Origin of the sequence: Streptomyces blastmyceticus (assembly GCF_039521185.1) — a bacterium.
GTDB lineage: Bacteria > Actinomycetota > Actinomycetes > Streptomycetales > Streptomycetaceae > Streptomyces > Streptomyces blastmyceticus.
Window position 1 is genome coordinate 343,481 of the sequence record NZ_BAAABW010000016.1, and the last position, 55,589, is coordinate 399,069.

Genomic DNA, 55,589 nt, shown 5'->3' on the forward strand with positions numbered 1-55,589 from the left:
GTGCGGGTGTAGGCGGCGACGGCACGGTGGTGCGGCCGCCGCCGGGGCTCACGGGGTGCGGGCGCGCAGGATCTGCTCGATGACCGCGGCGACGCCGTCTTCGGTGTTGGCGGCGGTGTGGCGCGCGGTCGCGGCGAGGACCTCGGGGTGCGCGTTGGCCATCGCGTACGCGGTGCCGGCCCAGTCGAGCATCTCCAGGTCGTTGGGCATGTCGCCGAACGCCACGACCTCCTCGGGCGTGATGCCGCGCTCGGCGCAACACCGGGCGAGCGTACTGGCCTTGCTGATCCCGAGGCCGCTGATCTCCAGCAGGGCGGTCGGGCTGGAGCGGGTGAACTCGCCGTGCTCGCCGCCCGCTTCCCGGGCGACGGCCAGGAACTCGTCGGGCTCCAGCTCGGGGTGGTGGGCGAGCAGCTTGAGGATGGGGTCGGTGTAGCCGGCGTCCTCGGCGAGCAGCTTCTCGGCGGGGCCGATGACCGCGCCCGGGTCGAGGAAGAAGGGCGGGTACGCGGGCTCGTAGTGGATGCCCTCGGCGCGCTCCACGGCGAACGAGGTGCCCGGGGCGGCGGCGCGCAGCGCGTGCACGACGGCGAGGGCGTCGGTGCGCTCCAGCGGGTGGACCTCGACGAAGCGGCCGCTGTCGTGCAGGTCGACGACGGCGGCGCCGTTCGCGCAGATCGCCAGCCCGTGGCCGTGCACATGGTCACGGACGACGTCCATCCACCTGGCCGGCCGCCCGGTGACGAAGAAGACCTCGATGCCCGCCGCCTCGGCCGCGGCGAGGGCCGCGACCGTACGCTCGGAGACCGTCTTGTCGTCGTGCAGGAGGGTGCCGTCGAGGTCGGTGGCGATCAGCCGGGGGAAGACGGCTGGGCGGAGGACTGCCGGGGTCTCGGGCTGCTCGATAGCTGAAGTCACGGCTCCATTCTCGTCCACGGACGGCGGGTATCGCACAGGCGTGCGCCGGGGTGCCCGCCCGGGCGCCGGTGATCGGCGGCCGCCGCGTACGCCGGATCACGTGCCGGGGGCATGGGTCTTTGTCATACCCAGCGCTTAGGCTCGGTGTCATGCGACTGAGCACCGTGATCCTTCCCGACCGCCGCTGGTCCGAGGGCGGCCGTGAGACGTGGCAGCGAGCCGAGGAACTGGGCTTCCACACCGCCTACACCTACGACCACCTGTCGTGGCGCACCTTCCGGGACGGGCCGTGGTTCGGCGCCGTGCCGACGCTGACGGCGGCCGCGACCGTGACCTCGCGGATGCGGCTCGGCACGCTCGTCACCTCCCCCAACTTCCGGCACCCGGTGACGCTCGCCAAGGAGCTCATCTCCCTGGACGACATCTCCGGCGGGCGCCTCACGCTGGGCATAGGCGCCGGTGGCTCCGGTTTCGACGCCACCGCGCTGCTCGGGGACGGCCAGGAGCCGTGGACCCCGCGTGAGCGCGCCGACCGCTTCGGCGAGTTCGTGCCGCTGCTGGACCGGCTCCTGACCCAGGACGTCGTCTCGTACGACGGGGAGCACTACTCCGCGTCCGAGGTGCGCAACATCCCGGGCTGTGTGCAGCGCCCCCGGCTGCCCTTCGCCGTGGCCGCCACCGGGCCGCGCGGTCTCAGGCTCGCCGCCCGCCACGGGCAGGCGTGGGTGACCACGGGCGACCCGAAGCTGTTCGAGACGGGCACGCCGGAGGAGTCCCGGGCGGCCGTCGCGGGGCAGATCCAGCGCCTCGGAAAGGCCTGCGCCGAGATCGACCGCGACCCCGCGGGCCTTCACAAGATCATGCTGACGGGCTTCACCCCGGACCGGCCGCTGGACTCCTTCGACGCCTTCGTCGACTTCGCGGGCTCGCACGCCGAGCTGGGCATCGACGAGATCGTGGTGCACTGGCCGATCGACGGTTCGGTCTTCGCCGCGGACCTCGCGGTTTTCGAGAAGATCGCGACGGACGGGCTCGCACAGCTCTCCTGAGGGTGGTGCGGCGGCAGGTCGGGCCGTGGTGATCGTCGCGCTTTCTTTACCCCGCGCACAGCTGGTGAGGGAGGAGAATCGAGAGCAGAGGCAATCACTGGGGGCGCACATCGCGCTGAGCCTTGGAGGTACCCCATGCCACGGACGCCACGGACCCGATTCGCTCCCGACCGGGGGCTGACCACCCGCATGGTGAGCACGATGTTCTTCATCGGGCTGCTCTACGTCGTCTTCGTGGGCGTGCTGGTGGTGCTGCTGCGCGGTGCCTGGCCGATCGTCCTGATCCTCGCGGGCGGCATGTTCATCGCCCAGTTCTGGTTCAGCGACCGGATCGCCGCCTTCAGCATGGGGGCGCGGGAGGTCACCCCGCAGGAGGCGCCCGAGCTGCACGGCGCCGTCGACCGGCTGTGCGCGCTCGCCGACATGCCCAAGCCGCGGGTGGCCATCGCCGACAGCGACGTGCCGAACGCGTTCGCCACCGGGCGCAACCAGAAGAACGCCCTGGTGTGCGCGACGACCGGCCTGCTGCGCAGGCTGGAGCCCGAGGAGCTGGAGGGCGTGCTCGCCCATGAGCTCTCCCATGTCGCGCACCGCGACGTGGCCGTGATGACCATCGCGTCGTTCCTGGGCGTGCTGGCCGGGATCATCACCCGCATCGGGCTGTGGGGCGGCTTCCGCCGGGCGGGCGGCCGCGATCAGAACACCGCCCTCCTGATGGTGCTGATCCCGCTGGTCAGCGCGGTCGTCTACGCCATCAGCTTCCTGCTCACGCGGCTGCTGTCCCGCTACCGCGAGCTGTCCGCCGACCGCGCGGGCGCCCTGCTGACGGGCAGGCCCTCGGCGCTGGCGTCGGCACTCACCAAGGTCACCGGGCAGATGGCGCAGATCCCGACGCGCGATCTGCGGCAGGCCGAGCCGTTCAACGCCTTCTACTTCGCGCCCGCCTTCTCCAAGGACGGCATGAGCCGTCTGCTGTCCTCGCACCCGACGCTGGAGCAGCGGCTGGACCAGCTCGGCCGGATCTCGGCACAGCTCGGCCGCGCCTGAGCGCACCGTACGCCCCCGGAAAAGGAGCTTCCGCCCGTGGGATTCCTCGATGCCATCCTCGGCCGCAGCAAGCCGGTCCGCCCGGACCTCGACCAGCTCTTCGCGCTGCCGTCCGCCGCCGTCACCCTCCAGGCCGGTGCCGGCTTCACCCCGACGGGACTGGGTTCGGTGTGCTTCGCGAGCGTGGAGGGCGGCGCGTTCACCCGGCTCCAGCAGGACGTGAGGGAGCTGCTGGACGCCGATACGGAGCGGGGCGGGGCGCCGGTGGAGTTCAGCCAGGACGGCTACGGCTACACATGGCTGCTCGCGCGGCAGCCGGCCGACGACGTGGCGGGCCTGGTCAATGACCTGCACGCCGTCAACACCCTGCTCCAGGAAGGCGGTTTCGGACCGCAGCTGCTCTGCTCGCTCCTGGGCTTCCGGGACGAGGGAGGGCGCTCACTGGCCCTCGTCTATCTCTACAAGCGGGGCACCTTCTACCCCTTCGCTCCGGTGCCGGGCGGGGGAGACAAGCGGGACAACGGCCTGGAGCTCCAGGCCCGGGCACTGCTGGGGAACGACCTCCGGATCGAGGAGGACCTGGCCCGGTGGTTCCCCGTGTGGGGTGCGCCCGGACTGAAGTGATCCGCGCCCGGCTCACGGCCCGCTGACGCCGGTGGTCTCAGTCGCGGGGGAGCAGGGCGTCCATGGTCCGGGCCTGCACCTCGCGCTCCGCGGCGGCGGCGACGAAGGCCGCGACATGCTCCGCCCCGACGAGCTCCCGCACGGCTTCTAGGGTGCGCGCGGGCAACTGAAGGGGCTGGTGGCCGGGTTGGCTCGCGCTGTCGGGCGTGTGGGAGGCCGCCGGGAGAGGGCGGGGCGGGGGAAGATCCACCGGGCCGACGACGGCCGCGTCCCCGGCCGGATCCACGGGAGGCTCGTCCCCCGCGTCGCCACCCAGGCGGTGGCGGAGATAGCGCGTGGCCAGCTCCCGCATCGCCCGCGCCAGCTCCGCGTCCACGGTCTGCTGGGCCAGCGGTCGCAACCGGCGGACCAGAGCGGCGGCTTCGGCCGCCTCCTCGTCGGTCGGCGGGTGGTCGAAGAACTGGTGGAAGACGTGCTCGGTGGTGAAGTCGAGGAAGCGCGCCGCGATGTGCTCGACGTGGGTGCGCAGTTCGCGCAGGTGGCCGGAGATGGCGGGCAGCGGCACCCCGGCGAGGTGGAGTTCGGCCGCGACGGCCAGCTCGCGGGGGCTCGGCACGAGGAACTCGTCCGGTGCGTCCGGGACCGCGACCAGCACGCCCAGCCGTACGGCCTCGGTGACGGCCTCGTCGTCCTGGGCGTCGCCGAACCGCTCGTGGAGGGCCACTCGTGTGATCCGTTCGGCCCGCTCGTCGGTCCAGGGCCCGTCGACCTCGGCGACCAGCCCCAGGACCCCGCCGAGGCCACGGCCCGCGTCCCAGGCGTCCAGGAGCTCCTTGATGCTGGCGAGGGTGTAGCCGCGGTCGAGGAGACCGGCGATCTGGTGGAGCCGGGCCAGATGGGCCTCGCCGTAGACGTTGGCCCGGCCGCGCCGCTCGGAGCGGGGGAGCAGCCCGCGGTCCTGGTAGGCGCGGATCGTGCGGACGGTGGCCCCGCTGCGGTGGGCGAGATCCTCGATCCGGTACTCGCCGGGCGCCCGCCCGGGCCGTGCCGCGGGGCGGGCCCGTCCGGGCGCCGGCCCGGGGCCCGGATCGGGTACCACCGGGCCGGGTGCCGGGCCGGGGCCCGGCACCGGCACGGGTTCCGGCAGCCGCCGCGCTTCCCGTTCCGGCCTCCGTACGCGCTTCGTGGTCACAGGAGCTCCTTACGAGATGGCCGCGCGACCGATCGCGCCCGCCGCGGACCGTGCCGCGGGTGAGGTCGCCAGATACTCGACGGCCCGGCGCAGCGACCCCTCCTGCGAGGGATGGTACGACCGCCGCAGGTATCGGGGTACGGCCGAGCCCAGCTCCCGCCAGCTGGGCAGCAGGCCCTTGGCCACGGCCTTGTTGTGCTCGCGCAGCGAGTAGCGCAGCCTTCCCGCGAGTTGGGGGTCGTGCCGCAGCAGATAGGTGGCGCCCCACCCCCACAGGTGGAACAGCATGGGGGCGGTGAAGGCCATGCCCAGGACCCGGCGGGCGTAGCGCCCGGCCTCGGCCCCGCCGCAGTGTTCGTACATGTCGAAGGCCACCGAGCGGTGCTCGACCTCCTCCGCGCCGTGCCAGCGGAGCAGGTCGAGCATCACGGGGTCGGGATCGGCCCGGTCCAGCCCCTCGGCCTGCAGCACCCAGTTGCCCAGCACGGCGGTGAACTGCTCGATGGCGGCGATCAGCGAGAGCCGGAAGCGCAGCCACTCCAGGTCGGACACCGGGAGGCCGAGCGGCGGCCGGTCGCCGAGCAGCGCGTCGAAGAGGAAGTCGACGTGCCGGGTGTAGGGGCCGGTGTCCAGGCCCTGCCGGGCCAGGTGGCCGAGCACATAGGCGTGCTGGACGCTGTGCGTGGCCTCCTGCCCCATGAAGCCCTTGACGTCCTTGAGGAGCGTCTCGTCCCGCACGAGCGGCAGGGCCTCCTTGAACACCTTGACGAACCACCGCTCCCCGGCGGGCAGCAGCAGGTGCAGGACGTTGATGACGTGGGTGGCGGTGGGTTCGTCCGGGATCCAGTGCAGCGGCGTGTCGTCCCAGTCGAAGGCGACGCGCCGCGGGGCTATCGGGTGGCCGCCGGGGTGACCGTGGTTCATCTCTGCTCCTCTGCGGGCTTCCGCTACAGCGGTGGGTCGATCCGCGCGATGGCGCGCAGCACCCGCGGTGCGAATCGGGACAGGAAGTGGGCGCCGTGCGCCTCGGGGGTCACGGGGACGACGGCCTGGTTGCGCAGGACGGAGCGCAGGACGGCGTCGGCGACCTTCTCCGGGGGGTAGTTGCGCCTGCCGTACGCCCGGGTCGCCTTCTTCCGGAGGCGCTGCTGCTCCTCCTCCGGGACACCGGTGAAGCGCGCGGTCCCGGTGATGTTGGTGTTGACCAGGCCGGGGCAGATCGCGGTGACCCCGATCCCCTGTCCGGCCAGCTCGGCGCGGAGGCTCTGGCTGAGCATCAGCACGGCCGCCTTGGAGGTGCCGTAGGCCGAGAGCGTCCTGGAGGGCTGGAAGGCCGCGGCGGAGGCGGTGTTGACGATGTGGCCGCCCTGGCCGCGCTCGGCCATCTGCCTGCCGAAGATCCGGCAGCCGTGGATGACGCCCCACAGGTTGACGTCGAGGACCTTCCGCCAGTCCTCCGCCGAGGTGTCCATGAACGGCCCGGCCAGGCCGATGCCGGCGTTGTTGACCAGCACGTCCACCACGCCGTACTCGGCGGCGACCTTCGCGGCCAGCTTCTCCATCGCCTGCTCGTCCGCGACGTCGGCGCACTCGCCCCAGGCCCCGGGCGCGCCGAGCAGGCGTGCCAGCTCGGCCGTGCGGGTGGCGCCCTCCGCGTCCCGGTCGACAGCGACGACCCGCGCGCCCGCCTCCGCGAAGGCGAACGCGGTGGCCCGGCCGATGCCGCTGGCCGCGCCGGTCACCAGCACCAGCCGGCCGCCGAACGCCTGGGCGTAGGGGCTGTTGTCCACGGCCCCGCGCGCCCCCGCGCCCCGGGTCCCGGCGGTGCCCACCGCCTCCGTGCCGCCCCGCTCGTGGGCGTTCACGAATTCTCCGATCCAGGCGGCGAGTTGATCGGGGCGGGTGCGCGGCACCCAGTGCTTGGCGGCCAGGGTGTGCCGGACGAGGCCCGGCGCCCACTGGTCCAGGTCGTCGTAGAGCCGCGCGGACAGGAAGGCGTCGCCGGTCGGGGTGATCAGCTGCACCGGCGCATGGGCGTAGGCGTCGGTGCGCGGCCTGCGCAGGCGGGCCCGGACGTTGTCGCGGTACAGCCACGCGCCGTGCGCGGCGTCCTTCGGCAGCGAGGCCGTCGGATAGGCGTCGGAGGGGACCTTCTCCGAGCGCTCCAGGATCTTCGGCCACTGCTTCATGAGCGGCCCCCGCATCAGCGCCTCCGGCAGGACCGGGGTGTGCAGCGCCGACACGTACCAGGACCGGGCCCCCTGGCCGAGCAGCTGGGCCACGCGGCGCGGGGTCGGCCGGCCGGCGCGCTTCCTGATCCAGAGGGCGAAGTGGTCGAGGCCCGGCCCGGAGACGGAGGTGAAGGAGGCGATACGGCCCTCGGTGCGCGGCACGGTCACGAACTCCCAGCCCTGCACGGACCCCCAGTCGTGCCCGACCACATGCACCGGGGCGTCCGGGCTCACGGCGTCCGCGACCGCGAGGAAGTCGTCCGTGAGCTTCTCCAGCGTGAACCCGCCCCGCAGGGGCCGCGGCGCCGTGGAGCGCCCGCAGCCCCGCACGTCGTACAGCACCACGTGGAAGCGGTCGCGCAGCCGCCCGGCCGCCGCCGACCAGACCTCCTTGCTGTCCGGATAGCCGTGCAGCAGCACCACCGTGGGCCGCTCGGCCTCCCCCAGCTCGGCGACGCACAGCTCGATCCCGCCCGTGCGGACCCAGCGCTCCCGCGCGCCTTCGAGTCCGGTGCCGTGTCCGATGTCATGTCCGGTCATGCCGCCATCTCCCCCTGCGCGCGCCGCACATGCGGCAGATCGTCGTCGAGCCAGAAGGCGCTCTCCTCGGGATCCCGGGAGTCGGTGACCACCAGGAGCTCCTCGAACTTCGCGCCGGTGCCCCGGAAGCCGATGTGGGGTTCGACCGCCCACAGGCCCGGCCGGGGCGGGTGATCGGAGAAGCGGTGCGGGCTCCACAGCGGTGACCAGCCCTCCCGGTGCCCCCGGACGGCGTCGGACGCCAGCCCCTTCAACGCCTGGGTGCCGAACCCGAGGAGATGCGGGGACCAGCGGCGCTCGCGCACGCGGTCCACCTTGTGCGCGATCACCCCGAAGGGATACGCGCGATGCCGGTTGGTGTAGCCCTGGCGGGCCATGAGCCGGTCCACGTCCTCGTAGATCTCCCGCAGGGGGCGCCGCTCGCGCACCTCGCGCAGGATCAGCTCCCGGTGCGCCAGCAGATCCGACATCATCCGGTCGTGCAGCGGATGGGGCCCCAGGCAGCCCGCATAGCCGATGTCGGAGGTGAAGCCGCCGTGCACCGGGGCCATGTCGAGGATGAAGGGCATCCCCGGCTCCAGCCGGCGGTCGGTCGGGAAGAACTGGAGCGGCACCTTGAACCCCACGAACGCCGTCCGGTCCCCGAACCACGCGAAGGGCAGGTGGAACCAGTCCCGCACGCCGCGCCCGCGCAGCCACTCCCGCTGCATCCGCGCCGCCTCGCGCTCGGTCACCCCGGGTCTCAGCTGTGCGGCGACCGCTTCCGCGCAGTCGTACGCGAGGCGCTGCACCTGCCTGAACCCCCGCAATTCCGCGGTGAGTCCACGAGCCACTGCCGATGCCATCGTCAACCGTCCGTCCCGCCTGCCCGGGCCCCCGGACAGCAGCCGGAGGAGCGTCCGCAACTTGACACTGATGAATGTGACAATGCTCCGCGGCCACGTCAAGACTTGTGCACGACCTGTGGATAACTTTCGGTAACTCCCGCGTCCGGGGTCCCCGGCCGCCCCCGTCACCCCCGCCCCCCTACGGGCGGGTCAGACCCGAGGACTACACGCATCCCCTCATCTGGTCTGACGACTGCTGTGGCGCGCGCCACTAACGTCGAAGGCGTGACTGTGATCGCTACCGAAAGCCTCAGCAAGCGGTTCCCCCGGGTGACCGCGCTCGACCGGCTGTCCGTCGACATCACGCCGGGCGTGACCGGCCTGGTGGGTGCCAACGGAGCCGGCAAGTCCACGCTGATCAAGATCTTGCTCGGCCTGTCCCCGGCCACCGAGGGCCGGGCCACCGTGCTCGGCCTCGACGTCGCGACCGAGGGCGGCGCCATCCGGGAGCGGGTCGGCTATATGCCCGAGCACGACTGCCTGCCGCCGGACGTGTCGGCGACCGAGTTCGTCGTCCACATGGCGCGGATGTCCGGGCTGCCCGCCACCGCCGCCCGCGAGCGCACCGCCGACACCCTGCGCCACGTGGGGCTCTACGAGGAGCGGTACCGCCCCATCGGCGGCTATTCGACGGGCATGAAGCAGCGGGTGAAGCTGGCCCAGGCGCTCGTCCACGACCCCCAGTTGGTGCTGCTGGACGAGCCGACCAACGGCCTCGACCCGGTCGGCCGCGACGAGATGCTCGCCCTGATCCGCCGCGTGCACACCGACTTCGGTATCTCGGTCCTGGTCACCTCCCACCTGCTCGGCGAGCTGGAGCGCACCTGCGACCAGGTCGTCGTCATCGACGGCGGCAAGCTGCTGCGGTCCTCCTCCACCGCCGAGTTCACCCAGGCCACGGGCTCCCTCGCGGTCGAGGTCACGGACTCCGACGCGTGCCCGGACGGCACCGCCGCACTGATCAAGGCGCTGGCCGCGGCCGGTCTGACCGTCCAGCCCGTGGGCCGCGCCGCCGAGTTCGCCGCGGCCGGCTCCGGCCACGTCGTCCTGGTGGACGTCATCGGCGACGACACCTACGACACCGTGCGCGACGCGGTGACCGACCTCGGCCTCGGCCTGGTCCGCATGGAACAGCGCAGGCACCGCATCGCGGAGGTCTTCCAGACCGCCGACAGCGCACACGAAAGGGGCAGCTCCGATGCCGCCTGAGAGCCTCACGGCGCCCGCCCAGGACGTCATCCACAACATCGGCTACCGCAACTACTCCGGAGTCCGCCTCGGCCGCGCCTACGCCCGCCGCTCGCTCTTCTCGCAGAGCCTGCGCGGCGCGTACGGCCTCGGGCGCTCGGCGAAGTCCAAGGTGCTGCCGATGACCCTCTTCGGGGTGATGTGCGCCCCCGCCGCCATCATGGTCGCCGTCGCCGTGGCGACGAAGGCGACCAAACTGCCGCTGGAGTACACGCGTTACGCGATCGTCCTCCAGGCGGTCATAGGTCTCTACCTCGCCGCCCAGGCCCCGCAGTCCGTCTCGCGCGACCTGCGCTTCAAGTCGATCCCGCTCTACTTCTCCCGCCCGATCGAACGCGTCGACTATGTGGTGGCCAAGTTCGCCGCCATGGCCTCGGCCCTGTTCCTCCTCACCGCCGCGCCCCTGCTGATCCTCTATGTGGGCGCCCTGCTCGCCAAGCTGGACTTCGCCACGCAGACGGAGGGCTTCGTGCAAGGACTGGTCTCCGTCGTGCTGCTGTCCCTCCTCTTCGCCGGGCTCGGCCTGGTGGTCGCCGCCGTCACCCCGCGCCGCGGCTTCGGCGTCGCCGCCGTCATCGCCGTGCTGACGATCTCCTACGGCGCGGTCAGCACCGTGCAGGGCATCGCCCTCGCCCGTGACAACACCGACGCGATCGGCTGGATCGGCCTGTTCTCGCCGATCACGCTGATCGACGGGGTCCAGACGGCGTTCCTCTCCGCCACGTCCGCCTTCCCCGGCGGCAACGGCCCCGGCACCGGAGCCGGTGTCGTCTACGTCGTCGTCCTGCTCGCGCTGATCGCCGGATCCTTCGGGCTGCTCATGCGCCGCTACCGAAAGGTCGGGCTGTGACAGTCCTCCACATCGACAACGTCTCCCGCTGGTTCGGCAATGTGGTGGCCGTCAACGACGTCTCCATGGCCGTCGGCCCCGGCGTCACCGGCCTGCTCGGCCCCAACGGCGCCGGGAAGTCCACCCTCATCAACATGATGGGCGGCTTCCTCGCGCCCTCCACCGGCACGGTCACCCTCGACGGCACGACCATCTGGCGCAACGAGCAGGTCTACCGCCATATCGGCATCGTCCCCGAGCGCGAGGCGATGTACGACTTCCTCACCGGCCTGGAGTTCGTCCGCGCCAACGCCGAGCTGCACGGCCTGGGCGCCAAGGAGGCCCAACGGGCGCTGGCCACGGTCGAGATGGAGTATGCGCAGGACCGCAGGATCGACACGTACAGCAAGGGCATGCGCCAGCGGGTGAAGATGGCCTCCGCGCTCGTCCACGAGCCGTCCGTGCTCCTCCTCGACGAGCCGTTCAACGGCATGGACCCGCGCCAGCGCATGCAACTGATGGAGCTGCTGCGCCAGATGGGTGCGCAGGGCCGCACGGTGCTGTTCTCCTCCCACATCCTCGAAGAGGTCGAGCAGCTTGCCGCCCACATCGAGGTCGTCGTCGCGGGCCGGCACGCGGCCTCCGGCGACTTCCGCAAGATCCGCCGGCTGATGACGGACCGGCCGCACCGCTATCTCGTGCGCTCCAGCGACGACCGGGCCCTGGCCGCCGCCCTCATCGCCGACCCGTCGACCTCGGGCATCGAGGTGGACGTCCACGAAGGCGCCCTGCGCGTCCAGGCGGTCGACTTCGACCGCTTCACCACCTTGCTGCCGCGGCTCGCCCGCGCGCACGGCATCCGGCTCCTGACGGTCTCGCCCTCGGACGAGTCCCTGGAATCGGTCTTCTCCTATCTCGTAGCGGCCTGAAAGGAGCCTTGACGCCATGTATCACCCGACCGTCGCCCGGCTCACCTACCGGGGGCTCCTCGGCCGCCGCCGTGCCTTCATCCTCTTCGCGCTGCCCGCCCTCCTGATCGTCATCTCCGTCGTCATCCGCGTGCTGACCGGAGCCGACGACGACACCGCGGTCAATGTCCTGGGCGGCTTCGCGCTGGCCACCATGGTGCCGCTCATCGGCGTGATCGCCGGTACGGGCGCGATCGGCCCGGAGATCGACGACGGCTCGGTGATCTATCTCCTCTCCAAGCCCGTCAAGCGCCACACGGTCATCCTCACCAAGCTGATCGTCGCCATCGGCGTCACCGTGGTCTTCTCCGCGGTGCCCACCCTGATCGCCGGCTTCGTGCTGAACGGCAACAGCCAGCAGATCGCCGTCGCCTACGCGGCGGCCGCCGCGGTCGCCTCCGTGGCCTACAGCGCGATCTTCCTGCTGCTGGGCACCGTCACCCGGCACGCCGTCGTGGCGGGCCTGGTCTACGCCTTGGTGTGGGAGTCGCTCTTCGGCAGCCTCATCCCCGGCGCCCGCACGCTCAGCGTCCAGCAGTGGTCCCTCGCCCTCGCCCAGAAGATCGGCGCGGAGGGCGCGATCTCCTCGGACGTGGGCCTGCCCCTCGCCCTCACCCTGCTGATCGGCGTGACCGCCGCGGCGACCTGGTACGCGAGCCGGAAGCTGCGCACGCTCACGCTCGCCGGCGAGGAGTGACGAGCGGCGAACGGCACACGATGTAAGGGGCGGTCTCCCATGGAGACCGCCCCTTACTCGTTCACATCACTCGTTCGAAGGCGCTCACACACGCGCGTCGAGCAGGGCTCGCGCTATCTCCGACTGCACGGGCGAGAGCGCGAGCACCTCGCCGTCCTCGGCGTCCTCTATGTCCCACAGGGCGTTCTGGAGCACCCGCCCGAGTGTCCAGCGCGCCGCGCGCCGCCGGTCCAGGCCGAGCACCTCCGTCATCAGATCGAAGCGGCGCAGGATCGCCCGCTCCACGTCACCGGTCGCGGTGAGGTCGTCCCAGCGGTCGTGCAGGGCGGGCAGCAGCTCGAACCCCGGGTCGCCCACGAGCGGCTTGGGGTCGATGGCCAGCCAGGGCTCCCGCCCGGAACCGGGCAGCGGCGCCAGCACGTTCGCGTAGTGCAGGTCCCAGTGCAGCAGCCGCCCTTCGCCGGGCTCGGCGGCCACCTCCCGTACGGCGCCCGCGCAGTCGGCCAGCACCCGGCGGTCGGCGGCGTCGGGCAGGGCCCGGAGGGCGGCGGGCACCTCGGCGAGCATCGCGCCCGCGATGCCGGTCAGCGTGCGCAGCCCGGCCGGCGGGGGCGTCTTCACCAGCCGGGCGAGCAGCTCGGAGAGCGTACGGACGGCGTCCTCGGCGTCCGGCACGGACAGCAGCGAACGCCCGGCGTCCAGCCGCTCCAGCAGCATCGTGCCGGAATCGGCGTCGTGGTCGAGGAGGGCGACCGCGCCGTCGCCGTCCCACGCGCGCAGTGCGGCCGGTTCGTCGACGCTCTCGTCGGTCACCGGCTGGAGCTTGAGCGCGGCCGGGGTGCCGTCCGCGCGCCGCACGGGCAGGACGAGCGCGACCATGCCGTGCGAGGCGGGGCCGTCGAGCCGCAGCTCCCAGCGGCCCAGGAAGTCGGCCGCCAGGTCCGGCAGGGCGGCGACCCAGGCGCGGCCCACCTCCCCGTCGAAGGTGTCGTGGAAGCCCGCCAGTTCGGCGGGGACGGTGATCCGGGAAGGCACGTACATGGGTGGCGCTCTCCTCGTGACGGGTGGGAGGCCCCGGGGGCCTCCCTGTCATCCCAACGTCTCAGATCTTCCGATCGCGCCCGGCTCCCAGCCCGAGACCCAGCAGACCCGCGCACACCACGAGCAGCACCACGATCGGCACGGTCCAGCCGCCGGTCGCCTGGTGCACGGCGCCGAGGGCGAACGGGCCGACGGCCGCGAGCAGATAGCCCCAGGTCTGTGCCATGCCCGAGAGCCGGGCCGCCGTGTGCGCGTCGCGGGTGCGCAGCACCATCATCGTCAGCGCGAGCCCCAGCGCGCCGCCCTGTCCCACGCCGAGCAGCGTCGCCCAGAGCCAGGCGCCGCCGACCGGGGCCACGAGCAGCCCCGCGACGCCCGCCGCCATCAGCGTCACGACGGTGACCGCCAGCGCCCGCTGGGAGCGCATCCGGCCCGCCAGCATCGGCACCACGAACGAACCGACCGCCTGCACCAGGGTGCTGAACGCGAAGACGAGACCGGCCTGCGCCTTGCTCATCCCGTGGTCGGTGAAGATCGTCGGCAGCCAGGCGATGACGACGTACGCCACGAGCGACTGCGAGCCCATGAAGAGGGTGATCTGCCAGGCCAGCGGGGTGCGGGTCAGCTTCGGTCCGTCCTCGGCGGCCCGGGGCGCCGCCACGGCCCCGGGAGCGCCTGCCGCGGCCTCGCGGGCGGCGCTCCGGGCGAGGACGGCCTGCGGGGCCCACACGGCCGCCGCGACGGCAGCCAGCACCGCCCAGGAGGCGAGGGAGCCCTGCCAGCCGCCGAGCGCGTCCTCCAGCGGCACGGCACTGGCGGCGGAGACGGTGGCGCCGAGGATCATCGCGGTCGAGTAGAGCGCGGTCATGCCCGCCGCCCGCTCGGGGAAGTCCCGCTTGATCAGGCCGGGCATCAGGACGTTGAGCAGGGCTATCGCGGTGCCCACCAGCGCGCAGCCGACGAACAGTGCGACGACCGGCGGCGCGATGCGCAGCAGGATGCCCCCGCACAGCAGGACGAGCGCGCCGCAGAGCACCGCCTCCGTGCCCCACCGGCGGGCCAGTTTCGGCGCGAGGATCGAGCCGAGCCCCATGAAGACGAGCGGAATGGTGGTCACCAGACTGCTCGCGGTCGCCGCCAGGTGGAAGTGGTCGCCGATCTCGCCGAGCAGCGGTGACACCCCGGCCAGCGCGGCCCGCATGTTGAGCGATGCCAGGACGATGCCGAGCAGGACGAGCAGGGGGTGGGCCCGCATCCGCCGGGCCGCGGCCGCGGGTGGCGCGAACTCCTGCGCGGCCACGGCTTCTTCCGTGACGCTCTCCGCGTCGATCAGCGGTGCTTGCGACCTCGTCTCCGACATGGGGGCCTTTCCAAGGGGGTGCGGGGGTACGTGGGGGCGTGCGGGCCGGGCGCACGAGCGGGAGCGCGTGAGCGGGCCGTACGGGAGAAGCGGGCGGTCAGCCCTCCGCGAGCAGCGACTCCACCGCCTGCTTCGGCCGTTCGAGCAACAGGCGGCAGGCGTGCGCCGCCGCGTCCGGGTCACCGGAGGCGATCGCGGTCATGAGGGCGTGGTGGTCGCCGTGGATGATGCGCGGCATCTCGCGGTCGCCCAGCGCGGTGACCAGCGCCTCGCGCACCGAGCTGCTGAACCAGGAGTACGTGGCGGTCAGCGCGCTGTTGTGCGCGGCCTCCACAACCGCCTTGTGGAAGGCGATGTCGTGGTCCGCGTAGAGCTCCAGATTGCCCGAGTCGGGCTGGCCCTCGGCGTCCTCGAAGGCCGTCTGCGCCTCCAGCGCGACCCGCATCCGCTCCAGGTCGGCGGGCTCGTGCCGCAGCGCCGCGAGCCGGGCGGCCTCCGCCTCCAGGGCGATGCGCAGCTCCAGGACGTCCCGCACGCCCGCGCGCTGCACGCCGCGCATGATCTCGGCGGGGTCGGCCATGGAGACGACGAAGGTGCCCTCGCCCTGGCGGGAGCGCAGCATCCCGGCGTGCACGAGGACGCGGACCGCCTCGCGGACGGTGTTCCGCCCGACCTGGAGCTGCTCGGCGAGGGCGTGCTCGGTCGGGATGCGCTCGCCGACCTTCCACTCCCCGGCGGCGACCTGCGCGCGCAGCTGATCCACGACGGTGTCCACCAGGGACTGCCGTCCCGCCGCACGCAGTGCCATTCCGCTGCTCCTCTTGACGCTCTCTTGAACTCACCCGGTTGCCCAGTCATCCTACAACTGCGCGCGAGGCCCACCCGGGCTACCGTCGAATGGTGGCCCACCGCCAGCCGTACGCCCTGATGTACACCCGGATCACCGCCTGGGTCCGCTCGACCCCGGGTACTCACATCTGGCTGCTGATCATCGGGGTCACCAGTCTCGTGATCGCCGCCGCCAGCCGGGACCTGGAGATGTTCCTCCTGCACCGGAACAGCAGCAACATCCACGAGCTGAACAAGCATCCCCTGCAGTCGCTGCTGATCAGCGGCTTCTGGATCGAGAACCCTTCATCGTTCCTGCTCTACGTCGTGCTCTTCGAGATCTTCCACGCCAACGTCGAACGCTGGATCGGCACTCTGCGCTGGCTGTTCACCGTCGCCGTCGCGCACATCGTGGCCACGCTCGTGAGCCAGGAGGTCGTCCTGCTGTCGATCCAGCACCACTCGCTGCCGCGCTCGATGAAGCACGTTGTCGACATAGGTGTCTCGTACGGGCTCGCGGCGGCGGCCGGGATCCTGACCTACCGCGTGCCGCGGCCCTGGCGGTGGCTGTATCTGGCGGGCGCGGTGCTCTTCTTCGCGGTGCCGCTGGTGACGGGCGGGACGTACACGGACGTCGGCCACGCGATCGCGCTGGCGATCGGGCTCGCGTGCGGGCCGCTGACGCGGGGCCGCCCGCCGTGGGACTTCTCCGCCGGCCGTGAGCACCTGCGAAGGGCCGGTGAGCCCCTCCGCAGGCGCGGAACCGGCGTCAGCCGAAGAGTCGCTCCAGCACCGTCGCGATGCCGTCGTCCTCGTTCGAGTCCGTGACCTCGTCGGCGACGGCCTTGAGCTCCGGGTGCGCGTTGGCCATCGCCACGCCGTGCGCCGCCCAGGCGAACATCGGCACGTCGTTCGGCATGTCGCCGAAGGCGATCGTGTCCGCGGCCTTCATGCCGAGGCGGCGGGCGGCGAGGGAGAGGCCGGTGGCCTTGCTCAGGCCGAGCGGCAGCAGTTCGACGATGCCGGCGCCCGCCATGGTCACGCCCACCAGGTCACCGGCGACCGCCCGCGCGATCCCGGCGAGGCCGTCGTCGTCCAGGTCGGGGTGCTGGAGGTAGAGCTTGTTCAGGGGCGCGGCCCACAGCTCCGAGGAGTCCGTGATCGGCACGGCCGGCAGCGGGCCCTCCTGGATGCGGTAGCCGGGGCCGATCAGGACCTCGCCGTCCATGCCGTCGCGGCTGGCCGCGAGATACAGCGGCCCGACCTCCGCCTCGATCTTGGCGAGCGCCAGCGCGGCGAGCTGCCGGTCCAGCGTCACCGACGTCAGCAGTCTGTGCTCACCGGCGTGGTAAACCTGCGCGCCCTGTCCGCACACCGCGAGGCCCTGATAGTCCAGGGAGTCGAGGATGTGCTTCGTCCACGGGACGGAGCGCCCGGTGACGATGATGTGCGAGGCGCCCGCCGCCGTCACCCGTCCGAGCGCGGCGCGGGTGCGCTCCGAGACGGTGTCGTCGGAGCGCAGCAGCGTGCCGTCGAGATCGGTCGCGATCAGGCGGTAGGGCAACTCGCTCACGGTGTCTTCTCGTTCTCCCCCAGACTCCGTCCGGGGGCACCCCCATCCGCCTGCGGGCGCAGCGGTGCGGCCATCGTCGTCGTCCGCGGCCCGGCGGCCACGCATGCGCCGCTCACCGTGCGACAGGCTCCAGGATCTCCCGGCCGCCCAGGTACGGGCGGAGCACCTCGGGCACGCGCACGGTGCCGTCGGCCTGCTGGTGGTTCTCCAGGAGGGCGACGATCGTGCGCGGTACGGCGCAGAGCGTGCCGTTGAGCGTCGCCAGCGGCTTGACGGTCTTGCCGTCGCGCAGGCGCACCGACAGGCGGCGCGACTGGAACTCGTCGCAGTTGGAGGTCGAGGTCAGCTCGCGGTACTTCCCCTGGGTGGGGATCCACGCCTCGCAGTCGAACTTGCGCGAGGCGGACGAGCCCAGGTCACCCGTGGCGACGTCGATCACCTGGTAGGGCAGCTCCAGGCTGTTCAGCCACTGCTTCTCCCACTCCAGCAGGCGCGCGTGCTCCGCCTCGGCGTCCTCCGGCGCGACGTACGAGAACATCTCGACCTTGTCGAACTGGTGCACGCGGAAGATGCCGCGGGTGTCCTTGCCGTACGTGCCGGCCTCGCGGCGGAAGCACGGCGAGAAGCCGGCGTAACGCAGGGGCAGCTGGGACGCGTCCAGGATCTCGTCCATGTGGTACGCCGCGAGCGGCACCTCGGAGGTGCCCACCAGATAGAAGTCGTCCTTCTCCAGGTGGTAGACGTCCTGCGCGGCCTGGCCGAGGAAGCCGGTGCCCTCCATGGCGCGCGGCTTGACCAGCGCGGGGGTGAGCATCGGCGTGAAGCCGGCCGCGGTGGCCTGCGCGATGGCGGCGTTGACGAGGGCGAGCTCCAGCAGCGCGCCGACACCCGTCAGGTAGTAGAAGCGCGAGCCGGACACCTTGGCGCCGCGCTCGACGTCGATGGCGGCGAGCGACTGGCCGAGCTCAAGGTGGTCCTTGGGCTCGAAGCCCTCGGCGGCGAAGTCGCGCGGGGTGCCGACGGTCTCCAGGACGACGAAGTCGTCCTCGCCGCCGCGCGGCACGTCCGGGTGGACGATGTTGCCGATCTGCAGCAGGAGGCGCTGCGCCTCGGCGGCGGCCTCGTCCTGCTCGGCGTCGGCCGCCTTGACGGCGCCGGAGAGCTCGCCGGCCTTCTTCAGCAGTTCGGCCTTCTCGTCACCGGAGGCCTTGGGGATGAGCTTGCCGAGCGCCTTCTGCTCGGAGCGGAGTTCATCGAAGCGGACGCTGGACGACCTGCGCCGTTCGTCGGCGGAGAGCAGCGCGTCGACGACGTCGACGTCCTCTCCACGGGCGCGCTGGGAGGCGCGCACACGGTCGGGGTCCTCACGAAGCAGGCGAAGGTCAATCACCCCACCAGGCTACCGTTGCGGGCGCGATCACTCGACGCGATATTCCTCTTCGTTGCGTTTTGCCCCATTTTGAGGAGAGTGGAAAAGGCTGTGAATAACCGGGCCCGCGGCCGGGTCGGGAAATTCCAGCGCTTTTGGCGAAAAGGGGCATAGAGGCAACCGGTCGGGGCGATCGACCTTGTGGGGAGCGGGAGTTGGCGGAGGTGTTGTCCACAGGAGCTGGATCCTCCGTTTTCTTTGTCCACAGGCTGTGCGTGAAATCTGTGGACGCCGGAATCGAACGTTCCATCCGGGTCTGTCCTGAGCCATGGATTGCCCGGCCAAACCCCGCTTAGCCACTCATTCGGGTGGTATTTCCTCGCTCTAAAGAGTTGATTGCCCGGATTCGGCTGACGGGCGTGGGGTGTTGGGGCACGCAGGGTGGGGCTTGGCGCTGTGGATGACGGACCTGTGGTTAGAGCGATTTGTCGACGTTGACCCCTCCGGGAGGGGCTTCCGGCACCTCGCTCTGTCGACTTATCCCCAGGTCGAGGACGATCCTGTGGATAACCATGTGGATCATGACGAGGACGGAGGCGAGCCAGAACAGCCCGTCCGGCGTTTGAGGACGCGCCCGCAGGGCGCCCCCGCCGCAGGCGGCAACGAACCCGGCAGACAAAAACGGAGCGCAACCCCCCTACGCGGCCCCCCCATCCGCACAGCGCGCCACCCACTCCGCCGCAGAAACAAACGCACTGTCCGACGTCCCCGGCCGCAGCGGCGACGTCGTGTCCGCGCCCGCCCGCGGGTACGAGCCCAGGAAGCGCACCTTCGGGAACGTCCGCTTGAGGCCCATCAGCGCCTCGCCGACGCGGCGGTCGGTGATGTGGCCCTCGCAGTCCACCGAGAAGCAGTAGCGGCCCATGCCCTCGCCGGTCGGCCGCGATTCGATCCGCATCAGGTTCACCCCGCGCGCCGCGAACTCCTGCAGCAGCTCCAGCAGCGCGCCCGGGTGGTCGTCGCCGAGCCAGACGACCAGCGACGTGCGGTCCGAGCCGGTGCGCGCCGAGGGCCGCGCGGGGCGCCCGGCCAGCACGAAGCGGGTCTGCGCGTTCTGCGCGTCGTGGATGTCCTTGACCAGCGGCTCCAGTCCGTACGTCGCCGCCGCGAACTCGCCCGCGAACGCCGCGTCGTAGCGGCCCTCCTGCACCAGCCGCGCGCCGTCCGCGTTGGACGCGGAGGACTCCCACCGCGCGTCCGGCAGGTGTGCGGCCAGCCAGTTGCGCACCTGCGGCTGCGCCACGGGGTGGCCGGTCACGGTCTTGATGTCGGAGAGCTGGGTGCCGGGGCGCACGAGCAGCGCGAAGGCGATCCGGAGCAGCACCTCGCGGTAGATCATCAGCGGTGCGCCGGTGGCGAGTTCGTCGAGGGTCGCGGTGACGCCGCCCTCGACGGAGTTCTCGATCGGCACGAGCGCGGCCGCGGCCTCCCCGTTCCGTACGGCGTCGAGCGCGGCCGGCACGGAGACCATGGGCACGAGCTCGCGCGTGGCCGCCTCCGGCAGGGTGCGCAGGGCGGCTTCGGTGAAGGTGCCCTCGGGTCCGAGATAGGTGTAGCGGCTGGCCGGCATCACGCGTTGCGCTCCTCGGGGTGGGTACGGGGCGGGTCCCGCCACACTACCCAGATCTCCTCGGGCGCCCCGCCGGGTGACAGGGGCGCCCGAGGAGCGCGGTTCACCCTTCCAGGAGCCGCTGTCCCACGTACTCGTCCTGCGCGCAGCCGCCCGGCACCGCGAAGAGGGCGCTCGACTCGTGGCGCAGGAAGCGGGAGAGGCCGTCGCCCCGGTCGAGCTTGCGCTGCACCGGGACGAACCCCCTGCGCGGGTCCGCCTGCCAGGCGACGAAGAGCAGGCCCGCGTCCGGCGAGCCGTCGTCGAGGAAGCCGTCGTGGTACGAGAAGGCCCGTCTCAGCATCGCCGCGCCCCGGTTGGACTCCGGTGCCGCGACGCGGATGTGCGCGTCCCCGGCGATGGCCAGCGAACCGTCCTCGCCGATCTTGTTGAGATCGACCGGAGTCGTCTCCGTGCCGCCCGACAGCGGCGCCCCGTCCGACTTGCGCCGCCCGATCACCTTCTCCTGGCGCTCCAGCGACAGGTGGTCCCAGCTGTCGAGCAGCATGCGGATGCGCCGTACGACCGCGTAGGAACCGCCCGCCATCCAGTCGCCGGAGTCCTCCGGCACGAAGATCCGCGCGTCGAAGTCGCTGTCCGACGGCTTCGGGTTGTTCGTGCCGTCTATCTGGCCCATCAGATTGCGGCCGGTCATCGGCTTGCCGGTGGCGCCCGGCGTCCGGTTGAAGCCGTTCATCTGCCAGCGCGTGCGGGCGGTGTCCCCGGCCTGCTTCTGGATCAGCCGCAGCGCGTGGAAGGCGACGAGCGGGTCGTCGGCACCGATCTGCACCCACAGGTCGCCGTCGCCGCGCTTGGCGTCGAGCGCGTCGGCGGTGAAGGAGGGCAGCGGTTCCAGCGCGGCGGGCCGCTTGTCCGCCAGCCCGGTCCGGTCGAAGAACGTACGGCCGAAGCCGAAGGTGACCGTCAGGGACGAGGGGCCCGCGTCGAGCGCGACGCCCGTGTCGTCGCCCTTCGGCACGTCGCCCGCCGCCAGGTCGGCCGCCGTCGCGGACCAGCGCCGCAGCAGTGCAGCCGCGGCCTTGCGGTCGGCGCCGGGGGCGAGGTCGAGGGCGAGCAGATGACCGCACGCCTGCGCGGGGTCGGCGATGCCCGCCTGGTGTTTCCCGTGGAACGGCACGGTCCTGGTGCCGACCCCGGTGAGGGGAGCCGGCCTGTCCCGCGCGGCCTGGGTGGCGAACGCGCCGCCCGCGCCGCCCACGACGAGCCCGGCGGCGCCCGCGGCACCGGCGGTGCCCAGGAGCCGGCGGCGGCTCATTCCGTTCTTCTCGGTCTGTTCAGTCATCAGTTGATCTTCACGTTCCCGATCTCCGTGACCTGGTCGATGTCGGAGGTCCGTACGGTCAGGGTGAGCTGCCATGCACCGGCCATGGGGAGCTGGAAGCCGGTGGCTTCCCAGCGGCCGGGGGCGATGTGCTTGAGCGCGGTGCGCAGCGGGCCGATCTTCTGCTGCGTCTCGGTGAACGACACGTCCAGCTCCGGTACTTCGACGGCGCGGCCGGTGGGGTCGGTCACGGTGACGTCGAGGGTGTTGTTGCCGGAGCGCGCGGGGTCGAGGCGGACGGTGGCCGTGCCCCGCCCGTTCGTGCCGCCGGTGTCGTAGGGGATCTTCACCTCGGCCGGGCCCGCGGTGGCCGGGCTGGTGGCGCCGGCCGCGCCCGCTTCCTTCTGCTCGGTCTCCGAGCGCCCCGGCTGGGTGCCGGTGAGCAGGGTGGTGACGGTGAGCAGGACGGCGGCGACGGCGGTCTCGGCCAGCACGGAACGCCTCAGTCCGCTGCGGCCCTCGTCCGCGTCGCGGTGCCGCTGTCCCGCGGCCTTCGTGAGCGCGGCCTGCTGCCGGGCGAGCTGGGCGGCGCGCTCCGGGGAAGCGCCGTTGTTCCGGGGGGCCTTCGCCGCGGCCTTGGGCTTCTTCGGTTCCGTACGGTCGGTGAGCCGCTGTGTCCAGCGCCGCGAGAAGTACGCGATGCCGACCAGGACGGTCACCAGGCCGACCTTGATCAGCAGCAGCCGCCCGTACTCCGTGCCGGTGAGCGCGCCCCACGAGCCGACCTGGCGCCAGGACTGGTAGAGCCCGGTCGCCACCAGGACGCACACCGAGGTGAACGCGATCCGGGAGAAGCGCCGCACGGCCGCGCGGGGGATCGCCTCGCCGGTCCACAGGGTGGCCAGCAGCGCGGCCAGCCCGCCGAGCCACGCGGCGACGCCCAGCAGGTGCAGCACGTCGACGGGCATCGCCAGCCACGACTGGAGCCCGGCCGAGGCGTGTTCGGCCATCGCCCAGGTCGCCGCGAGACCGATGGCGACGACGGCGCCGCCGATCGCGAGCCCGTAGGCGACGTCGCGCCGCTCCCCGGCGGTGCGGTCGTCGTCCTCGCGGGTGTACGAGCCGAAGAGCACGGCGAGGAAGACGGCCGCGGCGCTCAGCAGGAGCAGCCGCGACAGCAGCGCGGCCCCCGGTTTGGTGGCCAGCACGTCGCTGATCAGCGAGAGGTCGACGACGGAGCCCGGGCCCTTGCCGGTCGTATAGGCGCCGCGCAGCAGTATCAGCGCGGCCGTGGAGGCGAAGAGGGCGATCCAGCCGCCGACCGCGACCCGCTGCACGGCGCGCGAGGTGCGGCAGACCCCGGCGAAGACACAGCCGCCGACGAGCAGGACGAAGCCCGCGTATGCCGCGTAACGCCCCACGCCGTACAGCGTGTCGACGGTCGGGTCGATCTTGGCGGTCGCCACCTTCGCCGTCGTTTTCGACGGCGCGCCGATGGAGAAGGTGAAGGCCCCTGCCACCGGGTGGCTGTCCGCGGAGACGGCCTGCCAGGCCACGGTGTACGTGCCGTTGCCGATCCCGGCGCGCAGGCCCACGGCCGCGGTGCCGGACCTGCCGCCCACGTGCGAGGGCTTGCCCTCGTCGACGCGCGCCCCCTGCGGGTCGAGGACCCGCAGGGAGTCGCCGTTCAGCAGGACTCCCTCGGAGAAGGTGAGCTGCACCTGCCGGGGCGCGGTCGGCACCACGGAACCGTCGGCCGGGTCGGTGGAGGTCAGCGCGGCGTGCGCCGACGCGGTGGCCGCACCGGGGCCCGCCGCGCACAGCAGCGCGGCCAGCAGCATCCCGAGGAGGGCCGGCAGCCGCCCGGTGGTCAGGGTCTTCATCACACGTCAGTCCTTGGGACGGAACGTCGTGGACTCCACCGGCACCTGGATCTTCACCGCGCCGGACGTGGCGAAGTGCAGCGTGAACTCGACCTTCTCGCCGACCTGGGGCTTGTGGTCGAGCTTGCCGAGCATCAGGTGGGTGCCGCCGCGGGCGAGCTTCAGCTCACCGTTCGCGGGCACCTCCAGCTCGCCCGCGTGCTTCATCTGCGAGCCCTCGGTGGTGTGCATGGTGATGTCACCGGAGAGCGGGCTGGTGACCGAGGTGAGCCGGTCGGCCTTGCCGCCGTCGTTCTTGACGGTGAGGTACGCGGCGGCCATGTCGGTCATCGCGGGCTGCGGCAGATAGGCGCCGCTGACGGACAGCTCGGCCTTGTCGGACTTCAGGGCGTCCTTCTCCGACTGGCAGCCGGTGATCAGCAGCAGCCCCCCGGCGAGCAGGAGCGGCATGGTGGCGGCGGTGGCAACGGTGGACTTGCGCATCACGGGTTCTCCCCCTTGATGATCTTCGGGAGATCCTTGGCGTACTGGGCTGCGGTGGTTTCTGCGGTGTAGATCCAGTGGGCTCCGTCGTCCTTCGGCGAGAAGCCGACGACCTCGGCGCCATGGCTGACGGTGATGGAGCCGTCCTTCTCCTTCTTCGCCTTCTCGACCAGGATGCCGAGCGGCTTGGCGGCCGCCTGGATGGTCTCGAAGTCGCCGGTCAGGCCGACGATGTCCTGACCGCCCTGGGCGTCGAGCCACTCGCGCATCCGCTTGGGGGTGTCGCGGTCGGGGTCGGTGGTGACGAAGACGATCTTCAGCTTGTCCCGGTCGGCCTGCGGCAGCTTCTTCGCGGCCTCGGCCATGTCGGCGACGACGGTCGAGCAGACGTCGGGGCAGTAGGTGTAGCCGAAGTAGAGGAGCACGGGGTGCCCCTTGGTCTCCTTGACCAGCTCGTACTTCTTCTCGGACGTGTCGGTGAGGACCAGGTCGGGCTTGGCCTTCGGGGCGTCCAGGGTGATCGCGGCCTTCTTGGGGGCCGCGGAGACGTCGGCGACGGGCTTGTCGCCGCCGTCGCCCGAACCACCGCCACAGGCGGTGAGGGTGAGCGCGGCGGCTATCGCCAGCGCCGCACCCAGGGTCTTGGTGCGCATGGAGCTCTTCTCCAGGGGTCGGTCAGGGGTGGGGGCGGCGGCACCCTGTCGGGAGCGCCGCCCCGGTCGGTCGTCCGTGCGTCTGGGAGCGAACCTACGCAGGGCGTACGGGTGGCGTACGTCCGGGTCTGCGTACGGTCAGGCGTTTCGCACCCTCGCGGGGCGGGGGCTCAGCCCTCGGAACGGCGGCGTCCGGCGAGCACGCCGAAGGCCACGCCCGCGACACCGACGACGATGCCGGCGATGCCGAGCACACGGGCCGTGGTGTCGGAGGAGTCGTCGCTCTTGTCCGCCGCCGTCTCCGTCTGGCTGCTCTTGTCGTCCTTCTTGGCGCCGCCCGCGTCGGCGGCCTTCGCGACGAGCTTCAGCGTCGGCGCCGGGTGCTCGGCCTCCTGGCCGTTCGGCTTGGACGGGTCGATCCAGCGGACGACCTCGTCGTCGGAGTAGGTCTGGAGTGCCTTGAAGACCAGCTCGTCGGCGTCCGTGGGCAGCTGGCCGACCGACAGCGGGAACTGCTGGAACTGACCGGGCTCGATCTTGCCGCCGGTCCAGGTGACCTTGGTGACGGCCTCGTTGACCGTGCCGTCGTCCGTCTTCACCGGCTTGTCGAGCTTGGACTTCTCGACCTTGATGTCCCAGCCCGGCACGGGCTGCGGCATCACCGAGGCGAGCGGGTGCTTGGGGTCGAGGTCGAGCTCCAGCTTCACCGTCGAGGCGTTGTCCTTCTCGTTCGGCACCTTGAGGGCGATGGTGCTGTAGCCGCCCTTCTCGGCGGTGCCGGGCTGCACGCCGACGTGCGCGAAGGCGGGGCCGGCGAGCAGCAGGACACCACCGGCGGTGAGGCCGGCGACGACGGGGAGGCGGCGGCGCAGGCGAGCGGTCTTGACGTTCATGGGGACACTCCACAGGCAGGAGGGACAAAAGGGGAGTACGGCGCGCGTGCGGTCGCGGCGCGACGACTCTCCTATCCGAAATGCCGGAATATTTCCGGTGGGTGTCGGAATCCGGGCATGCCGAAACACAGGAATGTCGGAATGCCGGAGCGCTGGAGCGCGCGTCGCGTCGTCAGGCCGCGAGGGCGAAGCGCGGCGGTCCCCGCCTGATCACGAAGTGCTGGAGCGCCGGTTCCGTCACCGGCCGCTCGTCGTCCCTGTACGCACCCCGGACGGGCACCGCCGGCCGGGCACCGGCCCGGTCCCGCAGCGCGTGCACGAGCGTGAACGCGGCGCGCAACGCCCGTACGAGCGCGGCGTCCGCGACCCCGCGCGCCGACCGCTCCGACAGCCCGACCACCCGCCACAGCGCCACCTCGCCGCGCCGCAGCAGCCAGCCCAGGGCCAGGGCCGCGAGCAGGTGGCCGAGCAGCATCGGCAGCGAGGGCAGCAGGGCGTGCAGCGTGGACTGCGGCTGCATGGGCATGCGCGGCGGCATGGCCATCTGCATGGGGTGCGTGGCCGGGTCGAGCCCTGCGTCCGTGATGACGCGACGGGCCTCGGCCGCCGACATCGGGTGCGGCTGGTTGCAGATCAGCCGCGCCGCGAAGGTGATCAACCGGCCCTCGGAGCCCGCCTGTCGGGTCGCCGTCCCGGCGCCCTGCTGGCCGAGCCCGAAGAGGGCGTGCAGCACGAGCTGTCCTGCGGCCAGCGCGGCCGCTATGCCCGGCAGCGAGCGCTCCCGTCCGGCCAGCGGCACGGCCACCATGAACACCGCCGCGAAGCCCGCGCCCAGCGTCCACAGCGGCACGCTCGCGCAGGAGGCCAGCACATGCCCGCCCGCGGACAGCAGAACGCAGACCGCGGTGAACACCGCGGCCCGGAACAGTCGCAGATCGGCGCCGGCGCGCGCGACGGGGTGAGGCATGGCTGCGCCATCATCCCATCGGACTTACTCCTTCCCTACGGCAGGGGGCGCTCACGGGGGGCGCATGGGCGCACGCCGGTTTAGAGGCCATACACCGATGCACCCGCCGGGCGCGTCGTCCGAATGAGCGGTCTCACACAACCGACAGGCTTACGGGTCGATGGTGGTGGCTATACGTATCGGTATATCGAGCCGCGGCCAGGAGGCTGAGCATGAGCATTTGGTGGTCACTCCATCTGCGGCGCGAGGCCGCGAGCGTTCCGCTCGCCCGGAGACTGCTGGTCGGCACGATGGAGACGGCCGGCGTCGACCCCGACATCTCCTACGACCTGTCGGTGGCACTCAGCGAGGCGTGCGCGAACGCGGTCGAGCACGGCGGCGACTCCTCCACCGGATATCTGGTGACGGCCTTCATCGACGGCGACACCTGCCGCATCGAGGTCACCGACTCCGGCCCGGGCTTCCCGGAGCAGCCCCGCCGCCACGACCGCCGCCGCCCGCGCCCCGCCCATCAGGCCCCGCAGCCCGCGGCCCCCGCCCATGACGAACATGGCAGGGGCCTCTTCCTTATCGAGTCCCTGACCGACCACGTGCGGGTCCACAACCGGCCCGGCCGCCAGGGCGCGGTCGTCAGCTTCGACAAGATCCTCAAGTGGAGAGAGGACGCGGCGCTGCTCAGGGCGTCGTGACCGACCCTCGTGTGGGCCCCGCCCGCGGGCGCGTGCCGGGATCTGCTCCTAGCGTGGCAATACCGGCAATTCACGCGTTCCAGGAGAGGCCCATGCCCAGCCCCACGCGCACGCTCAAGGACAAGGTCGTCGTCATCGGCGGTGCGTCCAGGAACCTCGGCGGCCTCATCGCCAGGGAGGTCGGCCAGGACGGCGCCAAGGTCGTCGTCCACTACAACAGCCCGTCCTCGAAAGAGGCCGCCGAGAAGACCGCCGCCGAGGTCGAGAAGGCGGGCGGCCAGGCCGTCGTCCACGAGGCCGACCTGACCAAGGTGGCAGAGGTCGAGGGGCTCTTCGACGTCGCCGAGGCCGCCTTCGACAGGGTCGACTGCATGGTGAACACCGCCGGCATGGTGATCAAGAAGCCGATGACGGAGGTCACGGAAGAGGAGTACGACCGGATGTTCGCGGTCAACTCCAAGGCGGCGTACTTCATGATGCGCGAGGCCGCCAAGCGGCTCCAGGACGGCGGGAAGATCGTCACCGTCGTGACCTCGCTGCTCGCCGCCTACACCGGTCTCTACTCGGTCTACGCGGGCAGCAAGGCGCCGGTCGAGCACTTCACACGGGCGCTGTCGAAGGAGCTGTTCGGGCGGAACATCTCGGTCAACAACATCGCGCCGGGGCCGATGGACACGGGCTTCTTCTACCCGGCCGAGACGGACGACTCCATCGCGTACCACAAGTCCTCGGCGATGAACGGGGAGCTGACGAAGATCGAGGACATCGTGCCGTACGTGAAGTTCCTGCTCACGGACGGCTGGTGGCTGAACGGGCAGACGCTCTTCATCAACGGCGGCTACACGACGCGCTAGCGCTGTGCCGGTCCCCGCGCCCCTTTCCGGGGCGCGGGGGTCCCGCACTACTTCAGGCCGGCCATCCAGGACTCGACGTCCGAGGACGTCCGCGGCAGACCCGCGGAGAGGTTCCGGTTGCCGTCCTCCGTGACGAGGATGTCGTCCTCGATGCGGACGCCGATGCCGCGGTACTCCTCGGGCACGGTCGTGTCGTCGGCCTGGAAGTAGAGGCCGGGCTCGACGGTCAGGACCATGCCGGGCTCCAGCACGCCGTTCACATACGTCTCCGTACGGGCGACCGCGCAGTCGTGCACGTCCAGGCCGAGCATGTGGCCCGTGCCGTGCAGCGACCAGCGGCGCTGGAGGCCGAGCTCCAGGACGCGCTCGACCGGGCCCTCGACCAGACCCCACTCGACGAGCTTCTCGGCGAGCACCTGCTGGGCGGCGTCGTGGAAGTCGCGGAAGTTCGCGCCCGGCTTGACCGCCGCGATGCCGGCCTCCTGCGCCTCGTACACCGCGTCGTAGATCTTGCGCTGGATCCCGGTGTACGTGCCGTTGATCGGCAGCGTGCGGGTGACGTCGGCGGTGTAGAGGGTGTGGGTCTCCACGCCGGCGTCCAGGAGCAGCAGTTCGCCGGAGCGGACCGGGCCGTCGTTGCGCACCCAGTGGAGGGTGGTGGCGTGCGGGCCGGCGGCGCAGATGGAGCCGTAGCCGGTGTCGTTGCCCTCGACGCGGGCGCGCAGGAAGAACGTCCCCTCGATGTAGCGCTCCGACGTGGCCTCGGCCTTGTCGAGGACCTTCACGACGTCCTCGAAGCCGCGCACGGTGGAGTCGACGGCCTTCTGCAGCTCGCCGATCTCGAACGCGTCCTTCACGAGCCGCTGCTCGCTGATGAAGACGCGCAGCTCCTCGTCCCGCTCGGCGGTGACCTTGTCGGTGAGGACCGCCTCGATCCCGGCGTCGTGGCCGCGGACGGCGCGGACGGGGCCGGTGGCCTCGCCCAGCGCGTCGGCGAGGTCGCGGACGTCCTGGCAGGGCACGCCGTAGAGCGTGGCGGCCTCGGTGAGGCTGTGGCGGCGGCCGACCCACAGCTCGCCCATGCCGTCGAGCCAGAACTCGCCGTTCTCACGGTTCGAGCGGGGCAGCAGGTAGAGGGTGGCCTGGTGGCCCTCGGCGCCGGTGGGCTCCAGGACGAGCACGCCGTCCGGGGTCTGGTCGCCCGTGAGGTACACGTACTCCGTGGACGCCCGGAAGCTGTACTCGTTGTCGTTGGAGCGGGTCTTCATGTTGCCCGCGGGGATCACCAGGCGCTCGCCGGGGAAGCGGGCGGAGATCTCGGCACGGCGGCGGGCGGTGTCCGGGGCCTGGGCGATCGGCTCAAGGTCGCGGAGCTCGGTGTCGGCCCAGCCGGACTTCATGTTCTCGGCAAGCTCGTCGGAAACGCCCGGGTACAGGCCGTTCTTCCGCTGCTTGATGGGCTCGTCACCTTCGGGGTTCTCGGGCGCGGGCTGCTGCTCGGTCACTGCTCTCCTCCTCGGACGGGGCGTTTCCATCGTATGTGCGAGGAAAAGTGGGGGAGAAGGTCGGCGGCGAAGGTTTGAACGCGGACTCGCGCAGAAGGCCGGCCGCCGACCCGGACAGCAACTGGTCAAACAAGATCATTCAAAGTGCGCGGCCAGCAGGACGACGTCTTCGCCACTGTCGCTCCCGTCCGCCGCCCTGTCGCCGTCACCGGGCGGCAGCATCGTCCGCAGGACGTGCTCCACGACCGCGTCCGGGTCGCGCAGCGCGGCCCGCGGGACGCCCGCCGCCGCCGAGTGCAGCCGGGCGAACGCCCGGTCCATGGTGTCGCCGGTGCGGTGCAGCAGGCCGTCGCTGTAGAACAGGAGCGTCTCACCGGGCGCGGGTTCGATCTCGACGCTCGGCGCCTCCCAGCACGCGAGCATCCCGAGCGGTGCGGACAGGGAGGTCTCCACGTACTCCGCGCGGTGCTCGCCGATGATCAGCGGCGGGCAGTGCCCGGCACCAGCCAGCACGACCTTGCTCCCCCGGCCCCCGGGGCGGTCGGCCCCGGCGGGCTCGCAGTAGGCGAAGAGCGCGGTGGCGGCGCGTGCGGGCTCGGTCAGCCGCAGCAGCAGTTCGAGGTCGGAGAGCACGGCGACCGGATCCTCGCCCTCCATCACGGCGTACGCCCGCAGGGAGGCGCGCAGCCGGCCCATCGCGGCGACGGCACTGGGCCCGGAACCCGTCACTCCGCCGACCGTCAGGCCGAGCGCGCCCTCGGGCAGCGGCAGCGCGTCGTACCAGTCGCCGCCGCCCAGGGGCCCCGACCGGTGGCGCACGGCCAGCCGGACCCCCGCGATCCGGGGCAGCCGGCTGGGGAGCAGCTCCTCGCGGAGGGTGGTCACGGTGTCCCGGGCCTCGGCCAGTTCGAGGTGGCGGGCCAGGTGCTCGGTGGCGTAGTCGCGGTAGAGGCCGATCAGGTGCCGCTGGCGCTCGCCGGGCTCGGCGGGCTCGTCGTAGAGCCAGACGGCCGCGCCGATGCGGCCCGCGGCCTCGGACTCCAGGGGCACGGCGTAGCTGGCGCCGTAGCCGAGGCGGGCCGCGACCTCGCGGTGGCGGGCGGTGAGCCCCTCCTCGGCCGCGATGTCGGGGTGGGCGACGCCCGCACGGGACCCGGCGGGCGGGAGGTCGTCGAAGAGGCGGCCGTACGAGTCGGGGCCGGGGATGTCGAGCGCTTCGCGCGGGGCGACACCGGGCCGGGCGGCCGGCCGGTCGGGGCCGAGCGGGGCGCGGACGCCGTGGGGGAGGGTCTCGATGTGGCCGAGGTCGGCGCGGCCGAGCCCGAGCCCGACGGTGACCGGGCGGTCGTGGCCGGGCCCCCGGGACGGCTGGAGGGTGACCAGGCCCCGGCGGGCGCCGACGAGCGAGGAACCGGCGCGCAGCACCTCGTGCAGGGCGGCGTCGAGGGTGCCGGTGCGCGCGAGCCGCTCGGTGAGCTCCTGGAGGGTGGTGAGGTCGGAGATCCAGCCCGCGAGCCGGTCCTGCACCAGGGCGTTGGGCGCGGGCGGCCGCAGGTCGGCCGGGGCGGCGGGGCCGTGGGGGTCGGCGGGGTCCGCCCGGCCGGAGGAGTCCGAAGTGGCGGGATCGGCGGGATCGGTGGAGGAGGGGGCGACGGATTCGGGGGACGGAGTGTGCGAGGGCGCGGGAAGTGGAGGATTGATTCCGGCCACTTTCGGCAGATGGGGTGTGGTCATGGCCGTCTGCCCGGGGAGGGCCGCGCGGCGATGCGGCGGGCAGCGGTCCGGAAAGGTGCGCGCGGCATCTCGCCGAGCCCTCTTGACCAGCTGGTTGGCCTGTGCTTTTTCGTCAATAGCATCGCAAACCCCCTGTCGTGTTGCGCGCTATCAGTGCTCCACATGTACACGCCCGGGTAAGCCGATGTCCAGCATTGGACCGGTGGGATTGGTGGTGTCTATGGGGTTTCAAAGTTGGCCGGAAAATGGTCCCGGGGGCATGGATTTGAGGTCGACTGGCGTTGCTCGACAGCGCGTCATATCCACCCCGGTGGGTACGTACTCGGAGAAGGGCAGGGGCAGTTGGGGCCGCCCCGGAACCCCGCGGCGGGCCCGAGCGTCTTCCCCGGCAAGGCCGCGCCCGCCCCCGAGGGCGTGGGGCAACCCGTGCCGCGGACGAGGGGTGCAGAGGCTCGGCACAAAGCGCCATAGGCGCGCCACCCCCCGCCAGGTTTCACGCTCCGCCCGTGGCGTGATGCGCTGCGTTGTATGCAGTGACTTTTGATCCACGTGGTGTGCCGGCCCCGAAAGGGCCACGGCGTGTTGAGCAGCGCGCGAAGTCGGACCCGTAGTGCCATGTAAGTCGGACGCGGCCCGACGCAGTGCCACCGCAATGCCACGCAGTCCCGTACGGCCCAGGCAGTCCGGCAGCTCTGTGCAGTGCCCTGCAAGTTCACGCAGTTCCGCCAGTACAGCCAGTTCACGCAGTTCAGTCAGTTTCACGCGATACGACCCTTGTCTCCGACAAGGGCCCCAACTTCGGCGTTCACGGAAAGGAACGAGCGCTCATGCGCGAGATCCTCGGAAGGCGACGCAAGCTCTCGCTTCGGCGAAGCGACCGGTCCGCGGTGCTCACCGCGGCCCTGGTCTGTGCCACGGAGTGGCAGTGGCCCGTGCTCCCGGGCGTGGGGCTGCGGTCCGGCGGCGGCCGCGAGCGCGAATGCGCCTGCCCGCACCCCGACTGCGCGGCCCCCGGCGCCCACCCGTTCGACCCCGGGCTGCTCGCGGCGACCACGGACGCCCGGATGGTCCGCTGGTGGTGGACCAACCGCCCCGACGCCCCCGTCGTGCTCGCGACGGGCGGGCGCGCGCCCTGCGCGGTGAGCCTGCCGGCCGTCGCGGGCGCCCGCGCGCTGGCGGCCTTCGACCGCGCGGGCGTGCGCCTCGGGCCCGTGGTCGCCACCCCCAGCCGCTGGGCGCTGCTGGTCGCGCCCTACTCCCTGGAGGTCCTCGGCGAGCTGCTCCACCGCCAGGACTGGGTGCCAGGTTCGCTGCGCTTCCACGGGGAGGGCGGCTATGTGGCACTGCCACCGTCGCCCACGGGGGCCGGCCGGGTGCGCTGGGAGCGGGCGCCGCAGCCCGCGGGTTCCGTCGGCGGTCCGGCCCGCGCGCTCCGCGTCGACCGCGCCCTCCGGGCGGACCGGGGCCGTACGGGCGCGTCCGCGCGGCCGTGGCTGCCGGAGATCTCCACCGTCGTCGACGTCCTCGTCGCCGAGAGCGCGGGCACCTCCGGGGGCGGCAGCAAGCTCGCGTACTGACGCGGGGGAGGGGCAACCGCGGCCCGAGCGGCCGTGGACCGGGTGAGGAGCGGCAGCCTCTGAAGGGCCGCCGGTACGGGAAGCACGAGAGCGCGTACGGACGGGAGACGCACGCGCTCTCACTCGTACGGGTGTAAGCCGCTCCGAGAACTGCGGTAACCGCCGCGCGGCCGCCCGGGAGGCGCCGTCCTGCCCGCTATGTTCGGGTGCGGGCCTGCGCCGGATGTTCTGCCGGGCGCCGTCGGCCCGGCGGGGTGTCGGAAGCCGTCCCCGCGTCTTCAGCGTTCGCGGCGAGTTGCAGGTGGTCCTTATGGAGCGTCGGTCCGGTGTGCCCGGAGAGCCCAGTGCGTCTGCGCAGCGGGCGGCCAATCTTCGGATGATCGCGCTCGCGAGCGTGGTCGCCCTGGCGATCGTGCTGCCGCTGGCCGCCGCCACGGCGGGTCCGGCCGGTCCGGCGAGCCCGGAGAAGGCCCGCGGCCGGACGGGGAGCCCCAAGGGCGAGCGGGGGCGGACGTCGGCGCCGCTCGCGGCCGCGGGCAGCGCGTCGGACCTCCGGGAGCCGGGGCCGGAACCCGCGCCCTCCCCGGCCGTCGACGCGGGCGAGGGCTTCGACGGGCAGCGGTCCGGCGGTGACGACGTACGGGACTCCACGCGCTGCGGCCCCGAACTCGCGGCGCCCGAAGGCGTGGAGGCGCAGACCTGCGTCCTGCGGCAGGGAGCCGACACCTGGGCGCGCACGTACTACCGCAACGCCACAGGCGGCCCGCTGACGGCCGTACTGACCCTCATGGACCCCGAGGGCCGGACGGTCGAGGTGCAGTGCCGGATGGGGCCCTCGGACGATCCTGACGGCTGCGAGACGCCGCACGCTCCGACCGTGCGTGATCCCCGGGAGCGCGACGCCTACTCGGCGGTGGCGGAGATCGCCGGCGCGGACGGAAGGCTGCTGCTGCGGTCCGGGAGCAACTCACCGGGCGGCCGGGCGGGTTAGCTCCCGCTCGGGGCGGCGGCGCCGGGCGCGTACGCGGGCATGGAAACGCCCGGTCGCTGGCGACGGGGGATGCACCAGCGACCGGGCTCCTAGAACGGTAACAAGAGATCGGCCGTTCGCAAATTCGATCGCGGGTTTCCGGACGTGTATTTCCGGGCTGACAGCGGGAGTTGTGACAGGAGTCACGTAAATGGCGCCGTCGGCGCACCGGAATCAACTACTCCGCCGCATGCGGCGGTGCCGCGCGCATCGATGTGTCGACCGGAGGGTGGACGGATGCGTGGAGGGGGCGCGGACGGATGACGGAGCGGCGCACAGACCGATGAGGGGGCGCGCTCGACGTCCGGGGGCGGCCGGGAGCCACCGCGGGCCGACGATCACCCGCGGCGGGCCGGGCCCGTTCGCGGTCCGGCTCCGGAGCGAAGCCCTGACGGGTGCCCCGGAGCCCCCACGGGTCAGTTCAGGGTGATCTGACGGCTGGTGAGGCCGCCGCGGGCGCGCCGCTCCTCGGCCGTCAGCGGGGCGTCGTCCGTGAGCGCCGCGGCCAGCCGCTCCGCGAACGCCGCGGCCGGCTTCTCGACGTCCTCCGCGCGCATCGCGCTCGGCAGGTCCCACACCGGCACGGTCAGCCCGTGCGCGCGGAACGAGCCCACCAGGCGGGTCCCTTCGCCGAGCGAGGACGTGCCCGCGGCGTGCAGCCGGGCCAGGGCGTCCAGCAGCTCCTCCTCCGCGTGGGTCATGACCCAGCGCAGGTGGTTCTTGTCCGGGGTCTCGCACCAGTAGGCGGCGTCGACGCCGGACAGCCGGACGGTCGGGATGGCGGCGGCGTTGGCGCGGTCCAGGGAGGCGGCGACCTCGCCGGTCGCGTTCTCGGCGTTCTCGACCCAGAACTCGAAGCCTGTGTGCACGGCCGGCTCGAAGGCCCCCTCCGGGTCCAGCAGGTCCTGCAGGCGCGGCCCGTCCGTGCCGACGCGCTCGGCGGCCACGGGGCTGCCGGGAGCGGCCTCCAGCGCGCGCCGGAGCGTGTCGGCGAGGTCGCGGCTCAGGTCGCCGGACGCGGTGTCGTTCTGAAGGCCCAGCAGCACGGCGCCGTTGTCCCGGCGCAGCGCGGGCCAGGCCATCGGCAGCACGGTGGCGAGCGTCACCGACGGCACGCCCTCGGGCAGCCCGCCCTTGAGGGTGAGCTCCACGGTCGCGGCAGGCACGAGCTCGCGGAGCGCGACCCAGTCGGCCTCGTTCGGCAGCCCCTCGAAGGGGCGCTGCACGAGCTCGGCCACCGCGTGGGCGGCCTCCCGCCCGTGGCAGGCCTTGTAGCGGCGCCGCGACCCGCACGGGCAGGGTTCGCGGGCACCGACCACGGGGATCGGGCCGTCGACGGCCGACGGCGTGGCGGCCTTGGTCTGGGGGCGGCGCTTCTTGGCCATGGCGTGCGGTTCTCCCGTTGGGGGTGCAGATATGTGCGGCGAGCCTAGTCCTTGCCGGACGGGCGGACGATGGACCTCCGGCCGCGTCCTCAAACGCCGGACGGGCTGATTTCGCTGGTTACGGTCCGCGAAATCCAGCCCGTCCGGCGTTTGAGGACAAGCGGCGCAGCCGCTTCAGGGGGTCCGGGGTCTCCCCGGTTTCGGGAAGGGGCGGGGCTGGGGAACAAGCCCGCCGCAGGCGCGGATGGCCCGCAGCCAGGGGAGAGAAAGCCGTACGCCGACGGCAGTCGTGAAGGCTCCGGCCGGCGGTGGTGGGATGCCGCGAACCGCTTCGCGGGGCACACCGGCCGTACAAGAGCGCGACGGTCTACGCGCGTCGCACCATCGTCATGTCAGCTCGTCGACATCCGAGAACGCCATCTCGGGCGCCAGCTCGATCCGCGTCGTGAAGCTGTCACGCGTCGAAAGAGCGGCCCATACGGTCACCTCGCCACAGGCGTCCCGTACGCCCCAGTCCTGGGAGAGAGCGCTGATGATGTTCAGGCCGCGGCCCCCGCGCGCGGTCACCGAAGGTGTGGCCGGAATCGGCCGGGTCGGGCCTCCCCCGTCCGTGACCTCGACCGTGAGACGGCCGTGCATGTCGACTCTCCAGGCGGCACGTATCCCCCCGTCCTTCTCCCCGTCTCTGTCGCCGTTCTCCGGGCTCAGCGGGCGTCCGTGCCGGTACGCGTTGCTGAGCAGCTCCGAAAGAATCAATACGGCGTCGTCGATGACCGAATCCGGTACCCCGCTGATGCGCAGATCCTCACGCATCCGGTGTCTTGCCTGGCCCACACCGGTTGGACCATGGGGTACGGCCATGATCGACGACGTGGGCACCTCCTGTGCCACCACCAACGCCACCCCCGAGACCTCCTTTGCCCCACGTCAGGGGATGGATGCCCCAATGGACTGGACCGGAAACCGGCCATCCCGGAGACGGTGGGGCACTCACGGACGTCGAACACGTACCGAACGCGCCGGTGCACTCCCTGTAATGGAGCTACAGCCTGCCGAGCTGCGAAAGCACCTGTTTGGGCCGGTTCGTGATGACCGCATCGACCCCGGCGCGGGCGCAGAGTTCGACGTCGGCCGGGTCGTTCACCGTCCAGACGTGCACCCGGTTCCCCGCGCGGTGCACCCGGGCCACATAGCCGGGGTCCTTCCGGATGATCCGGATGCTCGGCCCCGCGATCCGTACGCCCGCGGGCAGCCGGCCGTCGCGGTGGCGCGGGGAGACGAACTGCATCAGATAGACGGTCGGAATGCCCGGCGCACCCGCCTGCACGCGGTGCAGGGAGCGCGCCGAGAAGCTCATCACCCGTACCTGCGAGGGCTCGTCCGCGGGCGGCTCGGCGAGGCCGAAGCGGTCCAGCAGGCCGAGCAGTTTCGCCTCGACCTGGCCCGCCCAGCGGGTCGGGTGCTTGGTCTCGACGGCCAGCTCCACGCGGCGGCCCGCGTCGACGACGAGTTCGAGCAGGCGCTCCAGCGTGAGGACGGAGGTGGCGTCCAGGTCGGGCTCCTCCTCGTCCGCCGCCTTGCCCTTCCACGACCCGAAGTCGAGGGTGGCGAGGTCGGCCAGTTCGAGTGAGGAGACGGCGCCGCGGCCGTTGGACGTGCGGTTGACGCGGCGGTCGTGGACGCAGACCAGATGCCCGTCGGCGGTGAGGCGCACGTCGCACTCCAGCGCGTCGGCACCGTCCTCGATCGCTCTTCGGTAGGCGGACAGGGTGTGTTCCGGAGCGTCCTCGGAGGCTCCGCGGTGGGCGATGACGGCGAGCGGGTGGCGCTCGGGGCGGAGGTCCCGGGCCGGGTGCGCATAGGTCACCGCGTTATGGTGCCACCGCCTGGCACAATCGCGCATGCGCACTGTTTGCCTTGTTTGCCCCTGAGTAAAGGCCGACGGGCCCGGGCACAGGCTCCGCTTACGGTGGTCTGACGTGTCATGGGAAAAGCTGGCAGCAGACCGGACCCGTGGCACCTGCACACGGTCGTGGCCGTAGCCAAGGCCGGACGTCGCGCATGACACTGATGTGCACCTGACGATGCACGTGATGAGGAGAGAGCTGTGAGCACCGAGAACGAGGGCGCTGCCGTTCCGCCTGCGCCCGGCCCGGGTACGACGCCCCCGGCGTCGGCAGCCGAGCCGGAGCGCCCCGTTCCATCCGCACCGAGCGCTCCGCCCGCGCGGAGCGAGGTGTCGGACGCGGCTCCGGCCGCTCCGGTGACGGCTCCCGCTCCCGCTCCAGCCGAGACGGCGCAGCTTCCGTCCGTCGGCGCGGAGGAGGCGCCCGCCGCCGCTCCTGACGCTCCCGCGCAGCCCGTCGCGCCTCCGCAGCAGACCGCCGCGTTCGCGCAGGCCGGTGTGCCGGGCGGCGCGGCCGGTCAGCCGCAGCCCGGCGCGCAGGGCGGCTGGTACGGCGGTGGGCCCGGCCCGCAGCAGCCGTACGGCGGCCCGCCCGTCGGCCCGACCGGCGTGTGGGGCGCCCCCGGCCCGTACCCCGCGCCGCGCAAGCGCGCCGGCGGCCTCGTCGCCGCGGTCGTGGCGGCGGCCCTCGTCGCGGGCGGTGTCGGCGGCGGCATCGGCTTCTGGGCCGCGGACCGCAACAGCAGCGAGTCGTCGACGACGCTCTCCTCGTCCGGCGACCCGAAGACCGAGAGCCGTACGCCAGGTTCCGTCGCGGACATCGCGAGCAAGGCGCTCCCCAGCGTCGTCACCATCGAGGCGCAGAGCGGCGGCGGCGAGGGCGGCACGGGCACCGGCTTCGTCTACGACAAGCAGGGCCACATCCTGACGAACAACCACGTCGTCGCGTCGGCCGCGCAGGGCGGCGGCAAGCTGACGGCGACGTTCTCCAACGGCAAGCAGTACGACGCCGAGGTCGTCGGCCGCGCGCAGGGCTACGACGTGGCCGTCATCAAGCTGAAGGACCCCGCGGGCGCGACCCTCAACCCCATCCCGCTCGGCGACTCCGACAGGACGGCGGTCGGTGACGCCACGATCGCGATCGGCGCGCCCTTCGGCCTGTCCGGCACGGTCACCACCGGCATCGTGAGCGCCAAGAAGCGCCCGGTCGCCTCCAGCGACGGCGGCGGCACCGGCAACGCCTCGTACATGAGCGCCCTGCAGACCGACGCCTCGATCAACCCGGGCAACTCCGGCGGCCCGCTGCTCAACGCCCAGGGCGCGGTCATCGGCATCAACTCCGCCATCCAGTCGGCCAACAGCGGCGGCGGCTTCGGCGGCGGCCAGGGACAGGCGGGCAGCATCGGCCTCGGCTTCGCGATCCCGATCAAGCAGGCCAAGAACGTCGCCGACCAGCTGATCAAGACCGGCAAGCCGGTCTACCCGGTCATCTCGGCCACGCTGAACACCCGCGAGTCCGGCAACGGCGCCAAGATCGCCTCCGGCGGCGACGGCAGCGCCCCGGCCGTCACCCCGGGCGGCCCCGCCGACAAGGCGGGCCTGAAGGCCGGCGACGTCATCACCAAGCTCGACGACACGGCGATCGACAGCGGCGCCACCCTGATCAGCGAGATCTGGACCCACCGCCCCGGCGACAAGGTCACGGTCACCTACACCCGCGACGGCAAGCAGTCGACGACGGAGATCACCCTGGGCCAGCGCGAGGGCGACCGCAACTGACCCCCGCCCCCGCCTCGCCCCCAACCGGCCCTGCACGCACCAAATGAGCAGACGGTAGGCTGTACCCGCTCCGCAGCAGGTGGGCGGGGCGGGGAGAGTTGCCCGAGCGGCCTAAGGGAACGGTCTTGAAAACCGTCGTGGCAGCGATGTCACCGTGGGTTCAAATCCCACACTCTCCGCCGTGGGCCGTAAGGCCAGGTCAGAAGGGGTGCCCCCGTTGGGGGCGCCCCTTTTTGCGTGTGGGTTACGCGTCGGCCAGTGCCGTCAGCAGCTGCTTCGCGAATTCCTTCGGGTGTTCCGTGCAGCCGACGTGGCCGCCCGGGAACTCCTCGACCTTCGCGGGGAGGAGTTCCGCCAGCCGGGTGGCCGGGCCGTACAGCGGTTGCTGGTCGCGGGAGTCGCGGCCGACGGCGAGGAGCAGGCGGTTCGAGGCGCGGCGCAGGGCGGGGATGTCCGGTGCGGTCGAGGAGAACGGGCACAGCATGTGTTCCAGGAAGACCGGGAGATTGGCGTGCATGCGGGACGCCATCTCCTGGATCTCGGGCGGCAGTTCGGTCGCCCTCTCGGCCGGGCGGCCGCCCAGGCCCTCGCTGAAGCGTGCCATCGCGGGGCTGGCGCCCCGTTCGCGGAACGTCTCGCGGACCTCGGCGAAGAGCGCGCGGTGCGGTGCGGGGTCGTCGAGGACTTCGAGCAGCGGCGGCTCGTGGGCGACGACCCGGCGCAGCCGTTCGGGGTGCCGGGCCAGCAGGTCGAGGGCGACGATGGCGCCCGAGCTGCTGCCCAGGACGCAGGGGTCCCGGTCCGGGGAGAGCAGTTCGAGCAGCCGGTGCGCGTCGTCGCTCCACACCTCCACCCGCTGATCGGTGAGCGGGCCGTCGAGGGGGCTGCGGGAGAGGCCGCGCGGGTCGTAGGAGACGACGGTGTAACGGGTGGCCAGATCAGCGGCCATCCCCTCGTACAGTCCGGCGTCGGCGGCGCCGCCGGGGATCAGCAGCAGGACCGGGCCGCTGCCGCGCTTCTCGTAGTGGAGGGTGGCGCCGGGCACCTTGAGCGTGCCGGTCGTGGGCCTGGTCATCGCCGGATTGGTCATCGCTTGTTCCCATCGTGTCGGGACGGCCAGTTCTCCAGGAGCACGTGGAGCGCGTCGAGCGAGCGCGACCAGGACGCCTGTACGTCACGGGAGTGCCCGAAGCCGCCGCTGAGCTCCAGGTGGATATAGCCGTGGAAGGTGCTGCGCAGCAGGCGGCCCGCGTCGGTCAGGTCCGGCTCGGTGAGGCCGTAGGCGCGCAGCATGCCGTAGGTCAGCTCGACGCTGCGGCGGAAGCCGGCGGAGTCGGCGACCTCTTCGGGGTCGATCCGCATCTGGGTCGCGGCGTAGCGGCCGGGGTGTTCGAGGGCGTAGCCGCGGTAGGCGTCGGCGAAGGCGACGAGCGCGTCCTTGCCCGCCCGGCCCGCGACGGCGGTGGCGATGCGGTCGGTCATCCCCTCGGAGGCCCGCAGGGCGATCCGGACCCGCAGGTCGCGCAGGTTCTTCACATGCGAGTACAGACTCGCGTCCTTGACCCCGAAGCGCCGGGCGAGCGCGGAGAGCGTGAGCTTGTCGAGCCCGATCTCGTCCGCCAGTTCCGCGGCCGCTTCCGTCAACCGGGCAGCGGTGAGTCCTACGCGCACCATGCGGTCACCTCCAAGATCCCTAGGGTGTGCAGGCAGAAACCTAACACCCCTAGGCAGTGATCGTCACGTGGGTGGGATCCGGCCGATACGGGGGCGAATTCCAGCCCGTCGCAAGGCGTTTGATGACATATGGCGTAGCGACCTTTTTACGACGTACTAACAGAACTCACTTGCGCCCATGGGGCTCGCGCGTGGTGGGATAAGGCGATGCGAACCCCCATACGCATGCACCCCCGTCCCCATAATCCGTACGACGAACTCGCCGCACTCGCCGATCCCGACCCCGATCTCGGTGAGACCACCCAGGAGATGCCGATACCGGAGGGTGTGTCAGGGGGTTTCCCGGATCCTGTGCAGTCCGTCGTCCCGCTCCGGATCGAGCGCGACGAGCCGTGGTCCCCGCCCGACCACCGGCGTGCCAAAAGAGGGCGTCGCGCCAAGCGCGGCCGCCGGCGTCGCCGGAGTCCGTTCGCGGCCGTGCCCCGCACTCTCAAGCTGCTGTTCGCCCTTGCCGTCTGCACCGGAATCCTCGTACTGGCGGACCGGTGCGCGGCGATGTACGCGGAGAAGAAAGCGCAGCAGGCGCTTCAGGGGCAGCTCCATCTGGCGGCGGCCCCTCAAGTGGGCATCCATGGATTTCCGTTCCTCACCCAGGTTCTGGACAAGCATCTGGAGCGGGTGGACGTCACCGTGCCCCATGTGGCCGCCGATCGCGTATCGCTCGCGAAGGTCCACGCGAGTGCGCGCGACATTCGGCTGACCGGGAATCTGCCGAGCGATATCCGGGGCGCGGTCGTCGGGAATCTGGAGGGCGAGGTCCTGCTGTCCTTCGACGACATGAATCGCGAACTCGCGGCTTCCCAGGTCAAGTTCAGCCGCCGGGACGACAGCACGATCGGCGCGGACGGCAAGCTCACGATCGCCGGGCAGGAATTGCGGGTACGGGCGCAGGCCCAGCTCCGGCTCGTCGACAATCGCGAGCTGTCCACGGACGTCGACGGCATGAGCCTCGACATTCCCGGAATCGCCACTTACCGCCCGGGGCGGGGCCGTGGCCTCACCCTCCACCGCGAGACCGCCGAACGCATCAGCCGGGACACGGCGCGCGTGAAGGCCATGCTGTCGGTGCCGGCCGTGGTCGACCGGCTCGGAGTGCCGCAGGAGGCCGTCGCGGAGGCGCTGGAGGACGACGAGAAGCTGCACCGGATGACGGGCACGCCCCGCTTCGTCGAGCAGTTGACGCACGTCAATCTCGTCGACGTGGTGGTCGACCACCCGTGGCTGCTGTCGAAGATAGGCATCGACCCCAAACTCATCAATGGCCTGATCCATATGCGTCCGCCGGAGCTTTCCGACCGGCTGTCGTTCTCCGTCTCCTTGCCGAAGGAGGTCCGGGAACTGCAATTGCGGGGTGTGCAGGTGGGGAAGGACGGGATCCGGGTGAGTCTTTCGGGGCTGGAACTGGCGGTGGGGCGAAGCGGATCCTAGGCCGGATTCGGGCCGGGCTTGTCGGGGTGCATGCGATGATTCGGACATGTCGAGCCGGGGTGGGCCGCATCCGATGTGCGGCTCTGCCGCGCGAGGGGATCAGCTCACGTCGGCGCAGAATTCCAGTACCAGGTCGGCGACCTTTTCCGGTTCGCGCAGGGTCGGGTAGTGGTCGGATTCCGTGAGCCTTACGAGGCGGCAGCCGGGGATCCGGGCGGCCATGTCCTCGTTGCAGCGGACGACTTCGGGCTGGTCGCGTTCGCCCACGGCCAGGACGCACGGGACGTCGAGCTCGCCGAGGCGGTCGAAAGCGGGGGCGCCCGGGGTGAGATGAGGGTGGTTGGTGAACCACGCCGGAATCGCGGAGCGCAGCAGGGCCGTGGCCTGTGGGTCGGGGTCCGGGCCCGCCGCCGCCCATGTGCGCAGGGCGAGGGCCACCAGGCCGTCCATGTCGCCGGCCTTGGCCAGGACCTCGATCTGCGCCATGAGCTCCGGGGAGGCCAGCCCTTCGTAGCCGGTGACTCCCGGGCCCACCAGGGCGAGCCCGGCGACCCTCGTGGGGGCGTTCAGCGCGAAGTCGATCGCCGTGGCGCCGCCCATGCTGGATCCGGCGAGGATCGCCCGGTCGAGCCCGAAGTGGTCGAGGACCGCGGTGAGGTCCCCGAGCAGGGAGAAGCGGGTGGTGGTCCGCGGGGACCGGCTGTAGCCGCGTACGTCGTAGCGGATCACGCGGTGCTGCCGCGTGAGGCGCGGCAGGATCGGATCCCAGAAAGCGGAGCCTCCAACTCCAGGGTGCAGCAGGACCAGCGGCAGGTCGTCGCCGCCGGAGTCGTCCGCCCATACCTCGCCGCCGTCGACCGGCACCATGAGTTCCATGGCACCAGTCTGGTGGCGGCGCGTGCGAGATCACCAGGGGTGCGAGAACCTCGACAAGGCCCTCGGCGGGCGCCTCAGCCGCGCGGTCGCCCGAACCAGGCGACGGTGTCCTTCTTCAGGCAGTTGCTGACGATCAGGATGCCGGAGACGAAGCCGGCCATGAAGCCGGCCTGACCCGCCGTGAGGGCGATGACGGCGTTGGCGATCATGATCCAGCCGATGACCATGGCGGTGACGCGGACGCCGTTGCCGCCCTTGCGGAACAGCGCGGCGACGACCACCGCGACGACGCCGACGGCCAGGGTGAACGTGCCGGTCGCGTACAGCGCGGCCCGGGACACGTCGGCCTTGCCGAGGTCGTCGACGGCGGCGGCCACGGTGATGAGGACGGGGCCGACGAGGGCGTAGAGGCCGCCGATGACGAAGAGCAGGATGCGCGTCGTCCTGGCCGCGCGCGGCATCTGCATCGGTTCCGGAATGTAGGGCCCGTAGGCGCCTTGGGGCGCCGGGTGCCCATAAGGCTGCGACGGATACGGCTGCGAAGGGTGGGGCGGGCCGTAGGGCTGGGGCGGGCCGTACGGCGGGCTGGGTTCCGGGGTGGTCACGATTCCCTCTGTGGTGCTCGGGTCAGAGGCGGACGGGGCCCTGCGCGTGACCGTCGCCGGACCCGCGCAGCCGGTGAAGCCGGATGCCGCCTGATCGCATGATGCCAAGCGGGAACGCGTGTGCGCACTGCCGGTTCCCGGAAACCTTGCCGTGGCTCCGATGCCGGAAGCCGCCCCGGTGGCGGCCGTTCCGCTCCCGCCCCGGCCCCCCCGAGAGGCTGTTCCGTCAGCTCTCCGCCGCTGTCCCGCGGGCGGTCGCCTGAACGTTTATCCCCGCCAAATCGGCCTCTTCGGCGAGGAGGTTTACGGAATTGGCGGAATTTCGGCCGGAACGGTTCTCCCTATGGGGCGCATGGGTTCCGGGGTGCCGCAAGGGCGCCGTGGGGAGCGCTGGGCGCACGCCGAGCGGTGTGCCGGGGTTTATTCGTGAGCGGTCATGCTTGCGAGGGAATAGCAAGCGACGGGTGGTTCGCCGGGGATTCGGTGGGCAAATCTGAGATCAGCGACGTCGGCGACATCGCTGGGCGGTCGGCCAACTGCCCGGCACTAAGCAGTAGTTCCCGTTCTGCGTTCTGGAGGAATTGACATGGCAAGCACCCGCACTGCTCGCGTCCTCGCCGCTGTTGCCGCTCTCCCGATGGTCGCCCTGCTGTTCACCGGCGTGGCCTCGGCCGCCTCCGGTGGCGACGGCGGCAACCAGCTGGCCAACCGGGGTTCCAACGTGGCCGCTGCCGCGATCGTGGGCAGCGGTGTCGGGCACACCAACAACGGAAACTCCACCACTGGTCTCCAGCAGGCCACGGGATCCGGTGCCTCGAACCAGGCCGCAACGGCGAGCGTCAACAACTCCCACGACACCGCCATCCGCCAGGACAACGTCTCCGTGACCTTCACGAACCTCTGGTAGCCCCTGGGTGACACACGCGACTGGGTGAGAGTGGACAGGGTCTGGTGATGGTTGCGCGGCGGCACTCCGGTGCCGCCGCGCTGCTTTTCCGGGAAAGTCCCGGCGCGTGCGACCGGCTCTTGACATCCTCAGTTTTTCTGACGGACAGTCAGGAAAACTCGGGAAGGGGATCCGGTGGACGACCCCGAAGACGTGTATCCGCTGCTCAAGAGCTACGAAGGCCGGCCCGCGGGCTCCGGCCGGGGCAAGGACCCGGTCAACGCCCCCATGATCAGGCACTGGTGCGAGGCCATGGGCGACGCCAACCCCGCCTACGCGGGCGCCGATCCCGTCGCCCCGCCCACCATGCTCCAGGTGTGGACCATGGGCGGCCTTTCCGGACCCATCGGCCGCGCCGCCGCCTACGGCGAACTGCTCGCACTGCTCGATTCGGCCGGGTGCACGGCCGTGGTCGCCACGGACTGCGAGCAGGAGTATCTGCGCCCGCTCCGGCCGGGGCACGTGATCACCTTCGACTCCGTCATCGAGTCCGTGTCCCCGCGCAAGACCACCAAGCTCGGCGCGGGCCACTTCGTCACCACACGGACGGACATCCGCGCCGATGGCGAGCCCGCCGGGACGCATCGCTTCCGCATCTTCAAGTACGCGCCCGCGAAAGCCTCTGCGAAAGCCTCTGCGAACGGCTCCGCGAATGCCTCCGCGGAAGCCTCTGTGAAAGACCCCGGTGAGAGCCGGGCCGCCCGCCCCCGCCCCGTCGTCAACAGGGACAACGCCGGTTTCTGGGACGGCGTCGCCGAGCGCAGGCTGCTCATCCAGCGGTGCGACGCCTGCGGGGCCCTCCGGTTCCCCTGGCTGCCGGGCTGCGGCGGCTGCGGCTCACCGGAGTGGACGGCCGTCGAGGCGTCCGGCGCCGGGACGGTCTTCTCCTACGTGGTCGTGCACCACCCGCCGTTCCCGGCCTTCGACCCCCCGTACGCGGTCGCGCTGATCGAACTCGCCGAGGGCGTGCGGATGATCAGCAATATCAGCGGGGTGCCCCATGACCGGGTGCGGATCGGAATGCCGGTCGAGCTGGAGTTCGTACGCGTGGACGGCGGGCAGCTCCTCCCCGTATTCCGCGCTCCCGCGTCACAGGCGGCGCTATGAGAGCCGGAGACGAATTGCCTGCGCTCACCGTCCCCGTCACCCGTACGCTCGTTGTCGCGGGTGCCATCGCTTCCCGTGACTTCAAGGACGTCCACCACGACGCAGAGGCAGCGCGAGCCAAGGGCTCTCCCGACATCTTCCTCAACATCCTCACCACCAATGGACTGGTGGGTCGTTTCGTCACCGACCATTTCGGGTCACGGGCCACGCTCCGCAAGGTTTCGATCCGCCTCGGTGTGCCCAACTATCCCGGCGATGCTCTGGTGTTGACCGGAAGGATCGCCTCCGTGAACGATCGCACCGCCGAAGTCCACGTCATCGGCACGAACCGTCTGGGCCGCCACGTCACCGGTACGGTCACGGTGACCGTCGCGCCCCCGGCCCCCGCATGAGCGCCCGGCACCCCGACGGCCTCGGCGGCCGGGCGGCCGTCGTCGGGATCGGGGCGACGGAGTTCTCCAAGGACTCCGGCCGCAGCGAGCTGGCCCTGGCCGCCGAAGCCGTCCGCGCCGCCCTCGCCGACGCCGGGCTCACCCCGGCCGACGTCGACGGCCTCGTCACCTTCACCATGGACACCAGCCCCGAGATCACGCTCGCCCAGGCCGTCGGCATCGGCGAGCTGACCTTCTTCTCCCGCGTCCACTACGGGGGCGGTGCCGCCTGCGCCACCGTGCAGCAGGCCGCGCTCGCCGTGGCGACCGGCGTCGCCGAGGTCGTCGTCTGCTACCGCGCCTTCAACGAGCGCTCCGGCCGCCGCTTCGGCGCCGGGGTCCAGCGCCGCGAGCCCTCCGCGGAAGGCGTCGCCCTCGGCTGGGCGCTCCCCTACGGACTGCTCACACCGGCGTCGTGGGTGGCCATGGGCGCCCGCCGCTACCTGCACACGTACGGCCTGGAGCCCGAGGTCTTCGGGCACGTCGCCGTCACCGACCGCCGCCACGCGGCGACCAACCCCGCCGCGTACTTCCACGGCAGACCCATCACCCTCGCCGACCACGCCGCGTCCCGCTGGATCGCCGAGCCGCTGCGGCTGCTCGACTGCTGCCAGGAGACCGACGGCGGGCAGGCGCTCGTCGTGACCTCCGCCGAGCGGGCCCGTACGCTCCCGCACCCGCCCGCCGTGGTCGTCGCCGCGGCCCAGGGCGCGGGCCGGGCGCAGGAGCAGATGACCAGCTTCTACCGGGACGGCCTGACCGGCCTGCCCGAGATGGGGGTCGTCGCCCGGCAGCTGTGGCGCACCAGCGGGCTGACCCCTGGAGAGATCGACGTGGCCGTCCTCTACGACCACTTCACCCCTTATGTCCTGATGCAGCTGGAGGAATTCGGCTTCTGCGGGCCCGGCGAGGGCGCCGCCTTCGTCGCCTCGGACGCGCTGCCCCTGAACACCCACGGCGGACAGCTCGGCGAGGGCTATCTGCACGGCATGAACGGCATCGCGGAGGCCGTGCGCCAGCTGCGCGGCACCGCCGTGAACCAGGTCGACGGGGCCGAACGGGTGCTCGTCACCGCGGGCGCCGGAGTTCCCACGTCCGGGCTGCTTCTCGGGGCAGACGGATGAACGGGCGGCGTGTCAGCGGACAGCCCCGGCCCCGGCCCCCGTTGACTCACGTTATGTCCCGAAGAAGGAAGATCATCGGATATCTCGTCGCCCTGATGGTCGTGCTGACCCAGCTGACCTCGGGCACCGTGCCGGCCGCGGCCGGTGACCGGGGCGATCCGCGCGACGAAGGGGCCACGATCTTCAAGGGGTGGGGCATCGACACCTGCCAGGCCCCCTCCCTGACCGCCCTGCGTGCCTGGAAGGACTCCGACTACCGCGCCATCGGCGTCTACTACGCCGGACGCGCCCGCGCCTGCCCCCACCAGACCTATCTCAGCGGGGGCTGGCTGAGCAGCGCCCGGGGGCTGGGCTGGAAGGTGCTGCCGATCTTCGTCGGCTCGCAGTCGCCCTGCGTCCGTGCCGACAACAAGCGGGGCTTCGGCATCGGCGACTACCCCTACGACCAGGGCCAGGACGAGGGCCAGGAGGCCGCCAACCGGGCCTCCTCGCTCGGCATCGCCCCCCGCAGCCCCCTCTACCTCGACATGGAGGCCTACGACGACGGTGACGACGACTGCGCCGACGTCACCCTCTCCTTCATCCGCGGCTGGAGCGCGACCGTCCGCGACCTCGGCTACATCCCCGGCTTCTACAGCAGCGCGGAGTCCGGCGTGCGGCACATGGACCGGGCGCGGCGCAACGGCACGTCCGGGCTGCCGGACGTGATGTGGTTCGCGCGGTGGCGCACGGATCCGACGACGGACGGCGAGCCGGCGCTCGGGCGCAGCGCGTGGACGCCGCACCGGCGCATCCACCAGTACAAGGGGAATGTCACCGAGAGCCATGGCGGCCAGAAGCTCACGGTCGACCGGAACCTGGTGGACGCGCCGGTGGCGATCATCGATTAGGGGTGCGGGCCGGTTCGCCTGCGGTGCCCGCCGCAGGCGGCCGCTCGTCCTGACAGAGCACTGTTCTCCCCCTCCAGTAGGTGGGGGTGGCACCACGCATACGACCTGAGGGGGAGCGTTCTTCGGCACCTCCGGCCGATCCGCCGGGCAGGGGTGCGCTCCTAGCTTTGAGACATGACAGCTTCTGCGACGTCAGTGTGCACCAGCGCCTCCACCGCCGTGTACCCGACGTTCACCTCGTACGTACGGGCACGCGGCCCGGTGCTCCAGCGCACCGCCCGCTCGCTCACCTCGAACCCGTGCGACGCCGAGGATCTGTTGCAGACGGCGCTCACCAAGACCTACCTGGCCTGGGAGCGCATCGAGGACCACCGGGCGCTCGACGGCTATGTGCGGCGCGCGCTGGTGAACACCCGCACCTCGCAGTGGCGCAAGCGCAAGGTCGAGGAGTTCCCGTACGAGGAGCTCCCCGAGCGCGAGTCCGGGTCCGCGCCGGACCCCGCCGAGCAGCAGGCGCTGCGCGACGCGATGTGGCGGGCGGTGCGGCGGCTGCCGGACCGGCAGCGGGCCATGGTCGTCCTCAGGTATTACGAGGACCTCACCGAGGTGCAGACGGCGGAGCTGCTGGGGGTCTCGGTGGGGACGGTCAAGAGCGCGGTGTCGCGGGCGCTGGGCAAGCTGCGGGAAGATCCCGATCTCGCCTGCGCGGCGTGAATCCACGCCTGTGGCCTGCGTCTTAGCGATTGGGTAGTGACTTACCGGGAGATACCGCAGGACAATCAGCGGACGATCACCGTTCCGCTTTTTGGTCCTTCGGGAGGCCCCCCGGTGCTGAGCACGATGCAGGACGTACCGCTCACCGTTACCCGCATCCTCGAACACGGCACGCGCGTGCACGGGGACGCCACGGTGACGACCTGGACGGGGGAAGGCGAGCCGCTGCGGCGCACCTTCCGCGAGGTCGGGGAGCGGTCCGTGCGGCTGGCCCACGCGCTGCGGGACGGGCTCGGGGTCGTCGGCGACCAGCGCGTCGCCACGCTGATGTGGAACAACAGCGACCATGTGGAGGCGTATCTCGCCGTCCCGGCCATGGGCGCCGTCCTGCACACGCTCAACCTCCGGCTCCCCGCCGAGCAGCTCGCCTGGATCGTCGGGCACGCCGCCGACCGCGTCGTCATCGTCAGCGGCTCCGTGCTGCCGCTGCTCGCACCGCTGCTGCCGCGCCTCGACTCCGTCGAGCACGTCGTCGTCTCGGGGCCGGCCGACCTGTCCGTCCTGGAGGGCTGTCGCCCTCAGGTGCACGACTACGAGCAGCTGCTCGCCGGGCACCCCGGCGACCACTTCGACTGGCCGGAGCTGGACGAGCGGCAGGCCGCCGCCCTCTGCTACACCTCCGGGACCACGGGTGAGCCCAAGGGCGTGCTCTACAGCCACCGTTCGATCTATCTGCACGCCATGGAGGTCAACGCGGCGGCGTCCTTCGGGCTGACCCCGGCGGAGATCTGTCTTCCCGTGGTCCCGATGTTTCATGTGAACGCCTGGGGCCTGCCGCACGCCGCGTTCATGGCCGGTACGTCGATGCTCATGCCCGACCGCTTCCTCCAGCCCGCGCCGCTCGCCGACATGATCGTGGCGGAGCGGCCCACGGTCTCCGCCGGTGTCCCCACCATCTGGGCGGGCCTGCTCGCCGAACTCGACGCCCGGCCGCGCGACATGTCCTCCCTCAGGACGGTCATCAGTGGCGGTTCCGCGTGCCCGCCCGCGCTGATGCGGGGCTTCGAGGAGCGGCACGGCGTACGCCTCGTCCAGGCGTGGGGCATGACCGAGACCTCCCCGCTGGGCTCCGTCGCCTACCCGCCCGTCGGCGTCACCGACGAGGAGGCCTGGCCCTACCGCGTCTCCCAGGGCCGCCTGCCCGCCTCCGTCGAATTCCGGCTGACCGGCCCCGGTGGCGAGTTCCTGCCCTGGGACGGGAAGTCCGCGGGCGAGCTGGAGGTACGCGGCCCGTGGATCGCCGCCGCGTACTACGGCGGCGCCGGGGCCGAACCGGTGCGCCCCGACGACAAGTTCAGCCCCGACGGCTGGCTGCGCACGGGCGACGTCGGCACGATGACCCCCGACGGCTTCCTCACCCTCACCGACCGCGCCAAGGACGTCATCAAGTCCGGCGGCGAGTGGATCTCCTCCGTCGAGCTCGAGAACCACCTGATGGCCCACCCCGAGGTCGCCGAGGCGGCCGTCGTCGCCGTCCCCGACGAGAAGTGGGGCGAGCGGCCACTGGCGGCGGTCGTGCTCCGGGACGGCGCGGAGGTGGAGTACGAGGTGCTGCGCGCGTTCCTGGGCGAGCGGGTCGCGCGCTGGCAGCTGCCGGAGCGGTGGACGCGGATCGCCTCTGTCCCGAAGACGTCTGTGGGGAAGTTCGACAAGAAGGTTTTGCGGCGGCTGTATGCGGAGGGGTCTTTGCAGGTGTCTGTGCTCGGGTAGTGGCTGGGGCTCCGCCCCAGACCCCGAAGCACGCTTCGCGCGCTGTCCTCAAACGCCGGACGGGCTGGAATCAGCCCGTCCGGCGTTTGAGGACGCGGCCGCAGGCCGCCCCCGCCGCAGGCGGCAACGGACCCGCACCCTCACACAAACGGAGTGATCCGCTCCTCGACCCCCAGCAGCACCTTCCCGTAAATCTCCATCCCCACCGCCGGTATGGACGCCGCATGCCGCCCCGCCACACTCGCATCCCGCCAGATCCGCTGCAAAGCATTCGCCTCCGCGAAAGCTCCGCCGCCATGCACATTGAGCAGGGTGCCGATGGCGGACAGGAGGTTGTCGATGGCGTGTCCGGAGTCGGCGCGCACCCGGGCCCTGGTCAGTACGTCGAGGTCGGCGCCGAGCGCCGCGGCCGTGTCGAGGTCGGCGGCGGCGCGGTGCACATGCAGATGGGCGGTGTCGATCTTCATGGCGGCCTCGGCGACCTGAAGCTGGACGGCGACGGAGTCCGCCTGGGTCTCGTAGTACGTGTACGAGACCGGCTTGGTCGCGGCCTTCTCGGTGACGAGCTTCAACGCGGCCCGGCCCATGCCGAGTTGGGGGCCCACGAGGCCGACGGTCAGGAGCGGGGAGAACGCGGTGCGGAACAGCCCGGTCGGGCCGTGGTCGGCGGGGATGTCGCCCTCGATGGCGCGCGGCACGGACATCACCCGGTGCTCGGGCACGAAGACGTCCTCGGCGATCAGGCAGTTGCTGGCGGTGCCGCGCAGGCCGCTCACGAACCAGGTGTCCTCCAGGGTCAGCTCGGTGCGCGGCACGAGGGTCATCGCCTGGTCGACCACCTCGCCGTTCTCGTCGGTGAGCGGCATGCCGAGGACGGCCCACGAGGAGTGCGAGGAGCCCGAGTTGTAGTACCAGCGACCGGACATCCGCCAGCCGCCCTCGACCTTGCGGCTGGTGGAGGTCGGGCCGAACACCCCGGTGACCCGGGCCCCGGGGTCGGCGCCGAAGACATCGTCCTGCGCCTGCTCGGGGAAGAGCGCGGTCAGCCAGTTGCACATATTGATCACGGCGGTCACCCAGCCCGTGGAGCCGTCGCCCTCGGCGAGCGCGGCCGTCACGTCGATCACGGTGCGTACGTCGCTCTCGTAACCGCCGAAGCGCCGCGGCATGGTCAGCCTGAACAGCCCGGCCTCCGTGACCGCGTCGATCACTTCGTCGGTCACCCGCCGGTCCGCCTCGATTTTGGCGGCGTGCTCGCGCAGCAGCGGCTGCAGCGCCACCGCCCGCGCGACGAGCTCGGCGCCGGACGGGACGGGCGAAGTGGCGGGCGTGGGAAGGGAATGCGTGGTGGTCATGAGTGCCTCCTGACTGAGGTTCATCACGTTCATTGCGTTCATCACGTTCGTTGCGTTCGCCGCGGTCATCGCGCGAACGCGGAGTGCGTGCCGAAGGTGCGGTGGCCGTAGACGAGCGGGGCGGCCGTGGCCGTACGGGTGTGTGCGACATCGCCCAGGAGCAGCAGATGATCGCCGCCCTCGACCGCCGAGCGGAGCTCGCACACGAGCCAGCCCGGTGCGCCGGTCAGTCGTGGCAGCCCGTGGTCGTAGCTCCAGGGCGCCCCGGACGCGGCGAAGCGGTCGGGCGCCCGGCCGGCGAAGGTCCTGGCCAGTTCGTCCTGTTCGCTGCCGAGGACGTTCACACCGAACCGCCCGGTCGCGAGGACGCGCGCGAGCACGTTGGAGGAGCGGTCCAGCGCCACCGAGACCATCGCGGGGCGCAGTGACAGCGAGGTGAAGGCGCTGACCGTGACTCCGTACGGGATGCCCGCCTCGGTCGCCGTCACGATCGTCACCGGGGTGCAGACCCCGGCCATCGCATCGCGGAAGTCCTGCTCGATCACCATGGCCCCCTTCAATCATCATGATGATTACGGTGATCATGCATGCGGTTTACGAAAGGCGTCAAGAGGTGCGATGCTATTCGTCATAATCAATTCCGGTCGGGTCATCGAGGAGGCGCCGTGGGCACCGCAGACCACCGCACGGGCGAGCACGACGCGCATCACGGCGTCGAACCGCCCGCCCTGCGCCGCGACGACTGGGAGCGCCCCTCCTCGACCTCCCGCGCCGAGATGGCGGCCGACCGCATCGCCGACCTCGTCGCCCGCACCGAACCGGGCGCGCGTCTCGGCACGAAGGACGAACTGCGCACCGAGTGCGGGGTGTCCGTCGGCACCTTCAACGAGACCTTGCGTCTCCTTCAGGCCCGTGGCCTGGTCACCGTGCGGCCCGGCCCTGGCGGGGGGCTCTTCGCCGCCGCCGGACCGCCGCGCACCAGGCGCCTGGGTGCCTGGGCCGAGGAGTTGGACGCCCGGCACCCCGAGGACGCCCTGCGCATCCGTGACGCCCTCGACCCGCTGCTCGTCGAGGACGCCCTCTGGCACGCCTCACCCGCCGACCTCGCCGCGCTGCGCGGTGACCTGGGTGCCCTGGCCGACGCGGCCGACTCCGTCGATGCACCCGGGTTCGCCCGGGCCGAGCGGCAGTTGCGCACCCGTCTGGCGGCGATCGGGCCCAGCGCGATGCTGCGTTCGCTGTACGGCGGGCTGCTGGCCGTCATCGAGCCCTTCGTCGGCACCGCCGACGCCGACACCCTGCACGCTCTCTACGAACGCCACGCCGCCCTGATCGACGCCCTCGACGCCCGTGACCGCGCCGCCGCGTTGCGGCTGGTCGCCACTTCGGTGGGGTGAGCCGGGGTCACAGGGCAGCGGCCCGGCCGCGTACGAGGAGGTTCTGCGTACCCAGGCCGAACGCCAGGTAGGCGTACAACGACGCGGTCCCCAGGATCCCGGTGCCGGCCGCGTGGTCGATCCACAGGCCCAGCCCGAGGTGCGCGGCCACCGAGACCAGCCACAGTCCGGTGGTGGCCGCCGTTCCCTTGCGCAGCACTTCGCCGTGAGGGTCGCGCCAGACCTGGACGGTCCGTGCCCTGACCAGGCCGAAGCCCGCCGCGACGGCCAGGCTCGCCACCAGCAGGACGACGGGCAGCGTGGTCAGTGGGCGATCCTTGACGACCGAGGCGACGCCGAAGGCGATCCCCGCGACGCCCAGAAGACCCAGGACGACCGGGGTGATCAGCGAGCCGTTGCGCCGCACCGGACGGGTGCGCAGCTGCTGTCGCACCACAAGGCCGACGATCACCGCGACTATGACAAGGGCGGGCCCGCCGCTCGTGCTCTGCATGTTCAACTCCCCGTTGTGGCACTGCGCTCGGGCGGCAGCGCCGTGCTGCCTATTGTGAGCGGGCGCGGGCGGGGCTACCGGCCCGGGGCCGGTGGCTCAGGGGTGACCCCACGGAGCCTTCGCAGTCGGTCGCGGGTGGTGCGGGGCAGGCCGGCCACGACGCGGTCCCAGGAGTGCTCGATCATGTCGGCGAGTTCGTCGGCGGGCACGGTGCCGTCCAGGGCCACGGTGTTCCAGTGCCGCAGGCGCGCGTAGTAGCTGGGGCCCACGGCCGGGTACTGCTCGCGCAGGTGCAGGGCGGATTCGGGGTCGCTCTTGAGCGTCACCTGCTCGGGGCGCGAGGCGTTGGCCTCCGTCAGGATCGCGAAGATCTTGCCGCCGACCTTGAACAGGGTCATCCCGGGCCCGGGCTCGCCCTCCGTCGCCTCCGGCAGTCCCATGGCGAACTCTGCGATATCTGCAGGAGTCATAGGGGATGCCTCTTTCGTGCCGTGCGCCGCGCCAATGCTTTGGCGCAAAAGATTAGCAATTAGCGACTCATGGGATATAGGACATGAATCGACCTATATCCGTGTGAACCTCTCCATACGACTTCCCAAAGGCGCGGAAAGGCCCACAGTCATGACCAGCAACAAGATTCACGCGGACGCCGAAAAGTTTGCTCACGAGTGGGTGAGCGCCTATAACGATCAGGACTTCAGCCGGTTCGGGGCGATGTACACCGACGATGTCGCCTACACCGTCGGGGCCTACGGGATCGCCTTCAATGGCCGGGATGCCTTCGTGGGCCACATCCGCGAGTACGCGGGCGCCGTTCCCGACCGGAAGCTGACCGTCAAGCGGGTCATCGCCGACGGGGAACTCATCGCCCTCGAAACCGATTTCGCCGGCACCAGCTCCGGGGCGGTGCCGGCCCTGCCTCCGGCCGGGGAGCCGGTTGCTGCCAGCTTCTGCACGGTCCTGCGGCTGCGCGAGGGCAGGATCGCGGCGCAGGACGACTACGTCGGCTGACGGCGCCCTCCGCCTTGGGGTATGTGGCCTTGAATCGGGGTGCGTTCGTGGCCTACCGGCGCATTTGTGTGCCCCGGGGGCGGGGGACGGATTTGGTGATTCCTACGCGTACGGACTCCACCCTGCGGTGGAATTCCTCGTCGAACGCCTCGCCCAGCCAGCCTTCGTGGGGGTCTTCGTCGCGGCACGCGCGGCAGCGGCCGTCCGGTAGGGAGCGGCCCGGGGCGCCGCAGCCCTTGCATTCTGTGAGGTGGGGCGGGGGTTCCGGCGTGGGTGCCGGGGTGCGGTCCCGTACCGGGGGGAGTTTCGCCTCCAGGCGGGTGCGGGCCAACGCGCCCGGGCAGTGGACCCCCTCCGGTGGGAGGCCCGCCGTGAGGGCGCGTACGAGTTCCGCCTCGGTCGCGCCCCTGGCCAGCCATTCGTTCGCGAGTGGTTCGAGTTGGGCGCATTCCCTCGCGGAGAGGCTCATGCGGGGGTCCGTGCGGCCCACGTCGGCCAGGATCTTGTACGCGGCCGGTGGCGGTTCCTCCGCCGCCACGGGTGCGGGCACGTCCCCGCGCAGGAAGCGCTTCCACCACGACTCGTTCCGCGCCGTGCGCGAGAAGTACGTACGGAACACCCACTGCGTACGGCCGTCCCCGACCGTCTCACGCCTGCGGAACAGGTGACCGGCCCTGGCCAGCGCGTTGAGGGCCGTGCGTACGGCCTGCTGGCCGTACGCCGCCAGCTCTCTCGCCAGTGTTTTTACGTCGATCGCCGCGCCGTCGGGGAGGCGGTCGATGTACGCCGCGATCGCCGCCTCGCGGGCGGGCAGATGGGCGAAGTCGTCCTTGCGGCGCGGCTTCTGGTCGGGTACGGAGCGTTTGCCGTATCCCGGGGAGGCCATGGGGGCACTAAGGTTGGCAGCAGCCATGTGGATCGTCCTAGCGATCTTGGTGGTCAGACCCCCGTTCGGTGTTGGTAGCACCGGCGGGGGTTGTTTGTTGCTGCGCACGCTACACACCCTGCGCACACCGTC

Annotated in this window: 55 protein-coding genes and 1 tRNA gene (1 of these 56 cut by a window edge); 25 read left to right on the forward strand and 31 right to left on the reverse strand. The window is 71.7% G+C overall.

Annotated elements, in window-relative coordinates:
- On the forward strand, positions 1-12 hold the 3' portion of the coding sequence (locus ABD269_RS15400) for a M23 family metallopeptidase (protein WP_344118332.1). 1,101 nt of this gene lie to the left of the window's left edge; the window shows 12 of its 1,113 coding nt (coding positions 1,102-1,113); its start codon lies off the left edge, out of view; the stop codon is at positions 10-12.
- Positions 13-48: 36 nt separating this feature from the next.
- On the opposite strand, the gene ABD269_RS15405 is transcribed toward ABD269_RS15400, so the two are convergent.
- A complete protein-coding gene (locus tag ABD269_RS15405; protein WP_344118333.1) occupies positions 49-918 on the reverse strand; it encodes a Cof-type HAD-IIB family hydrolase in 870 nt (289 codons plus the stop codon).
- A 149-nt stretch (positions 919-1,067) separates the two neighbouring features.
- Here ABD269_RS15405 and ABD269_RS15410 point away from each other — a divergent pair, with 149 nt between their 5' ends.
- The 3 genes from ABD269_RS15410 to pspAB all read left to right on the forward strand — a co-directional run bounded on the left by ABD269_RS15410 (position 1,068) and on the right by pspAB (position 3,638).
- On the forward strand, positions 1,068-1,967 hold the full coding sequence (locus ABD269_RS15410; protein WP_344118334.1) for an LLM class flavin-dependent oxidoreductase: 900 nt from the start codon (positions 1,068-1,070) through the stop codon (positions 1,965-1,967).
- A 135-nt stretch (positions 1,968-2,102) separates the two neighbouring features.
- Positions 2,103-3,014: a zinc metalloprotease HtpX gene (gene htpX / locus ABD269_RS15415; protein ID WP_301894041.1), complete on the forward strand. Its 912-nt coding sequence runs from the start codon at positions 2,103-2,105 to the stop codon at positions 3,012-3,014.
- A 36-nt stretch (positions 3,015-3,050) separates the two neighbouring features.
- Positions 3,051-3,638, forward strand: a complete 588-nt coding sequence (pspAB, locus tag ABD269_RS15420; protein ID WP_301894040.1) for a PspA-associated protein PspAB — start codon at positions 3,051-3,053, stop codon at positions 3,636-3,638.
- A gap of 37 nt (positions 3,639-3,675) precedes the next feature.
- On the opposite strand, the gene ABD269_RS15425 is transcribed toward pspAB, so the two are convergent.
- From ABD269_RS15425 to ABD269_RS15440, 4 genes are all read right to left on the reverse strand, one after another.
- Entirely contained in the window at positions 3,676-4,653 is a 978-nt protein-coding gene (locus ABD269_RS15425; RefSeq protein WP_344118446.1) for a MerR family transcriptional regulator, read from the reverse strand.
- 186 nt (positions 4,654-4,839) lie between these two features.
- Complete coding sequence (locus ABD269_RS15430) at positions 4,840-5,754, reverse strand: metal-dependent hydrolase (RefSeq protein WP_344118335.1); 915 nt, start codon at positions 5,752-5,754, stop codon at positions 4,840-4,842.
- A gap of 23 nt (positions 5,755-5,777) precedes the next feature.
- Complete coding sequence (locus tag ABD269_RS15435; RefSeq protein ID WP_344118336.1) at positions 5,778-7,601, reverse strand: SDR family oxidoreductase; 1,824 nt, start codon at positions 7,599-7,601, stop codon at positions 5,778-5,780.
- A complete protein-coding gene (locus tag ABD269_RS15440) occupies positions 7,598-8,446 on the reverse strand; it encodes a M24 family metallopeptidase (RefSeq protein WP_344118338.1) in 849 nt (282 codons plus the stop codon). Before ABD269_RS15440 ends, ABD269_RS15435 begins: the two co-directional genes overlap by 4 nt.
- Positions 8,447-8,719: 273 nt before the next feature.
- Here ABD269_RS15440 and ABD269_RS15445 point away from each other — a divergent pair, with 273 nt between their 5' ends.
- The 4 genes from ABD269_RS15445 to ABD269_RS15460 are packed head-to-tail and all read left to right on the forward strand — an operon-like array spanning position 8,720 to position 12,230.
- Entirely contained in the window at positions 8,720-9,697 is a 978-nt protein-coding gene (locus ABD269_RS15445; protein WP_344118447.1) for an ABC transporter ATP-binding protein, read from the forward strand.
- Positions 9,687-10,586 carry an ABC transporter permease subunit gene (locus ABD269_RS15450; protein WP_344118339.1) on the forward strand — a complete coding sequence of 300 codons (900 nt, stop codon included), beginning with the start codon at positions 9,687-9,689 and terminating at the stop codon, positions 10,584-10,586. Before ABD269_RS15445 ends, ABD269_RS15450 begins: the two co-directional genes overlap by 11 nt.
- Entirely contained in the window at positions 10,583-11,494 is a 912-nt protein-coding gene (locus ABD269_RS15455) for an ABC transporter ATP-binding protein (RefSeq protein ID WP_344118340.1), read from the forward strand. Before ABD269_RS15450 ends, ABD269_RS15455 begins: the two co-directional genes overlap by 4 nt.
- 16 nt (positions 11,495-11,510) lie before the next feature.
- Entirely contained in the window at positions 11,511-12,230 is a 720-nt protein-coding gene (locus ABD269_RS15460) for an ABC transporter permease (RefSeq protein ID WP_344118341.1), read from the forward strand.
- An 84-nt stretch (positions 12,231-12,314) separates the two neighbouring features.
- On the opposite strand, the gene ABD269_RS15465 is transcribed toward ABD269_RS15460, so the two are convergent.
- From ABD269_RS15465 to ABD269_RS15475, 3 genes are all read right to left on the reverse strand, one after another.
- Entirely contained in the window at positions 12,315-13,271 is a 957-nt protein-coding gene (locus tag ABD269_RS15465; RefSeq protein WP_344118342.1) for an aminoglycoside phosphotransferase family protein, read from the reverse strand.
- 61 nt (positions 13,272-13,332) lie between these two features.
- On the reverse strand, positions 13,333-14,631 hold the full coding sequence (locus tag ABD269_RS15470) for a CynX/NimT family MFS transporter (RefSeq protein ID WP_344118343.1): 1,299 nt from the start codon (positions 14,629-14,631) through the stop codon (positions 13,333-13,335).
- A gap of 97 nt (positions 14,632-14,728) precedes the next feature.
- The gene (locus ABD269_RS15475) at positions 14,729-15,439 is read right to left on the reverse strand and encodes a FadR/GntR family transcriptional regulator (protein WP_344118344.1); all 711 of its coding nucleotides are present in this window, start codon (positions 15,437-15,439) and stop codon (positions 14,729-14,731) included.
- 89 nt (positions 15,440-15,528) lie between these two features.
- Here ABD269_RS15475 and ABD269_RS15480 point away from each other — a divergent pair, with 89 nt between their 5' ends.
- Positions 15,529-16,287 carry a rhomboid-like protein gene (locus ABD269_RS15480; protein WP_425572899.1) on the forward strand — a complete coding sequence of 253 codons (759 nt, stop codon included), beginning with the start codon at positions 15,529-15,531 and terminating at the stop codon, positions 16,285-16,287.
- Here ABD269_RS15480 and ABD269_RS15485 read toward each other — a convergent pair.
- The 9 genes from ABD269_RS15485 to ABD269_RS15525 form a co-directional block, all read right to left on the reverse strand.
- Positions 16,229-17,032 (reverse strand): HAD family hydrolase, encoded by an 804-nt coding sequence (locus tag ABD269_RS15485; protein WP_344118345.1) that lies wholly within the window; start codon positions 17,030-17,032, stop codon positions 16,229-16,231. The genes ABD269_RS15480 and ABD269_RS15485 overlap by 59 nt on opposite strands.
- A 112-nt stretch (positions 17,033-17,144) precedes the next feature.
- Positions 17,145-18,422: a serine--tRNA ligase gene (serS, locus tag ABD269_RS15490; RefSeq protein ID WP_344118347.1), complete on the reverse strand. Its 1,278-nt coding sequence runs from the start codon at positions 18,420-18,422 to the stop codon at positions 17,145-17,147.
- A 676-nt stretch (positions 18,423-19,098) separates the two neighbouring features.
- Positions 19,099-20,031, reverse strand: coding sequence for a prephenate dehydratase (gene pheA, locus ABD269_RS15495; protein WP_301894409.1), 933 nt, complete (start codon positions 20,029-20,031; stop codon positions 19,099-19,101).
- A gap of 103 nt (positions 20,032-20,134) precedes the next feature.
- Complete coding sequence (gene efeB, locus ABD269_RS15500) at positions 20,135-21,373, reverse strand: iron uptake transporter deferrochelatase/peroxidase subunit (protein ID WP_344118349.1); 1,239 nt, start codon at positions 21,371-21,373, stop codon at positions 20,135-20,137.
- Positions 21,373-23,235, reverse strand: a complete 1,863-nt coding sequence (locus tag ABD269_RS15505) for a copper resistance protein CopC (RefSeq protein ID WP_344118350.1) — start codon at positions 23,233-23,235, stop codon at positions 21,373-21,375. Before ABD269_RS15505 ends, efeB begins: the two co-directional genes overlap by 1 nt.
- Before the next feature lie 6 nt (positions 23,236-23,241).
- On the reverse strand, positions 23,242-23,718 hold the full coding sequence (locus ABD269_RS15510; RefSeq protein ID WP_301894023.1) for a copper chaperone PCu(A)C: 477 nt from the start codon (positions 23,716-23,718) through the stop codon (positions 23,242-23,244).
- Positions 23,718-24,371 (reverse strand): SCO family protein, encoded by a 654-nt coding sequence (locus tag ABD269_RS15515; protein WP_301894022.1) that lies wholly within the window; start codon positions 24,369-24,371, stop codon positions 23,718-23,720. Before ABD269_RS15515 ends, ABD269_RS15510 begins: the two co-directional genes overlap by 1 nt.
- A 170-nt stretch (positions 24,372-24,541) precedes the next feature.
- Positions 24,542-25,264, reverse strand: a complete 723-nt coding sequence (locus ABD269_RS15520) for a YcnI family copper-binding membrane protein (RefSeq protein ID WP_344118351.1) — start codon at positions 25,262-25,264, stop codon at positions 24,542-24,544.
- Positions 25,265-25,436: 172 nt separating this feature from the next.
- Positions 25,437-26,231: a hypothetical protein gene (locus ABD269_RS15525; RefSeq protein ID WP_344118352.1), complete on the reverse strand. Its 795-nt coding sequence runs from the start codon at positions 26,229-26,231 to the stop codon at positions 25,437-25,439.
- Positions 26,232-26,443: 212 nt separating this feature from the next.
- Between ABD269_RS15525 and ABD269_RS15530 the strand changes: the two genes are divergently transcribed.
- Positions 26,444-26,920, forward strand: a complete 477-nt coding sequence (locus ABD269_RS15530; protein WP_116212924.1) for an ATP-binding protein — start codon at positions 26,444-26,446, stop codon at positions 26,918-26,920.
- Between the two features lie 92 nt (positions 26,921-27,012).
- Positions 27,013-27,774 (forward strand): SDR family oxidoreductase, encoded by a 762-nt coding sequence (locus tag ABD269_RS15535; protein ID WP_344118353.1) that lies wholly within the window; start codon positions 27,013-27,015, stop codon positions 27,772-27,774.
- A gap of 47 nt (positions 27,775-27,821) precedes the next feature.
- Here ABD269_RS15535 and ABD269_RS15540 read toward each other — a convergent pair whose 3' ends face one another.
- Both ABD269_RS15540 and ABD269_RS15545 read right to left on the reverse strand, forming a co-directional pair.
- The gene (locus ABD269_RS15540; RefSeq protein ID WP_344118354.1) at positions 27,822-29,279 is read right to left on the reverse strand and encodes an aminopeptidase P family protein; all 1,458 of its coding nucleotides are present in this window, start codon (positions 29,277-29,279) and stop codon (positions 27,822-27,824) included.
- 135 nt (positions 29,280-29,414) lie between these two features.
- Positions 29,415-31,013, reverse strand: coding sequence for a PP2C family protein-serine/threonine phosphatase (locus ABD269_RS15545; RefSeq protein WP_344118355.1), 1,599 nt, complete (start codon positions 31,011-31,013; stop codon positions 29,415-29,417).
- Between the two features lie 827 nt (positions 31,014-31,840).
- On the opposite strand from ABD269_RS15545, the gene ABD269_RS15550 reads away from it, so the two are divergent.
- Together ABD269_RS15550 and ABD269_RS15555 are read left to right on the forward strand one after the other, a co-directional pair.
- A complete protein-coding gene (locus ABD269_RS15550) occupies positions 31,841-32,590 on the forward strand; it encodes a bifunctional DNA primase/polymerase (protein WP_301894015.1) in 750 nt (249 codons plus the stop codon).
- Between the two features lie 376 nt (positions 32,591-32,966).
- The gene (locus ABD269_RS15555; RefSeq protein WP_344118356.1) at positions 32,967-33,581 is read left to right on the forward strand and encodes a hypothetical protein; all 615 of its coding nucleotides are present in this window, start codon (positions 32,967-32,969) and stop codon (positions 33,579-33,581) included.
- Between the two features lie 455 nt (positions 33,582-34,036).
- On the opposite strand, the gene ABD269_RS15560 is transcribed toward ABD269_RS15555, so the two are convergent.
- The 3 genes from ABD269_RS15560 to ABD269_RS15570 all read right to left on the reverse strand — a co-directional run bounded on the left by ABD269_RS15560 (position 34,037) and on the right by ABD269_RS15570 (position 36,872).
- Positions 34,037-35,005 carry a DUF5926 family protein gene (locus tag ABD269_RS15560; protein ID WP_301894012.1) on the reverse strand — a complete coding sequence of 323 codons (969 nt, stop codon included), beginning with the start codon at positions 35,003-35,005 and terminating at the stop codon, positions 34,037-34,039.
- A gap of 387 nt (positions 35,006-35,392) precedes the next feature.
- Complete coding sequence (locus tag ABD269_RS15565) at positions 35,393-35,866, reverse strand: ATP-binding protein (protein ID WP_425572903.1); 474 nt, start codon at positions 35,864-35,866, stop codon at positions 35,393-35,395.
- Positions 35,867-36,047: 181 nt separating this feature from the next.
- Positions 36,048-36,872 (reverse strand): glycerophosphodiester phosphodiesterase, encoded by an 825-nt coding sequence (locus tag ABD269_RS15570; protein WP_301894011.1) that lies wholly within the window; start codon positions 36,870-36,872, stop codon positions 36,048-36,050.
- 240 nt (positions 36,873-37,112) lie between these two features.
- Between ABD269_RS15570 and ABD269_RS15575 the strand changes: the two genes are divergently transcribed.
- Both ABD269_RS15575 and ABD269_RS15580 read left to right on the forward strand, forming a co-directional pair.
- A complete protein-coding gene (locus tag ABD269_RS15575; RefSeq protein ID WP_344118357.1) occupies positions 37,113-38,690 on the forward strand; it encodes a S1C family serine protease in 1,578 nt (525 codons plus the stop codon).
- A 92-nt stretch (positions 38,691-38,782) separates the two neighbouring features.
- A tRNA-Ser gene (locus ABD269_RS15580) sits at positions 38,783-38,869 on the forward strand.
- Positions 38,870-38,934: 65 nt separating this feature from the next.
- Here ABD269_RS15580 and ABD269_RS15585 read toward each other — a convergent pair.
- Together ABD269_RS15585 and ABD269_RS15590 are read right to left on the reverse strand one after the other, a co-directional pair.
- The gene (locus ABD269_RS15585) at positions 38,935-39,765 is read right to left on the reverse strand and encodes an alpha/beta fold hydrolase (protein ID WP_344118358.1); all 831 of its coding nucleotides are present in this window, start codon (positions 39,763-39,765) and stop codon (positions 38,935-38,937) included.
- Between the two features lie 11 nt (positions 39,766-39,776).
- Entirely contained in the window at positions 39,777-40,364 is a 588-nt protein-coding gene (locus ABD269_RS15590; RefSeq protein WP_344118359.1) for a TetR/AcrR family transcriptional regulator, read from the reverse strand.
- A gap of 207 nt (positions 40,365-40,571) precedes the next feature.
- On the opposite strand from ABD269_RS15590, the gene ABD269_RS15595 reads away from it, so the two are divergent.
- Entirely contained in the window at positions 40,572-41,852 is a 1,281-nt protein-coding gene (locus tag ABD269_RS15595) for an LmeA family phospholipid-binding protein (protein ID WP_344118360.1), read from the forward strand.
- 99 nt (positions 41,853-41,951) lie between these two features.
- Here the strand turns inward: ABD269_RS15595 and ABD269_RS15600 are convergent, their stop codons facing one another.
- Together ABD269_RS15600 and ABD269_RS15605 are read right to left on the reverse strand one after the other, a co-directional pair.
- Positions 41,952-42,728: an alpha/beta fold hydrolase gene (locus ABD269_RS15600; RefSeq protein ID WP_344118361.1), complete on the reverse strand. Its 777-nt coding sequence runs from the start codon at positions 42,726-42,728 to the stop codon at positions 41,952-41,954.
- Between the two features lie 74 nt (positions 42,729-42,802).
- The gene (locus tag ABD269_RS15605) at positions 42,803-43,333 is read right to left on the reverse strand and encodes a hypothetical protein (protein ID WP_344118362.1); all 531 of its coding nucleotides are present in this window, start codon (positions 43,331-43,333) and stop codon (positions 42,803-42,805) included.
- A gap of 586 nt (positions 43,334-43,919) precedes the next feature.
- On the opposite strand from ABD269_RS15605, the gene ABD269_RS15610 reads away from it, so the two are divergent.
- The 7 genes from ABD269_RS15610 (at position 43,920) to ABD269_RS15640 (ending at position 50,315) form a co-directional block, all read left to right on the forward strand.
- Positions 43,920-44,240, forward strand: a complete 321-nt coding sequence (locus ABD269_RS15610; protein ID WP_301893984.1) for a hypothetical protein — start codon at positions 43,920-43,922, stop codon at positions 44,238-44,240.
- A gap of 174 nt (positions 44,241-44,414) precedes the next feature.
- Positions 44,415-45,386 (forward strand): bifunctional MaoC family dehydratase N-terminal/OB-fold nucleic acid binding domain-containing protein, encoded by a 972-nt coding sequence (locus tag ABD269_RS15615; protein ID WP_344118364.1) that lies wholly within the window; start codon positions 44,415-44,417, stop codon positions 45,384-45,386.
- Entirely contained in the window at positions 45,383-45,778 is a 396-nt protein-coding gene (locus tag ABD269_RS15620) for a MaoC/PaaZ C-terminal domain-containing protein (protein ID WP_344118365.1), read from the forward strand. The genes ABD269_RS15615 and ABD269_RS15620 overlap by 4 nt, the downstream gene beginning before the upstream one ends.
- Positions 45,775-46,941 (forward strand): lipid-transfer protein, encoded by a 1,167-nt coding sequence (locus tag ABD269_RS15625; RefSeq protein WP_344118366.1) that lies wholly within the window; start codon positions 45,775-45,777, stop codon positions 46,939-46,941. The genes ABD269_RS15620 and ABD269_RS15625 overlap by 4 nt, the downstream gene beginning before the upstream one ends.
- Positions 46,942-46,994: 53 nt before the next feature.
- Positions 46,995-47,831 carry a DUF1906 domain-containing protein gene (locus tag ABD269_RS15630; protein ID WP_301893979.1) on the forward strand — a complete coding sequence of 279 codons (837 nt, stop codon included), beginning with the start codon at positions 46,995-46,997 and terminating at the stop codon, positions 47,829-47,831.
- A 174-nt stretch (positions 47,832-48,005) separates the two neighbouring features.
- Positions 48,006-48,545, forward strand: a complete 540-nt coding sequence (locus ABD269_RS15635) for a SigE family RNA polymerase sigma factor (RefSeq protein ID WP_344118367.1) — start codon at positions 48,006-48,008, stop codon at positions 48,543-48,545.
- A gap of 114 nt (positions 48,546-48,659) precedes the next feature.
- Entirely contained in the window at positions 48,660-50,315 is a 1,656-nt protein-coding gene (locus tag ABD269_RS15640) for a long-chain fatty acid--CoA ligase (RefSeq protein ID WP_344118368.1), read from the forward strand.
- A 140-nt stretch (positions 50,316-50,455) separates the two neighbouring features.
- On the opposite strand, the gene ABD269_RS15645 is transcribed toward ABD269_RS15640, so the two are convergent.
- Positions 50,456-51,670, reverse strand: coding sequence for an acyl-CoA dehydrogenase family protein (locus ABD269_RS15645; RefSeq protein ID WP_344118369.1), 1,215 nt, complete (start codon positions 51,668-51,670; stop codon positions 50,456-50,458).
- Between the two features lie 65 nt (positions 51,671-51,735).
- Positions 51,736-52,218, reverse strand: a complete 483-nt coding sequence (locus ABD269_RS15650; protein WP_344118370.1) for a flavin reductase family protein — start codon at positions 52,216-52,218, stop codon at positions 51,736-51,738.
- 117 nt (positions 52,219-52,335) lie between these two features.
- On the opposite strand from ABD269_RS15650, the gene ABD269_RS15655 reads away from it, so the two are divergent.
- Positions 52,336-53,067 (forward strand): FadR/GntR family transcriptional regulator, encoded by a 732-nt coding sequence (locus ABD269_RS15655; protein WP_344118371.1) that lies wholly within the window; start codon positions 52,336-52,338, stop codon positions 53,065-53,067.
- A gap of 7 nt (positions 53,068-53,074) precedes the next feature.
- Here ABD269_RS15655 and ABD269_RS15660 read toward each other — a convergent pair whose 3' ends face one another.
- Positions 53,075-53,560, reverse strand: a complete 486-nt coding sequence (locus tag ABD269_RS15660; protein WP_344118372.1) for a hypothetical protein — start codon at positions 53,558-53,560, stop codon at positions 53,075-53,077.
- Between the two features lie 74 nt (positions 53,561-53,634).
- Positions 53,635-54,030 carry an MmcQ/YjbR family DNA-binding protein gene (locus ABD269_RS15665; RefSeq protein WP_344118373.1) on the reverse strand — a complete coding sequence of 132 codons (396 nt, stop codon included), beginning with the start codon at positions 54,028-54,030 and terminating at the stop codon, positions 53,635-53,637.
- 151 nt (positions 54,031-54,181) lie between these two features.
- On the opposite strand from ABD269_RS15665, the gene ABD269_RS15670 reads away from it, so the two are divergent.
- A complete protein-coding gene (locus ABD269_RS15670; protein ID WP_344118374.1) occupies positions 54,182-54,571 on the forward strand; it encodes an ester cyclase in 390 nt (129 codons plus the stop codon).
- A 52-nt stretch (positions 54,572-54,623) separates the two neighbouring features.
- On the opposite strand, the gene ABD269_RS15675 is transcribed toward ABD269_RS15670, so the two are convergent.
- Positions 54,624-55,484: a hypothetical protein gene (locus ABD269_RS15675; RefSeq protein ID WP_344118376.1), complete on the reverse strand. Its 861-nt coding sequence runs from the start codon at positions 55,482-55,484 to the stop codon at positions 54,624-54,626.
- Positions 55,485-55,589 lie beyond the last annotated feature (105 nt).

Coding starts and splice junctions, on each gene's coding strand:
- ABD269_RS15410 (WP_344118334.1), top strand. CDS start 1,068: ATGCGACTGAGCACCGTGATCCTTCCCGACCGCCGCTGGTCCGAGGGC.
- htpX (WP_301894041.1), top strand. CDS start 2,103: ATGCCACGGACGCCACGGACCCGATTCGCTCCCGACCGGGGGCTGACC.
- ABD269_RS15430 (WP_344118335.1), bottom strand. CDS start 5,754: ATGAACCACGGTCACCCCGGCGGCCACCCGATAGCCCCGCGGCGCGTC.
- ABD269_RS15435 (WP_344118336.1), bottom strand. CDS start 7,601: ATGACCGGACATGACATCGGACACGGCACCGGACTCGAAGGCGCGCGG.
- ABD269_RS15440 (WP_344118338.1), bottom strand. CDS start 8,446: ATGGCATCGGCAGTGGCTCGTGGACTCACCGCGGAATTGCGGGGGTTC.
- ABD269_RS15450 (WP_344118339.1), top strand. CDS start 9,687: ATGCCGCCTGAGAGCCTCACGGCGCCCGCCCAGGACGTCATCCACAAC.
- ABD269_RS15460 (WP_344118341.1), top strand. CDS start 11,511: ATGTATCACCCGACCGTCGCCCGGCTCACCTACCGGGGGCTCCTCGGC.
- ABD269_RS15465 (WP_344118342.1), bottom strand. CDS start 13,271: ATGTACGTGCCTTCCCGGATCACCGTCCCCGCCGAACTGGCGGGCTTC.
- ABD269_RS15470 (WP_344118343.1), bottom strand. CDS start 14,631: ATGTCGGAGACGAGGTCGCAAGCACCGCTGATCGACGCGGAGAGCGTC.
- ABD269_RS15475 (WP_344118344.1), bottom strand. CDS start 15,439: ATGGCACTGCGTGCGGCGGGACGGCAGTCCCTGGTGGACACCGTCGTG.
- ABD269_RS15480 (WP_425572899.1), top strand. CDS start 15,529: ATGGTGGCCCACCGCCAGCCGTACGCCCTGATGTACACCCGGATCACC.
- pheA (WP_301894409.1), bottom strand. CDS start 20,031: ATGCCGGCCAGCCGCTACACCTATCTCGGACCCGAGGGCACCTTCACC.
- efeB (WP_344118349.1), bottom strand. CDS start 21,373: ATGACTGAACAGACCGAGAAGAACGGAATGAGCCGCCGCCGGCTCCTG.
- ABD269_RS15505 (WP_344118350.1), bottom strand. CDS start 23,235: ATGAAGACCCTGACCACCGGGCGGCTGCCGGCCCTCCTCGGGATGCTG.
- ABD269_RS15510 (WP_301894023.1), bottom strand. CDS start 23,718: ATGCGCAAGTCCACCGTTGCCACCGCCGCCACCATGCCGCTCCTGCTC.
- ABD269_RS15515 (WP_301894022.1), bottom strand. CDS start 24,371: ATGCGCACCAAGACCCTGGGTGCGGCGCTGGCGATAGCCGCCGCGCTC.
- ABD269_RS15520 (WP_344118351.1), bottom strand. CDS start 25,264: ATGAACGTCAAGACCGCTCGCCTGCGCCGCCGCCTCCCCGTCGTCGCC.
- ABD269_RS15525 (WP_344118352.1), bottom strand. CDS start 26,231: ATGCCTCACCCCGTCGCGCGCGCCGGCGCCGATCTGCGACTGTTCCGG.
- ABD269_RS15530 (WP_116212924.1), top strand. CDS start 26,444: ATGAGCATTTGGTGGTCACTCCATCTGCGGCGCGAGGCCGCGAGCGTT.
- ABD269_RS15535 (WP_344118353.1), top strand. CDS start 27,013: ATGCCCAGCCCCACGCGCACGCTCAAGGACAAGGTCGTCGTCATCGGC.
- ABD269_RS15545 (WP_344118355.1), bottom strand. CDS start 31,013: ATGACCACACCCCATCTGCCGAAAGTGGCCGGAATCAATCCTCCACTT.
- ABD269_RS15550 (WP_301894015.1), top strand. CDS start 31,841: ATGCGCGAGATCCTCGGAAGGCGACGCAAGCTCTCGCTTCGGCGAAGC.
- ABD269_RS15555 (WP_344118356.1), top strand. CDS start 32,967: ATGATCGCGCTCGCGAGCGTGGTCGCCCTGGCGATCGTGCTGCCGCTG.
- ABD269_RS15560 (WP_301894012.1), bottom strand. CDS start 35,005: ATGGCCAAGAAGCGCCGCCCCCAGACCAAGGCCGCCACGCCGTCGGCC.
- ABD269_RS15565 (WP_425572903.1), bottom strand. CDS start 35,866: ATGGCCGTACCCCATGGTCCAACCGGTGTGGGCCAGGCAAGACACCGG.
- ABD269_RS15585 (WP_344118358.1), bottom strand. CDS start 39,765: ATGACCAGGCCCACGACCGGCACGCTCAAGGTGCCCGGCGCCACCCTC.
- ABD269_RS15590 (WP_344118359.1), bottom strand. CDS start 40,364: ATGGTGCGCGTAGGACTCACCGCTGCCCGGTTGACGGAAGCGGCCGCG.
- ABD269_RS15595 (WP_344118360.1), top strand. CDS start 40,572: ATGCGAACCCCCATACGCATGCACCCCCGTCCCCATAATCCGTACGAC.
- ABD269_RS15600 (WP_344118361.1), bottom strand. CDS start 42,728: ATGGAACTCATGGTGCCGGTCGACGGCGGCGAGGTATGGGCGGACGAC.
- ABD269_RS15610 (WP_301893984.1), top strand. CDS start 43,920: ATGGCAAGCACCCGCACTGCTCGCGTCCTCGCCGCTGTTGCCGCTCTC.
- ABD269_RS15620 (WP_344118365.1), top strand. CDS start 45,383: ATGAGAGCCGGAGACGAATTGCCTGCGCTCACCGTCCCCGTCACCCGT.
- ABD269_RS15625 (WP_344118366.1), top strand. CDS start 45,775: ATGAGCGCCCGGCACCCCGACGGCCTCGGCGGCCGGGCGGCCGTCGTC.
- ABD269_RS15630 (WP_301893979.1), top strand. CDS start 46,995: ATGTCCCGAAGAAGGAAGATCATCGGATATCTCGTCGCCCTGATGGTC.
- ABD269_RS15635 (WP_344118367.1), top strand. CDS start 48,006: ATGACAGCTTCTGCGACGTCAGTGTGCACCAGCGCCTCCACCGCCGTG.
- ABD269_RS15645 (WP_344118369.1), bottom strand. CDS start 51,670: ATGACCACCACGCATTCCCTTCCCACGCCCGCCACTTCGCCCGTCCCG.
- ABD269_RS15650 (WP_344118370.1), bottom strand. CDS start 52,218: ATGGTGATCGAGCAGGACTTCCGCGATGCGATGGCCGGGGTCTGCACC.
- ABD269_RS15660 (WP_344118372.1), bottom strand. CDS start 53,560: ATGCAGAGCACGAGCGGCGGGCCCGCCCTTGTCATAGTCGCGGTGATC.
- ABD269_RS15665 (WP_344118373.1), bottom strand. CDS start 54,030: ATGACTCCTGCAGATATCGCAGAGTTCGCCATGGGACTGCCGGAGGCG.
- ABD269_RS15670 (WP_344118374.1), top strand. CDS start 54,182: ATGACCAGCAACAAGATTCACGCGGACGCCGAAAAGTTTGCTCACGAG.
- ABD269_RS15675 (WP_344118376.1), bottom strand. CDS start 55,484: ATGGCTGCTGCCAACCTTAGTGCCCCCATGGCCTCCCCGGGATACGGC.